Source organism: Streptomyces sp. NPDC043746 (assembly GCF_056436485.1).
Genome location: NZ_JBWKCM010000020.1, coordinates 69,737 through 126,951, shown reverse-complemented (window position 1 = coordinate 126,951; position 57,215 = coordinate 69,737). Strand labels below are relative to the sequence as shown.

Annotated in this window: 51 protein-coding genes (2 of these 51 running past the window's edge); 30 read left to right on the top strand and 21 right to left on the bottom strand. The window is 73.6% G+C overall.

The genetic code is table 11. The features are described from left to right. Positions 1–2,380: the 5' portion of a sacsin N-terminal ATP-binding-like domain-containing protein gene (locus AC0682_RS21675; RefSeq protein ID WP_478534717.1), read on the bottom strand. It extends 845 nt beyond the left edge of the window; 2,380 of the gene's 3,225 nt are visible here — the first part of the coding sequence; the start codon lies at positions 2,378–2,380; the stop codon falls past the left edge of the window. A 234-nt stretch (positions 2,381–2,614) separates the two neighbouring features. After that, on the bottom strand, positions 2,615–3,544 hold the full coding sequence (locus AC0682_RS21670) for a DUF3027 domain-containing protein (protein ID WP_478534715.1): 930 nt from the start codon (positions 3,542–3,544) through the stop codon (positions 2,615–2,617). Between the two features lie 461 nt (positions 3,545–4,005). Here AC0682_RS21670 and AC0682_RS21665 point away from each other — a divergent pair, with 461 nt between their 5' ends. The 4 genes from AC0682_RS21665 to AC0682_RS21650 all read left to right on the top strand — a co-directional run bounded on the left by AC0682_RS21665 (position 4,006) and on the right by AC0682_RS21650 (position 7,666). Continuing rightward, positions 4,006–5,460 (top strand): MFS transporter, encoded by a 1,455-nt coding sequence (locus tag AC0682_RS21665; RefSeq protein WP_478534713.1) that lies wholly within the window; start codon positions 4,006–4,008, stop codon positions 5,458–5,460. A gap of 27 nt (positions 5,461–5,487) precedes the next feature. Beyond that, entirely contained in the window at positions 5,488–5,967 is a 480-nt protein-coding gene (locus AC0682_RS21660) for a DUF2771 domain-containing protein (protein WP_254812010.1), read from the top strand. Between the two features lie 69 nt (positions 5,968–6,036). Further along, a complete protein-coding gene (locus AC0682_RS21655; protein ID WP_478534711.1) occupies positions 6,037–6,792 on the top strand; it encodes a futalosine hydrolase in 756 nt (251 codons plus the stop codon). Further along, positions 6,782–7,666, top strand: coding sequence for a 1,4-dihydroxy-6-naphthoate synthase (locus AC0682_RS21650; protein WP_478534709.1), 885 nt, complete (start codon positions 6,782–6,784; stop codon positions 7,664–7,666). The genes AC0682_RS21655 and AC0682_RS21650 overlap by 11 nt, the downstream gene beginning before the upstream one ends. A 41-nt stretch (positions 7,667–7,707) precedes the next feature. Here AC0682_RS21650 and AC0682_RS21645 read toward each other — a convergent pair whose 3' ends face one another. Next, entirely contained in the window at positions 7,708–8,091 is a 384-nt protein-coding gene (locus AC0682_RS21645; protein WP_006126557.1) for a cold-shock protein, read from the bottom strand. A 183-nt stretch (positions 8,092–8,274) separates the two neighbouring features. On the opposite strand from AC0682_RS21645, the gene AC0682_RS21640 reads away from it, so the two are divergent. Continuing rightward, positions 8,275–8,514: a hypothetical protein gene (locus AC0682_RS21640; RefSeq protein WP_018490520.1), complete on the top strand. Its 240-nt coding sequence runs from the start codon at positions 8,275–8,277 to the stop codon at positions 8,512–8,514. Between the two features lie 231 nt (positions 8,515–8,745). Here the strand turns inward: AC0682_RS21640 and AC0682_RS21635 are convergent, their stop codons facing one another. Beyond that, positions 8,746–9,486: an HAD family hydrolase gene (locus AC0682_RS21635; protein ID WP_478534706.1), complete on the bottom strand. Its 741-nt coding sequence runs from the start codon at positions 9,484–9,486 to the stop codon at positions 8,746–8,748. Between the two features lie 217 nt (positions 9,487–9,703). Between AC0682_RS21635 and AC0682_RS21630 the strand changes: the two genes are divergently transcribed. The 4 genes from AC0682_RS21630 to AC0682_RS21615 are packed head-to-tail and all read left to right on the top strand — an operon-like array spanning position 9,704 to position 13,757. Then, on the top strand, positions 9,704–10,762 hold the full coding sequence (locus AC0682_RS21630; protein WP_478534704.1) for a FecCD family ABC transporter permease: 1,059 nt from the start codon (positions 9,704–9,706) through the stop codon (positions 10,760–10,762). Continuing rightward, complete coding sequence (locus AC0682_RS21625) at positions 10,759–11,835, top strand: FecCD family ABC transporter permease (RefSeq protein WP_478534702.1); 1,077 nt, start codon at positions 10,759–10,761, stop codon at positions 11,833–11,835. Before AC0682_RS21630 ends, AC0682_RS21625 begins: the two co-directional genes overlap by 4 nt. Then, positions 11,832–12,761 carry an ABC transporter ATP-binding protein gene (locus AC0682_RS21620; RefSeq protein ID WP_478534701.1) on the top strand — a complete coding sequence of 310 codons (930 nt, stop codon included), beginning with the start codon at positions 11,832–11,834 and terminating at the stop codon, positions 12,759–12,761. Before AC0682_RS21625 ends, AC0682_RS21620 begins: the two co-directional genes overlap by 4 nt. 3 nt (positions 12,762–12,764) lie before the next feature. Further along, positions 12,765–13,757, top strand: coding sequence for an ABC transporter substrate-binding protein (locus AC0682_RS21615; protein ID WP_478534699.1), 993 nt, complete (start codon positions 12,765–12,767; stop codon positions 13,755–13,757). Between the two features lie 13 nt (positions 13,758–13,770). On the opposite strand, the gene AC0682_RS21610 is transcribed toward AC0682_RS21615, so the two are convergent. After that, positions 13,771–15,045, bottom strand: coding sequence for a hypothetical protein (locus tag AC0682_RS21610; RefSeq protein ID WP_478534697.1), 1,275 nt, complete (start codon positions 15,043–15,045; stop codon positions 13,771–13,773). Positions 15,046–15,109: 64 nt separating this feature from the next. On the opposite strand from AC0682_RS21610, the gene AC0682_RS21605 reads away from it, so the two are divergent. Beyond that, positions 15,110–17,572, top strand: a complete 2,463-nt coding sequence (locus tag AC0682_RS21605) for a helicase-associated domain-containing protein (protein WP_478534695.1) — start codon at positions 15,110–15,112, stop codon at positions 17,570–17,572. 152 nt (positions 17,573–17,724) lie between these two features. On the opposite strand, the gene AC0682_RS21600 is transcribed toward AC0682_RS21605, so the two are convergent. Further along, on the bottom strand, positions 17,725–18,177 hold the full coding sequence (locus AC0682_RS21600) for an SRPBCC family protein (protein WP_478534693.1): 453 nt from the start codon (positions 18,175–18,177) through the stop codon (positions 17,725–17,727). Between the two features lie 89 nt (positions 18,178–18,266). Here AC0682_RS21600 and AC0682_RS21595 point away from each other — a divergent pair, with 89 nt between their 5' ends. After that, positions 18,267–18,803 (top strand): MarR family winged helix-turn-helix transcriptional regulator, encoded by a 537-nt coding sequence (locus tag AC0682_RS21595; protein WP_478534691.1) that lies wholly within the window; start codon positions 18,267–18,269, stop codon positions 18,801–18,803. 158 nt (positions 18,804–18,961) lie between these two features. Continuing rightward, a complete protein-coding gene (locus tag AC0682_RS21590; RefSeq protein ID WP_478534689.1) occupies positions 18,962–20,602 on the top strand; it encodes a DNA repair helicase XPB in 1,641 nt (546 codons plus the stop codon). A 34-nt stretch (positions 20,603–20,636) separates the two neighbouring features. Here AC0682_RS21590 and AC0682_RS21585 read toward each other — a convergent pair whose 3' ends face one another. After that, positions 20,637–20,825, bottom strand: a complete 189-nt coding sequence (locus tag AC0682_RS21585) for a hypothetical protein (protein ID WP_478534687.1) — start codon at positions 20,823–20,825, stop codon at positions 20,637–20,639. A 366-nt stretch (positions 20,826–21,191) separates the two neighbouring features. Between AC0682_RS21585 and AC0682_RS21580 the strand changes: the two genes are divergently transcribed. Next, positions 21,192–23,279, top strand: coding sequence for a HelD family protein (locus tag AC0682_RS21580; protein ID WP_478534685.1), 2,088 nt, complete (start codon positions 21,192–21,194; stop codon positions 23,277–23,279). Positions 23,280–23,333: 54 nt separating this feature from the next. On the opposite strand, the gene AC0682_RS21575 is transcribed toward AC0682_RS21580, so the two are convergent. Further along, entirely contained in the window at positions 23,334–24,023 is a 690-nt protein-coding gene (locus AC0682_RS21575; protein ID WP_478534683.1) for a copper homeostasis protein CutC, read from the bottom strand. Positions 24,024–24,309: 286 nt separating this feature from the next. Between AC0682_RS21575 and AC0682_RS21570 the strand changes: the two genes are divergently transcribed. Next, positions 24,310–26,616, top strand: coding sequence for a heavy metal translocating P-type ATPase (locus AC0682_RS21570; protein WP_478534682.1), 2,307 nt, complete (start codon positions 24,310–24,312; stop codon positions 26,614–26,616). Between the two features lie 31 nt (positions 26,617–26,647). On the opposite strand, the gene AC0682_RS21565 is transcribed toward AC0682_RS21570, so the two are convergent. The 4 genes from AC0682_RS21565 to AC0682_RS21550 all read right to left on the bottom strand — a co-directional run bounded on the left by AC0682_RS21565 (position 26,648) and on the right by AC0682_RS21550 (position 29,880). Then, positions 26,648–27,526, bottom strand: coding sequence for a 5-oxoprolinase subunit C family protein (locus AC0682_RS21565; protein ID WP_478534681.1), 879 nt, complete (start codon positions 27,524–27,526; stop codon positions 26,648–26,650). Further along, complete coding sequence (locus AC0682_RS21560; RefSeq protein ID WP_478534679.1) at positions 27,523–28,305, bottom strand: 5-oxoprolinase subunit B family protein; 783 nt, start codon at positions 28,303–28,305, stop codon at positions 27,523–27,525. The genes AC0682_RS21565 and AC0682_RS21560 overlap by 4 nt, the downstream gene beginning before the upstream one ends. Next, on the bottom strand, positions 28,302–29,051 hold the full coding sequence (locus AC0682_RS21555; protein ID WP_478534734.1) for a LamB/YcsF family protein: 750 nt from the start codon (positions 29,049–29,051) through the stop codon (positions 28,302–28,304). Before AC0682_RS21555 ends, AC0682_RS21560 begins: the two co-directional genes overlap by 4 nt. 97 nt (positions 29,052–29,148) lie before the next feature. Continuing rightward, positions 29,149–29,880: a maleylpyruvate isomerase family mycothiol-dependent enzyme gene (locus AC0682_RS21550; RefSeq protein ID WP_478534677.1), complete on the bottom strand. Its 732-nt coding sequence runs from the start codon at positions 29,878–29,880 to the stop codon at positions 29,149–29,151. A gap of 94 nt (positions 29,881–29,974) precedes the next feature. On the opposite strand from AC0682_RS21550, the gene AC0682_RS21545 reads away from it, so the two are divergent. The 3 genes from AC0682_RS21545 (at position 29,975) to AC0682_RS21535 (ending at position 33,516) form a co-directional block, all read left to right on the top strand. After that, entirely contained in the window at positions 29,975–30,661 is a 687-nt protein-coding gene (locus AC0682_RS21545; protein WP_478534675.1) for an HD domain-containing protein, read from the top strand. 129 nt (positions 30,662–30,790) lie between these two features. Then, entirely contained in the window at positions 30,791–32,056 is a 1,266-nt protein-coding gene (locus AC0682_RS21540; RefSeq protein ID WP_478534673.1) for a PQQ-binding-like beta-propeller repeat protein, read from the top strand. Positions 32,057–32,172: 116 nt separating this feature from the next. Continuing rightward, complete coding sequence (locus tag AC0682_RS21535; RefSeq protein WP_478534671.1) at positions 32,173–33,516, top strand: Cmx/CmrA family chloramphenicol efflux MFS transporter; 1,344 nt, start codon at positions 32,173–32,175, stop codon at positions 33,514–33,516. Positions 33,517–33,523: 7 nt separating this feature from the next. Here the strand turns inward: AC0682_RS21535 and AC0682_RS21530 are convergent, their stop codons facing one another. Next, positions 33,524–33,808, bottom strand: a complete 285-nt coding sequence (locus AC0682_RS21530; protein ID WP_478534670.1) for a DUF4031 domain-containing protein — start codon at positions 33,806–33,808, stop codon at positions 33,524–33,526. Continuing rightward, the gene (locus tag AC0682_RS21525) at positions 33,805–34,173 is read right to left on the bottom strand and encodes a hypothetical protein (protein WP_478534669.1); all 369 of its coding nucleotides are present in this window, start codon (positions 34,171–34,173) and stop codon (positions 33,805–33,807) included. Before AC0682_RS21525 ends, AC0682_RS21530 begins: the two co-directional genes overlap by 4 nt. A 127-nt stretch (positions 34,174–34,300) precedes the next feature. Here AC0682_RS21525 and AC0682_RS21520 point away from each other — a divergent pair, with 127 nt between their 5' ends. From AC0682_RS21520 to AC0682_RS21505, 4 genes are all read left to right on the top strand, one after another. Beyond that, positions 34,301–35,218: a MurR/RpiR family transcriptional regulator gene (locus AC0682_RS21520; RefSeq protein WP_478534668.1), complete on the top strand. Its 918-nt coding sequence runs from the start codon at positions 34,301–34,303 to the stop codon at positions 35,216–35,218. Positions 35,219–35,289: 71 nt separating this feature from the next. Beyond that, entirely contained in the window at positions 35,290–36,264 is a 975-nt protein-coding gene (gene murQ / locus AC0682_RS21515; protein ID WP_478534667.1) for an N-acetylmuramic acid 6-phosphate etherase, read from the top strand. A gap of 56 nt (positions 36,265–36,320) precedes the next feature. Next, complete coding sequence (locus tag AC0682_RS21510; protein WP_478534666.1) at positions 36,321–37,871, top strand: PTS transporter subunit EIIC; 1,551 nt, start codon at positions 36,321–36,323, stop codon at positions 37,869–37,871. Between the two features lie 139 nt (positions 37,872–38,010). Further along, a complete protein-coding gene (locus AC0682_RS21505; protein WP_478534665.1) occupies positions 38,011–38,640 on the top strand; it encodes an NADPH-dependent F420 reductase in 630 nt (209 codons plus the stop codon). Positions 38,641–38,646: 6 nt separating this feature from the next. Here AC0682_RS21505 and AC0682_RS21500 read toward each other — a convergent pair whose 3' ends face one another. After that, positions 38,647–39,261: a Uma2 family endonuclease gene (locus tag AC0682_RS21500; RefSeq protein ID WP_478534663.1), complete on the bottom strand. Its 615-nt coding sequence runs from the start codon at positions 39,259–39,261 to the stop codon at positions 38,647–38,649. 241 nt (positions 39,262–39,502) lie between these two features. Between AC0682_RS21500 and AC0682_RS21495 the strand changes: the two genes are divergently transcribed. Next, positions 39,503–41,317, top strand: a complete 1,815-nt coding sequence (locus AC0682_RS21495; protein WP_478534662.1) for a PP2C family protein-serine/threonine phosphatase — start codon at positions 39,503–39,505, stop codon at positions 41,315–41,317. 130 nt (positions 41,318–41,447) lie between these two features. Then, positions 41,448–41,858, top strand: a complete 411-nt coding sequence (locus AC0682_RS21490; RefSeq protein WP_478534660.1) for a response regulator — start codon at positions 41,448–41,450, stop codon at positions 41,856–41,858. Between the two features lie 32 nt (positions 41,859–41,890). Here AC0682_RS21490 and AC0682_RS21485 read toward each other — a convergent pair whose 3' ends face one another. Further along, the gene (locus AC0682_RS21485) at positions 41,891–44,269 is read right to left on the bottom strand and encodes an ATP-binding protein (protein ID WP_478534733.1); all 2,379 of its coding nucleotides are present in this window, start codon (positions 44,267–44,269) and stop codon (positions 41,891–41,893) included. A 144-nt stretch (positions 44,270–44,413) separates the two neighbouring features. Here AC0682_RS21485 and AC0682_RS21480 point away from each other — a divergent pair, with 144 nt between their 5' ends. Further along, positions 44,414–44,767 carry a PRC-barrel domain containing protein gene (locus AC0682_RS21480; protein WP_478534659.1) on the top strand — a complete coding sequence of 118 codons (354 nt, stop codon included), beginning with the start codon at positions 44,414–44,416 and terminating at the stop codon, positions 44,765–44,767. A 120-nt stretch (positions 44,768–44,887) separates the two neighbouring features. Here AC0682_RS21480 and AC0682_RS21475 read toward each other — a convergent pair whose 3' ends face one another. Both AC0682_RS21475 and AC0682_RS21470 read right to left on the bottom strand, forming a co-directional pair. After that, positions 44,888–45,124, bottom strand: a complete 237-nt coding sequence (locus AC0682_RS21475) for a hypothetical protein (protein WP_478534732.1) — start codon at positions 45,122–45,124, stop codon at positions 44,888–44,890. Between the two features lie 101 nt (positions 45,125–45,225). Continuing rightward, positions 45,226–45,492, bottom strand: a complete 267-nt coding sequence (locus AC0682_RS21470; RefSeq protein WP_478534657.1) for a hypothetical protein — start codon at positions 45,490–45,492, stop codon at positions 45,226–45,228. Between the two features lie 313 nt (positions 45,493–45,805). Between AC0682_RS21470 and AC0682_RS21465 the strand changes: the two genes are divergently transcribed. Beyond that, positions 45,806–46,849: a LacI family DNA-binding transcriptional regulator gene (locus AC0682_RS21465; RefSeq protein WP_478534655.1), complete on the top strand. Its 1,044-nt coding sequence runs from the start codon at positions 45,806–45,808 to the stop codon at positions 46,847–46,849. Positions 46,850–47,033: 184 nt separating this feature from the next. Here AC0682_RS21465 and AC0682_RS21460 read toward each other — a convergent pair whose 3' ends face one another. Then, entirely contained in the window at positions 47,034–49,889 is a 2,856-nt protein-coding gene (locus AC0682_RS21460) for a glycosyl hydrolase (RefSeq protein WP_478534653.1), read from the bottom strand. A 239-nt stretch (positions 49,890–50,128) separates the two neighbouring features. Between AC0682_RS21460 and AC0682_RS21455 the strand changes: the two genes are divergently transcribed. The 5 genes from AC0682_RS21455 (at position 50,129) to AC0682_RS21435 (ending at position 55,228) form a co-directional block, all read left to right on the top strand. Further along, positions 50,129–51,439, top strand: coding sequence for an ABC transporter substrate-binding protein (locus AC0682_RS21455; protein ID WP_478534652.1), 1,311 nt, complete (start codon positions 50,129–50,131; stop codon positions 51,437–51,439). A gap of 176 nt (positions 51,440–51,615) precedes the next feature. Beyond that, positions 51,616–52,596: a carbohydrate ABC transporter permease gene (locus AC0682_RS21450; RefSeq protein WP_478534651.1), complete on the top strand. Its 981-nt coding sequence runs from the start codon at positions 51,616–51,618 to the stop codon at positions 52,594–52,596. Further along, positions 52,593–53,504 (top strand): carbohydrate ABC transporter permease, encoded by a 912-nt coding sequence (locus tag AC0682_RS21445; protein ID WP_478534649.1) that lies wholly within the window; start codon positions 52,593–52,595, stop codon positions 53,502–53,504. The genes AC0682_RS21450 and AC0682_RS21445 overlap by 4 nt, the downstream gene beginning before the upstream one ends. Positions 53,505–53,600: 96 nt before the next feature. Continuing rightward, positions 53,601–55,031: a GH1 family beta-glucosidase gene (locus tag AC0682_RS21440; RefSeq protein WP_478534647.1), complete on the top strand. Its 1,431-nt coding sequence runs from the start codon at positions 53,601–53,603 to the stop codon at positions 55,029–55,031. A gap of 32 nt (positions 55,032–55,063) precedes the next feature. After that, positions 55,064–55,228 carry a hypothetical protein gene (locus tag AC0682_RS21435; RefSeq protein ID WP_478534646.1) on the top strand — a complete coding sequence of 55 codons (165 nt, stop codon included), beginning with the start codon at positions 55,064–55,066 and terminating at the stop codon, positions 55,226–55,228. A gap of 186 nt (positions 55,229–55,414) precedes the next feature. Here AC0682_RS21435 and AC0682_RS21430 read toward each other — a convergent pair whose 3' ends face one another. Next, complete coding sequence (locus AC0682_RS21430; protein ID WP_478534645.1) at positions 55,415–56,707, bottom strand: mannosyltransferase family protein; 1,293 nt, start codon at positions 56,705–56,707, stop codon at positions 55,415–55,417. Between the two features lie 170 nt (positions 56,708–56,877). Further along, positions 56,878–57,215: the 3' portion of a hypothetical protein gene (locus AC0682_RS21425; protein ID WP_478534644.1), read on the bottom strand. It continues 211 nt past the right edge of the window; only the last 338 of its 549 coding nucleotides appear in the window; its start codon lies beyond the right edge, outside the window; it ends in the stop codon at positions 56,878–56,880.

Here is a 57,215-nt window from a genome sequence, read left to right as displayed (position 1 = left end):
CCCGCAGCGGCGGCTGCGCCAGCAGGGCGAGCGCCTGCGGCCAGGCGTCGTCGTCGACCAGGTCCAGGTCCCGTACGGCGACGATCTCGGTGGCGACCGGCGGTACGGGGGTCTCGGGCAGCTGGTCGAGCAGGTCCTCGCACCAGACGTCGACGGCGTCCAGCAGCCCGGCGTCGTCGGGTTCGGCGAAGTCGCTGTCACGGGGCTCCAGTTCGTCCGGGTCGAGGACGACGTCGGTGGCCCGGACGAGGGCGAAGGTGGCCAGGACGCCACAGGCGGTGAGCGGTCCCTCGCCCCAGCGGTCGGCCAGCTCCTGGTCCGCGAGCGCGAGTTCGCCCTCGCGCATGATCCGCGCGAACGGGCTTCCTGGGTAGACCAGTTCGCCCGCCGGGGCCGGTTCGCCGTCCTCGTCGGAGAGGGCGAGGGCGCCGAGCCAGGGTTCGTCGCCGGGGGCCAGTTCCGCGTCGCGTACGAGGGTGAGGACGGTCTCCGCCAGCTCGTCGGCGTCGAGCGCGTCCTCGTCCCAGATCTCTCCCGCGTCCAGCGATCCGGCGACCGCTGCCCGTACTTGAGGGGTCGTCAGTACGGCGCGGGGTGTGGCGGGCAGGGCGCCGAGCTTCTCCAGGAGGGGGTGGGCGGCGTCCGGGTGGGCGACCTTGAGACCGAGCCGGGCCAGGCGGGCGAGTACGGGGCCGGTGAGGGCGTCCGGGAGGGGCAGCAGGACCTGGCGGGGGCCGATGGCGGTGCGCGGGGGGCGGCCCGCCTGCTCGTCCTCCGGGTCGCCCGCGAGCGGGACGGGGAGGCCGGAGAGGCGGTCGGGGTCGATGCCCGCGAGGCTGCCGTAGAGCCGGTGCCACCAGGCGGGGTCGCGTTCCAGTCCGGCGAGGCGGTCGATGGCCTCGGTGAGGGGCACGCGGGCGACCCCGAGGGTGCGCAGCTCGGGGCGGCGCTCCAGGCCCGCGGGGAGCAGACAGGGCAGCACCTCCGCGAGGACCCGCACGGTCTCGGCCCCCACCCCCTCGACGACCTCGGCCTCCACGGGGCGCAGGGCGGCGGTGGCGGTCCCGGGGGCGTTCTCCGTACGGTCGCGGCCCCAGGCGTCGTCCCAGTCGGCCTCCGGCTCCGCCTCGGGGTCCGGGGGCGCGGCGGGCTCCAGGAACGCGACCCTCGGCAGCCGGGCCAGGATCGCCCCGCGCAGGGCCCCGTCCAGGCCCCCCTTGCCGAGCGGGCCTGGCACCAGGTCGATGGTCCCGGTCGACACCGGCCGCCAGGCGCCCAGCAGCTCCGCGTACGCGTCCGCGGCCCGCTCCACCAGGAAGTCCGTGAGCGGGCCGGGGGCGGGGTGCCTGCGGGCGGTGTCCAGGGGGAGGGAGGCGATGAGCAGGGCGGGGATGCCGAGGAGCTCGTCGGTGGGGGTGGGGGCGTGGACGACCGGGGCCGTACGGGGGGCGCGCGGGGCGCCGGACTCGTCGACGGGGACCGCCCAGGTGACCGACCAGTGCGGGCGCAGCCGCTCCTCGACCGGGCGGTCCGCGAGGAGGGGCGGCTCGATGGGGCCGTGGTGGAAGGCGGTACGCCAGCGGTTCAGGCCGTGCGCGGAGTCGTCGATGTGCGTGTACGGGCCGTGGAGCGAGCGGCTCAGGGTCCGTACGCCCTCCGGGGTCTCCACGACCACCTCGTCCAGGCCGGGCAGGGTGAGCAGCAGCGCGTCGTCCACGGCGGCCAGCAGCCGGGCGGCCAGGTCCTCGGCGGCGGCGTCGCGCAGGGGCAGGACGACCACGGTGTCGTACCCGTCGGGCGCGGAGCCCTCGGCGGGCAGCGGGAGACGCAGCAGCGGTACGTGGCCGTCGCGGCGGCGCAGCTCGTCGCCGAGGCCGGGTGAGCCGACGGCCGCGTTCCGGGCCAGCTCGCGGGCCTCGGCCAGGGACCAGCGGACCCCGCCGTGGCGGCCGAGCACGGCCGGTTCGTCGGTGACCGCGAGGACGGCGGCGAAACCGACGCCGAACCGGCCGACGGACGCCTCGTGGCCCTCGCGCTTGGCGGAGGCGCGCAGGGTGCTCAGGGACTCGACGCCGGTGGCGTCCAGGGGGGCGCCGGTGTTGGCGGCGACGAGGACGCAGCGGCCGTCCGGGGCGCCGGGGGCGGCGGGGTGCAGGGTGAGGCGGAGCCTGCCGGGGACGCGGGCGCGGGCGGCGGCGTCGGCGGCGTTCTGGGCCAGCTCGACGACGAGGCGGTCGCGGTAGCCGCCGAGGGCGAGGTCCTCCTCGGCGTTGGCGTCCTCCCGGAAGCGGGCGGGGCCGGAGCCCCAGGCGTCGAGCACGCCGCGCCGCAGCCGTGCCGTCCCGAACGGATCGGCCCCCTCGCTCGCATGGATGCTCACGCTGTCGACTCCGTCCGCCGTCGTGTCGGGTGGCTGTGGCCGTGCCTGCCGCCCAGTGTGCGCCCGAAGGTACCGTGCGCGTGCCCGAAGCCTCGCGTGGGGCCCGGGCCCCCCTTCCATGGCCCTCGGGCCCGGCACCCCGCAGAGATGGCCCGACACCACATCGGCGGTTCCGTCCTCAGACGCCCAACGGGCCGGAGTGGGTCACCGGCGCACGAGCGGGAAGGGCGGGCCTCACGAGTGCCCCAGGTCCTCCGAGGCTCCGTCGGGCTCGGGCGGGACCGAGCCGCCGTCGCGTTCGGGGCGCAGCGCGTACTCGTCCACCCGCATCGTGTCCAGCGCATGGTCCGCCGGCCGCACCGGCTTGGGCATCACCGCCGCCTCCGAGTGCCCCCCGCACCCGTATGCCAGCGACACCACATGCCCGTCCGCCGGGCCGAACTCGTTGGCGCAGACCCCGAAGGCCTGCTTCAGGGAGCCCGCCATCGGGATCAGGAACGCGCAGCTCACACACGTCGCCGGGGCAGCCTGGGCCATCGGTGTGTTCGGGCCGAACGCCTCGTCCCAGCGGTCGGCCGCCTCGTGCAGCCCGTACCGCGAGAGCACCCGCGCCCGCCGCGTGCCCAGCTCCTCGGCCACCGCGGCGATGGAGCCCCGGCTGGTGGTGGCCACCGGCCGGTCCGTCAGCTCGGCGTCCTCCGTGTCGGCCAGCTCCGCCAGTTCGTCGGAGACGACCGAGTTCGGCGGCGGCTCGTCCTCGCCGCTCCAGCCCGGCTCCAGGCGCAGGTCCTCCGCCTCGGTGGGCAGCAGGTCGCCCGGCCCCATGTCCCCGGGGCGCAGCCGCTCGCTCCACGGCACCCACTCCGGCGCCAGGAGCGCGTCGGCCCCCGGCAGCAGCACCGTCTCGTCCAGGGTGACGTTCTTCGCGCGGGAGGCCCGCGCCACGGTCACCGCCCAGCGCCAGCCCCGGTAGCCGGGCTCCTTGGACTCGAAGTAGTGCGTGACGACGCGGTCCCCCTCGGAGACCACACCGACATGTTCGCCGACCACACCGGGCGCGGCGGCTTCCTCCGCCGCCGCACGGGCGAGGTCGACCGCCTCGGCGCACAGGCGGTCGGGGACAGGGGTACGGGCCGTACGGCTTCGCGTCGTCGCAGCACTCACAGGTCTTCGCTTCTCTCCATACGCCAGTCTCACGAGCGCGCCAGCTGCTGCACGATTGCCGTTTTCGGCCAGACAGTTGCGGGCGGAGCGGACCTGGGGGCCGCGTCGACGTCCACACCCGTTGTGCCTGCCTCGGGCGCGCCTTCTGCCACCCATTCTGCGGGATCGCGGAGAGGCGCGCGGCCAAGAACAACCGCCGGTGGCGCGTTACGCACGCTACCCTCTCCGTCGCTCCGCGCCCACCTGCCCGTCCCAAACGTGCCGTATCCGTCTTTCCCTCAGCCCTCGCCCGACGCCCCGCGAGCGGCCTTCGGCGCACCCGGCCCACCTGCGAGATCCGGCCGGACCCGGCCCGGGGGACTTGCGCGCCGCCGCCCGGCCCGCTGGTCCGACAGGACCTCACGCGCGCGTCCGTAGCCGATCACCGTTCATACGGGCCAGGGTTGGGGCACTATGACGGGGTGACTGCCGCCAGGTCGCACGACGGTCCCGGCCCGCTCCGCAGGGCGGGGCGGGCGACGGGGCGTGCCCTGCGCTCCCCGTTCACCGGCACGGCGCGCGGGATCCGCAAGGCGACGCACGCCCACGGGGCCGGGGAGTCCGGGCTCGGCAGGCTCATCGAGCTGCACGCGGTGAACGGTGCGGGTGACGTCATGATCACCGTGGCCCTCGCCTCCACCGTCTTCTTCTCCGTGCCGACCGACGAGGCGCGCGGGCGCGTCGCGCTCTACCTCGCCATCACCATGGCCCCCTTCACCCTGCTCGCCCCGGTGATCGGCCCGCTGCTGGACCGGCTGCCGCACGGCCGCCGGGCCGCGATGGCGGGCGCGATGCTGGCCCGCGCGCTGCTGGCGCTCACCATGTCGGGGGCGGTCGCCACCGGCGGTCTTGAGCTGTATCCGGCCGCGCTGGGGGTACTGGTCTCGTCGAAGGCGTACGGAGTGGTGCGCAGCGCGGTCGTGCCACGGCTGCTGCCACCCAAGTTCTCCCTGGTCAAGGCCAACTCACGGGTCACCCTGGCGGGGCTGCTCGCCACGGGGGTTGCGGCCCCGATCGGGGCCGGGCTCCAGACCGTCGGCCCCGCCTGGCCGCTCTACGGCGCCTGTGCGATCTTCATCGCGGGCACCTTCCTCGCCTTCACGATGCCGCCCAAGGTCGACTCCGCCAAGGGCGAGCGCCGGGCCCGCCTGATCGACCCGCAGGACCACCCGCACCTGCCCCACCTCCCCCACCGCCCGGAACCCGTACCGCGCCCCGCTCCCCGGAAGAAGCAGCGCACCGGGAAGGGCCGCGGGGAGAAACCGCCCAAGGAGCGCCCACCCGGACTGCGGTCCGTCGGCGGGCCGGTCCTCCACGGCCTCCAGGCCAACGCCGCCCACCGGGCCCTCTCCGGCTTCCTCATCTTCTTCCTGGCGTTCCTGCTGCGCGAGCACCCGATGGCGGGCCAGAGCGCGGCGATCTCGCTCGCCATCGTCGGCGTGGCGGCGGGTGTGGGCAACGCCTGCGGTACGGCGGTGGGCGCGTGGCTCCGGGCGCGCGGCCCCGAGGTGATCATCGCGACGGTGCTGGGGCTCGCCCTGGGCACGGCGATCCTCGCCGCGGTCTTCTTCTCCACGGCGGCGGTCGCCGCGCTGGGCGCGGTCGCCGGGTTCACCCAGGCCCTCTCCAAGCTGTCGCTGGACGCGATGATCCAGCGGGACGTGCCGGAGGAGGTCCGCACCTCCGCCTTCGCCCGCTCCGAGACGCTGCTCCAGATGGCGTGGGTGGTCGGCGGCGGTATCGGCATCGCCCTGCCCCTCAACGCGGCGGTCGGCATGTCGGTCGCGGCGGGCATCCTCGCCCTCGGCGCCGCCGCGTCCGTACGGGGCCTCCTGGGGGCCGCAGGACGCGGCTCGCCGCACCCCCGCGTGGCGTGAGCGGAGGCGACCGATAGCCTTCGGCCCATGACCGTTGCGTTCTTCTCCGGTAAGGGCCGTCGAATCGGCGTCGCTCTTGGTGCCGTGTCCGCGGGACTCCTCGTCCTCTCCGCCTGCGACAAGCCGACGCCGCTCGCCACCGTGACGGTCGGCACGACGTCGGTGAACTCCGAGGCGGCCTGCTACAACGACGGTGACGCGATCAAGGAGTCGCTGATCCAGGGCTGCCTGAACAAGAAGGCCGACAAGGTCGTCGAGGTCGCCATGGACGACAAGGTCCGCTTCGGCGTCGACCCCGAGATCGCCGAGCGCGGCTGGACGCTCTTCATCAACGGCCAGCAGGCCGAGCAGGAGCCGTTCAAGAAGACCTACCGGACGATCCCCGGCAGCGCCTTCTTCGCCAGCCAGACGGGCGAGCCCGCCAGCAAGACCAACGTCTCCATCGTGGAGACCAACGGCAGCAAGCTCACCGGCATCTGGCAGTTCGAACTGAAGAAGAAGTCCTGACCCCTCGCCGCCGCGTCCCTCCGTCCCTCCCCCCTGCCCCTGCCCTCCCAAGGCCCTGAGGCTCTCCCTGTGCGTGTGCTCGTCGTGACCGCTGTCCCGGTGGAACGGGACGCGGTCACGCGCGCGTTCGGGGGCGGTACGGGGGGCTCCGGGAGCGGTACGGAGGTTTCCGGGGCCGGTACGGAGATCCTCACCCTGCTGCCCGGGGCCGAGCTGCACCGCACGGGCGCGTTCGACGTCCTGGCGGGCGGGGTCGGCCCGGCGGCGGCCGCTGCGTCCACCGCCTTCGCCCTGGCCGCCGCTGCGGAGTCGGCCAGCCCGTCCCCGTACGGGCTCGTCGTCTCCGCCGGGATCGGCGGCGGGTTCGCCCCGGCCGCCCCGCTCGGCTCCCTGGTCGTGGCGAGCGACATCGTGGCGGCCGACCTGGGCGCCGAGACCCCGGAGGGCTTCGCGGCCGTCACCGCGCTCGGCTTCGGCCGTGACCGCTTCACCGCGCCCCCCGCGCTCGTACGGCAGGTGGCGTCGGCCACCGGCGCCGCCCCCGGCCCCGTCCTCACGGTCTCCACCGTGACCGGCACCGCGACACGCGCCGCCGCCCTGCGCGCCGCGCACCCGGACGCGCTGGCCGAGGCGATGGAGGGGTTCGGGGTGGCGGAGGCCGCCGAGCGGGCCGGCGTGCCCGTACTGGAGCTGCGGGCGGTCTCCAACGCCGTCGGCCCCCGCGACCGGGCGGCCTGGCGCATCGGGGACGCCCTGGCGGCGCTCACGGAGGCGTTCGGGAAGACGGCACCCGTACTGGAAGGTTGGCACCGGCATGACCACTGACGCACACCCGGGCCCGGCCGAGCGCCCGGCCGGGGCCCCGATCGAGATCGCCTTCTCGCCCTGCCCCAACGACACCTTCGTCTTCGACGCCTGGGCCCATGGCAGGGTCCCCGGCGCGCCCGCGCCCGATGTGACCTTCGCGGACATCGACATCACCAACGGCATGGCCGAGCGCGGCGAGCTGGACGTCCTGAAGGTGTCGTACGCGGTCCTGCCCTGGGTGCTGGAGGAGTACGCGCTGCTGCCGTGCGGCGGGGCGCTGGGCCGGGGGTGCGGGCCGCTGGTCCTCACCAAGCAGCTGGGCCTCGACCTGACCGGCCGGACCGTCGCCGTCCCGAGCGAGCGCTCGACGGCGTACCTGCTCTTCCGGCTCTGGGCGGCGGAGACGGTGCCGGAGGGGGTCGGCGAGGTCGTCGTCATGCCGTTCGACGAGATCATGCCGGCCGTGCGGGACGGCACGGTGGACGCCGGTCTCGTCATCCACGAGGCCCGCTTCACCTACCGGAACTACGGGCTCCACAACCTGGCCGACATGGGGCGGCACTGGGAGGACACCACCGGGCTGCCCATCCCCCTCGGCGCGATCATCGCCAAGCGCTCCCTGGGCGAGGAGACCCTGCGCCGCCTGGCCGACACCATCCGCAGCTCGGTCCGGCTGGCCTGGGAACACCCGGAGGCCTCCCGTCCGTACGTCCGGGAGCACGCCCAGGAGATGGACCCGGCCGTCGCGGAGCAGCACATCGGGCTGTACGTGAACGAGTTCACCGCCGACCTCGGGGAGGACGGCTACGCGGCGGTCCGGGGTCTGCTCACCCGCGCGGCGGCCGAGGGACTCGTGCCGCCCCTCGGCCCGGACGCGCTGGCGTTCCCCTGACTGACCCCTGCTCCTGCCTCGGTCCCGGCCCTGTGCGGGGCCTACACGTCCAGCTGGTCCGCCACCGCCCGCAGCAGGCCCGCGATCTTGGCGCCCGCGGCCTTGTCCGGGTAGCGCCCGCGCTCCAGCTGGGGCGTGATGTTCTCCAGGACCGTCGTCAGGTCCTGCACGATCGACGCCAGCTCGTCCGGCTTGCGGCGCTGGGCGGCCGCGACGGACGGGGTGGGGTCGAGGACCACCACGGACAGGGCCTGGTCACCACGCTGGCCCGCGACCACGCCGAACTCCACACGCTGGCCGGGCTTGAGGGCGTCGACCCCGGCAGGGAGTACCGACGAGTGCACGAAGACGTCACCGCCGTCGTCGCGGGAGAGGAAACCGAAGCCCTTCTCGCTGTTGAACCACTTCACCTTGCCGGTGGGCACGTCTGTCCCCGTCCTCGTACTCGTCACTGTGCGGAAGAGCCGGTCCTCCCTGAGGAAGGACAACGGCTCCGGATAGCAGTACAGCGGGTCACCGTGACCCGCCCGGACCAAGGCTAATGGCCCTGCCGCCGGTGACAAGACGTCGCCGGAGTGTTCCTCAGGGCTGGGAACTACCCTGGTGGCGTGACCACTACTCCTTCAGGCGCCGGCGACCGTCTCGTTCAGGTCGGCGCGATCGTCTTCTTCATCGGCGCGCTGGCCACTCTGGTCACCGTCGCACCGCTCTTCCTCGGTACGGAGCCGTTCCCCCCGATCGCCTACGGGGTCTGCATGTTCATGGGCGTCGGCTTCCTGATCGCCGGGGTGGGCGTCGTCCGCTCGGTCTGGCTCTCCTCACCCAAGCGGGCCGCGGGCCGCACCTGACGGCTTCCCGGATCTTTTCGGCCGGATCACGCCGGTCGCGGACCGGACCGGAAGCGGGCCGGGAGGGGGGCGGGGAGCGGGCGGGGGCTGGTAGCCCAGCCGTCCTCGGACCGCCCCCTGTTTGGGCACCGTGCCGCTCGGGGACCGTGACCGGCGGACGGTGCGCCCCTCTCCCTCGGCGGCCTCCCCCCTGCGGATCGCGCACGGCAGCCGGAACACGCTCGGGCAGCCCTACGACCTGCTCGCCCCGCTCCCGCCGGAGCCGCCGCGGCCCCGGCCGCCGGAAGGCGCGGACGCCCGGGCCTCCTCGAACGTGCGCAGCCAGGCCGGGAACTCCGCCAGCTCCGACAGCACCACGTCCGCGCCCGCCGCCCGCAGCTCCTCCGCGTCACAGGGGCCCGTCGTCACGGCGACCGACAGCGCCCCGGCCGCGCGCGCCCCGCGGACGTCCCCGACGTGGTCGCCCACGTACACCTGCGCCCCGTACTCGCGCAGTGCCTCGCCCTTGGCCTCCGCCCAGAGCCAGCCGATCACCGCGTCCGGCTCGATCCCGAGGTGGGCCAGGTGCAGCTTGGCGTTCGGCTCGTACTTCGCGGTGACGACGATCGCCCGGCCGCCGAGCGCCCGCACCGCCGCCACGGACTCACGCGCCCCGGCGAGGGCCGTGGTCGGGGCTATCGCGTGGTCGACGTACAGCTCCCGGTAGCGGTCGGCCGCGGCCGCCACCCGGTCCGCCGGGAACCAGTGCGCCAGCTCGTCCTCCAGCGGCGGGCCTATCCGGCTCACCGCCAGGGCGTCGTCGATGGGCACGCCCGTCTCGGCGGCCAGGACCCGGTAGGTGGCGGCGATGCCGGGCCGGGAGTCGATGAGCGTCATGTCGAGGTCGAAGCCGACGGTGAGGCGGCCGACGGGCGGGACCGTGGACGGGGCGGTGGTCGGGGCCGGGAAGGGGCTCGAAGCCGTGGAAGCCATGCGGACCATTGTGCGGGGCGGTGCACGGGCGGATGGGTACGGGCCGTTGGGCGGCACCCGCCCCGCGCTCCGGCGCGGAGGGCACCCGCCCCGTCCTCCGGCGAAAACCCGCCACCTAGACTGAGACCCGAACTTAGCCAAGCCTTAGTAACCTTTCCGCCCACCCTCCCCGTACCGGACACCCTCTCCGTACCGGACACCCTCCCGATTGGTTCCGATGTCAGCGTCAGCGCCCGCGCCCGCGCCGGCCACCGCTCCGGCCGGCGCGCCCCGCGTCCCCCGCCGCCCGACCCGACGCGCGGCGGCGACCGCCGCGGCCGTGGTGGCGCTGCTGCTGGCCGTCCTGCTGAGCCTGGCGGTCGGGGCGCGCTCCATCCCGCCGGGCGAGGTCGTCGACGCGCTGTTGCACGGCGGGACCTCCGACGCGGCCGAGGTGATCCGCACGATGCGGGTGCCCCGCACGCTCATCGGCCTGATGGTCGGGGCGGCGCTGGCCCTCGCGGGCACGGTGCTCCAGGGGATCACCCGTAACCCCATCGCGGACCCCGGCATCCTCGGGATCAGCCAGGGGGCGTCGGTGGCGGTGGTGCTGGCGATCGCGTTCGCGGGGGTGCACACGCTGAGCGGGTACGTCTGGTTCGCCTTCGCGGGGGCCGCCGTGGCCTCGGTCGCCGTGTACGCCATCGCGTCCAGCGGGCGCGGCGGGGCGACCCCCGTGAAGCTCGCGCTCGGCGGGGCCGCGATCAACGCGCTGCTGGTCTCGGTGACGATGGGGGTCCTCACGACGAAGGCGTCGGCGCTGGACGAGTTCCGCTTCTGGCAGGTCGGCTCGGTCGCCGGGCGGGAGGCGGACGTCGTCCAGCAGGTGTGGCCGTTCCTGCTGCTGGGCGCGGTCCTCGTGCTCTCGGTCGCCCGTGGTCTGGACGCGCTCGCGCTCGGCGAGGACGTGGCGAAGGGGCTCGGCCAGAACGTCGCGGCGGTCCGGATCGTCGGCGGCATCGGGGCGACCGTGCTGACCGGGGTCGGGGTGGCCGCCGCCGGGCCGATCGCGTTCATCGGGCTCGCCGTCCCGCACATCGCCCGCGCGGTCGTCGGCAACGACCACCGCTGGGTGCTGCCCATGGCCGCCCTGCTCGGGCCGGTGATGCTGCTCGTCTCGGACGTCGTCGGCCGGATCGTGTTCCCGCCGAGCGAGGTTCCGGCGGGTGTGATGACAGCCCTGATCGGGGTGCCGTTCCTGGTCGCCCTCGTACGCCGGAAGGCGGCTCCCGCGTGAGCGAGACATCAACGGCCGTACGGGTCCGGCCCGCCGGGTACTCCGTCGTGAAGGCCGGACCGCGCGGCCGGTTCCTGCTGCACCGGCGGGCGTCCGTCGTGGCGGCGGCTCTGCTCGTCCTCCTCGCCGCCGTCTGTGTGGCCTACCTCTGTGTCGGGGAGAGCTTCGTCGCCCCCGGCGAGGTGGTGAAGGTGGTCCTCGGGCAGCCGTCCCCGGCCGAACTGGTCGTCGGCACGCTCCGGCTGCCCCGGATGACGGTCGGGCTGCTGGTGGGCGCGGCCTTCGGGATCGCCGGGGCGCTGATCCAGACGGTGGCCCGCAACCCGCTGGCCAGCCCCGACATCATCGGCATCAGCCAGGGCGCGAGCGCGCTCACGGTCGGCGCGATGACCTTCGGCATCACCTCGTACGCCGTCCTCCCCTACCTCTCCGTCGTCGGCGGCATCGCGGCCGCCGCCCTCGTCTACGTCTTCGCCTGGCGCGGCGGCCTGCACGCCACCCGCTTCGTCCTCATCGGCATCGGCTTCGCCATCGCGCTGCGGTCGGTGACCACGCTCTTCCTGACCAAGGGCGACTACCTGGTCGCGCAGCAGGCGCAGATCTGGATGACCGGTTCGCTGAACGGGCGCGGCTGGTCGGAGGCCGCCCCGCTCGCCTGGACCCTCCTCGTCCTGCTGCCCGCCGTGGCATGGGCGGCCCGCGCGCAGCGCACGGTGACGATGGACGACGACACCGCGACCGCGCTGGGCGTGCGCCTGGGGCGCGTACGGCTCGGGCTCGTCGCGCTCGGGGTGGTCCTGGCGTCCGTCGCGACGGGCACGGCGGGCCCGGTGGACTTCGTGGCGCTGCTCGCCCCGCAGATCGCCCGCCGGATGACCCGCACGGCACAGATCCCGCTGCTCTCCTCGGCGCTGCTGGGCGCGGTGATCGTCGTCCTGGGCGATCTGCTCGCCCGCAGGCTGTTCTCCCCCACCGAACTGCCGGTGGGCGTCCTCACGGCGGCGGTCGGCGCCCCGTACCTGATCTGGCTGATCATCCGCGGCCACCGTGGCCGCAGTGGAGGCACCGCATGAGCCCGACGACCGACTCCCCGCACGGGCCCTCACGCCTGGCCGCCCGCGCCCTGACCCTGGCGTACGAGGACCGCACCGTCGTCCACGAGCTGGACCTGGCCGTGCCCGACGGCCGGGTCACCGTGATCGTGGGCCCGAACGCCTGCGGCAAGTCCACCACCCTGCGAGCGCTCGGCCGGCTGCTGAGGCCGCGCGGCGGGGCGGTCCTGCTGGACGGTACGGAGCTGGCGCGGATACCGACCAAGCGCATCGCGCAGTCCATCGGGCTGCTCCCGCAGACCCCGGTGGCGCCCGAGGCGATCACCGTCTCCGACCTGGTGGCCCGGGGCCGCCAGCCGCACCAGAGCTGGTGGCAGCAGTGGTCGGACGCGGACGAGCGGGCGGTGACCGACGCCATGCGCCGTACGGATGTGACGGCGCTGGCCGACCGGTCGGTGGACGAGCTGTCGGGCGGGCAGCGCCAGCGGGTGTGGATCGCGATGGCGCTCGCGCAGGAGACGGACCTGCTGCTGCTGGACGAGCCGACGACCTATCTGGACATCGCGCACCAGGTGGAAGTGCTGGACCTGGTACGCCAGTTGGCAACCCCTGCCGCCGACGGCAGCCGCGGCCGCACCGTCGTCACCGTACTGCACGACCTCAACCAGGCGGCCCGGTACGCCGACCACCTGGTCGCCATGAAGGAGGGCCGGATCGTCGCGGAGGGCCGACCGGGGGACATCGTCACGGCCGACCTCGTCCGTGAGGTCTTCGGGCTGGAGGCGGTGGTCGTCCCGGACCCGGTGACGGGTTCGCCGCTGGTCGTCCCGGGCGCCCCGTGGAGCCCGGACTCCTCGGCCGCCCCGGTCTCCGCCTCCGCCTCCACCTCCGCCCCCGCTCCCGTCCCGACTTCCACCCCTGCCCCGGCTCCCGGAAAGGCCCTCTGAACGATGACCCTCCAGCACCGCTCCCGTACCCTCGCCGCCGCGTCCCTGACCGTGGCCGCCGCGCTGACCCTGTCCGCGTGCGGCTTCTCGTCCGACTCGGGCTCCGCGTCCGGCTCGTCCGGCTCCGACGTCGCCTCCGCCGGAGCCCCCCGTACGGTGAAGACGGCCATGGGCGACGTGAAGGTCCCGGCCAACCCGCAGCGGGTCGTCGTCCTGGACTCCGCCGAGCTCGACTCGGTCCTCACCCTCGGCATGAAGCCGGTCGGCGCCACCCACTCGGACGTGCAGTCGGGGTTCCTGAACTACCTGCCGAAGGACCAGGTCGCGGGGATCAAGGACGTCGGCCAGATGATGACCCCGAACCTGGAGGCCATCGCCGGACTGAAGCCCGACCTCATCCTCACCAGCAAGATCCGGCACGGCGACAAGTACGCCGAGCTCTCCAAGATCGCACCGACCGTGATGACGGAGAACACCGGCTACCCCTGGAAGGAGAACTTCCAGGTCCACGCGGAGGCCCTCAACAAGAAGGCCGAGGCCACCATGGTCACCGACGACTACGCCCGGCACGTGGCCGAGGTGACGAAGGCGCTCGGCGGCAAGGAGAAGGCGGCGGCGACCGAGGTCAACATCGTCCGGTTCGTCGAAGGCGCCGACATCCGCATCTACGGCAAGAAGAACTACATCGCCACGATCCTCGCCGACGTGGGCCTCGGCCGCCCGGCCGTCACGGACAAGGCGACGGACGGGTTCAGTCACGACGTCAGCCCCGAGAAGATCGACCTGGCGGACGCGGACGCGATCTTCCACTCGACGTACGGCGACCCGAGGAAGTCCAAGGAGACGCAGACCACCGGCAGCGGCCTGTGGAAGAACATGGACGCGGTCAAGAACGGCAGGGTCTTCGCGGTCGACGACCAGCTGTGGATCCAGGGCATCGGCTACACGGCGGCCGACAAGATCCTGAGCGAGCTGCAGACCCACCTGACGAAGTAGCCCGCCGGGACCTTCAGGCGCGCCTCCGCGCCCGCCACACCAGGTAGAGCGCGGAGGCGACGGCGGCGACGCGGACGACCACGGGCCAGGCGCCGGTCAGCACCTCGCGCAGGGCCCCCTCCTCGATGGGCTCGCCCCAGCGCCCGTCCAGCCGCCCCCACACCCAGACCAGCGCCCCGGCCACGACGACGCCGGGCAGCCCCAGGGCCGCCCACTTCGCCTCCGTACGGGAGAGGGTCCGCGAGCCGTAGGCGATGAGCCAGCCGCCCGCCAGCGGGATCCAGGACCCGGTGACCACCCCGGCGATCAGCAGCAGCGCGGCCAGGAGCAGCAGGGGGTGGGCGAAGCCGCGGCGTGGGGCGGAGGCGGCCGCTGCGACCGCCGGTGCCGCGGCGGGGGCGGGGGCGGGCTTGCGGCGGCGGGGCAGGGGGATGCGGGGCGCGCGGCGAGGGGCTTCGTCGGCGCCCTCGCCGGTGCCTGGTCCGCCGTCCTCCTGCGCCGCCTCCTCCTTGCCCTCTTCCTTGTCCTCGGTGTCGGGCTCGGCCGGGCGCCTGCCGAGCAGTTCGGGGGCCTCGATGCCGCCGAAGAAGCCGGGGACGGCGGTCCCCGCGTCGAAGGGCCCGGGCTCCAGCCGCCACCAGTCGGCATCACCGTCACCGCCGTCGGCGCCGGGCCGGTCGGGGCCGAGGACGTGCGGGGCGGACGGGTGGGGCCAGGGGGTGGCGGGGGGTTCGTCGGGGGCCTGAGCGCTGTCGGGGCCGGGGGACTCGGTGAGGTCCGCACGGGAACGGTCGGCGGCGGGCGGCGGGGCGCTCCGGTCGGAACCGGTTCGCGGACCGCCCCGCGAACCGGCCTGCGAACCGGCCTTCACGGCAGGACCGGGGCCCGCCGACGTGTCCGGCCCCTCCGACGCACCTGCCGCCTCCGACGCCTTCGGCCCCTTGCGGAGGAACCCGATCCGGGGCCGGGGAACGGCCGCACCGGGCCCCGTGCGCGCCCCCGCATCCGACCTCGTACGGGCCGAGGCCGCGGGCGGCGGGACCGCCCCTTCGCCATCACCCGACCCCGCCGCCGCGCCGACCAGTTCGTCCGGGGTGCCGAGCCTGCCGATGATGCGCCGTACGGCCGCCGGGGAGTCGGCGCCCTCCGTGGTGCGCTGCCGTTCGATCTCGCCCCGGAGCGTCGAGACGAGCCGCATCCGGGCGCCCGACGACAGCTGGTGCTGCTGGGCCAGGTCGCCGACGCGGCTCAGGTAGTCGTAGACGAGCTGGTCGCTCTCGATCCCCACGCGGTTGCATCCCCTCTTGCGGCCCTGCCCCGACGGTAGCGTTTCAGCGGCTAACGTGGGACGGATGGGGACGACCACACCACCGCGCACGCTCGCCGAAGCCCTGCGCGCCCGGGGCGACGAATCGCTGGCCGGGCTGCTGCGTGCCCGCCCCGACCTCCTCAACCCGGTGCCCAACGACATCACACAGCTCGCCACCAGGGCCGGAACCCGGGCCTCCGTGGTCCGCGCGCTGGAGCACCTGGACCGGTTCGCGCTGCAGACCGCCGAGGCGCTGGCGGTGGCCCCGGACCCGGCCCCGTACGACACACTGCTCTCGCTCCTCACCGGCGACGGGCTCGACGACGGCGAGCAGCGCGACGACGCGGGGGCGGCCGTCACCGCCGCGCTGCCGGGCGCGCTGGCGACGCTGCGGGAACAGGCCCTGGTCTGGGGCGAGGACGACCGGCTGCGGCTGGTGCGGACGGCCCGCGAGCTGCTGGCCCCGTCCCCGCAGCACCCCTCCCCCACGGGCCTGGGCCCCACGGTCGCGGAGGCGACGGCCGGGATGTCGCCGGGCCGCCTCCAGGACATCCTGGCGGCGACGGGCCTGTCGGCCACGCACGACCCGGTCTCGGCGGTGGCGGCGCTGTCCGCCCTCTTCACCGACCGGACGCGGATGGCGGAGCTGCTGGACACGGCCCCGGCGGAGGCGCTGTCGGTGCTGGACCGGCTGGTGTGGGGCCCGCCGTACGGAGAGGTCACGCCCAACCCCACGCCCCCCGTGAAGTGGCTGCGGGACCGGGGCCTGCTGCTGCCGGTGTCGACGCGGACGGTGGTGCTGCCGCGCGAGGCGGCGCTGCATCTGCGCGCCGGGCGCGCCCACCGCGTACCGGAGCCGGAGCCCCCGGTCGTCACGGCCGCCGCCGAACGCGATCCACAGGCTGTGGACAGGGCGGCGGCGGGCCAGGCTTTCACCGCCCTGGCGACCGTCGAGGAGCTGCTGAAGCTCTGGAACGGCGGCGGCCCGCCGATCCTGCGCGCGGGCGGGCTGAGCGTACGGGAGCTGAAACGCACGGCCGCCGCGCTGGACACCACGGAGCCGGTCACCGCGTTCTGGCTCGAACTGGCCTACGGAGCGGGACTGCTGGCCTCCGACGGGGAGAGTGACGAGCGGTACGCGCCGACGCCCGCGTACGACGAGTGGCTCGACCTCTCCGCCCAGGACCGCTGGACGCACCTGGCGACCGCCTGGCTCCCGGCCACCCGGGTGCCGGGCCTGGTGGGCGGCCAGGACGCCAAGGGCCGGGCCCTGTCCGCGCTGGGCCCGGAGCTGGACCGCTCGGCCGCGCCGGGCGTACGCGCCCGCACCCTGGCCCTGCTCGCCGCACTCGCCCCGGGCACGGCACCGGACCCGGAGTCACTGCTGCGGCGGCTGCGCTGGGAACGCCCGTCGCGGGGTTCGGCGTCCACGGCACAGGGCACGGACCTCCACTCCCACCTGGCGCTCTGGACGCTGAACGAGGCGGAGCTGCTGGGGATCACGGGCCGGGGCGCACTGGCGACGCACACCCGGGCCCTGCTGGACGAGGGGGAGGCGGCGGCGGCTCGCCTCCTGGCCCCCCTCCTCCCCGAACCACTGGACCACGTCCTGCTCCAGGCGGACCTGACGGCGGTGGCGCCGGGCCCCCTGGAACGCCCGCTGGCGGAGACCCTCTCCGTCCTCGCGGACGTCGAGTCGAAGGGCGGGGCGACGGTCTACCGCTTCACACCCGGTTCGGTGCGCCGGGCACTGGACGCCGGGCAGGCGGCGTCGGACCTGCACGCGTTCCTGGCCGCGCACAGCCGTACGCCGGTGCCGCAGCCGCTGAGCTATCTGATCGACGACGTGGCCCGCCGCCACGGCCATCTGCGGATCGGGGCGGCGTCCGCGTACGTACGCTGCGACGACGAGGCGGTCCTCAACGAGATCCTGGCCGACCGCCGCTCCACGGGCCTGCGCCTGCGCCGCCTCGCCCCCACGGTCCTGGCCGCCCAGGCCGACCCCGGCTCCCTCCTGGAGGCGCTCCGCGAGATGGGGTACGCCCCCGCAGCCGAATCCGCGGAGGGCGACGTCCTGATCACCCGCGCGGGCGCCCGCCGCACCCCGCCCCGCACCCCTCCGGCCCCGGTCCCCGAAGGCCCCCCGACCCCAGACGCCACCCTCCTGGGCGCGGCGGTACGGGCCATCCGCGCAGGCGACACGGCCGCCACGGTCCCCCGCAAGGAACCGGCCACCGACACCCCCGGCTCCCGCCCCTCCGGCACTCTTCCCCGCACCAGCTCCGCCGAGACCCTGGCCACGGTCCAGGCCGCCGCGATGACCGGCTCCTCCCTCTGGATCGGCTACGTCACCGCCGAGGGCTCCGCCAGCCAGCGCGTCATCGCCCCGGTCCGTGTGGAGGGCGGCTTCGTCACGGCCTACGACCACACGGCCGACGGGGTCCGCACCTACCCGCTGCACCGGATCACGGGGGTGGCGGAGCTGGCGGAGGACGGGGATGTGTAGGGGGTGGGTGCCTTCACACGGTGATCGTCACGCCCGTCACCGGGACGACGGAACATGCTCGTGTACGGGCCGTCCTCATCTCCGGACCATGCTGCACTCGCCCGGCGTCCCCGTGCGCTTCGGGCCGCAGCGGCGCGGACGCTGAGACCGGCTCAGCGGTTCTGCCAGGACCGTTCCAGCAGCCGCTTCACCCGGCGGAGGTCCCCTCGCTCCGTGCGCGTGATCACCGCCGCGATCACCGGGCGCAGGAGGCGGTCGCTCCCCGTGAGGGTCACGCGCTTGACGATGTCCACCCGGCACGCCTGCTCGCCCACGGCCGTCACCGCGCGGCTGCCTTCCGCCGTCGCGCCCTCGGCCACCCGCCAGGCGAAGGAGTGGCCCTCGCGGACGTCCGCGACCTCGACCACGCTCTCCACCACCCGGCCCAGCACGCGCAGGGTCTCCTCCACCCGGGCCCCGTCACGCACCGGGCCCGGCGGGGTCTGGGCCATCTTCTCCAAGCCGGAGCGCCACTCCAGGTCATTGGCGTAGACGTGGAGGAAGTCCCACACGAACCCGGCGGGAGCCTGCACAACGGCCGAGGAGCGCACAGCTATGGGCTTCATCAGAGAGCACCTTCCGAGCACCTTGCACCTACACGATGTAGTTAGCCAGTTGACCATATACCGGTTGGCGACTGCGATACCATCACCGGATGGCCGATCGACCCGAGAATCCCCCCGACTTCGCCGACATCGCCGTCGCCCACTGGGAGCGCGAGCGGCCCGACCTCGACTTCACCGCCATGGGCACGCTCGCCCGCTTCGCCCGTCTCCACCTCGCCGGGAGCCGCCGTGTGGACGCGGTCTTCGCCGCGTACGGTCTGGACCGCGGGGAGTTCGACGTCCTGGCCAGCCTCCGCCGTACGGGGGCCCCGCACGAGATGCCCCCCTCGCAGCTCGCGGAGATCCTCCTCATCACCCGCGCCGGGATGACCAAGCGCCTGGACCGCCTGGAGGCGCGCGGCCTCGTCAGCCGGCGCCCCGACCCACAGGACCGCCGCAGCCTCCGGATCGGCCTCACGCCCGAGGGGTTCGCCCTCGTCGACGCCGCCGTCACCGAGCACGCCGCCAACGAGAACCGCCTCCTCGGGCTGCTCACCGAGGACGAGGCGCGCGCCTTCGACGCGACCCTGCGGAAGCTGCTGGCCGCCGTCGAAGGACACCCGCCGCAGCCGGGGCACCCGGGGTGAGCCGAGGGACCCGGGGGAGAGAGATCACAGCCGGGTCACAGGGCGGCAAGGTAGAATCTTCTGTTCGCGTGAGCGTCCGACGACGTCCGAACGTCCGACGTAGCCGGCAGTGCGCACCCCGGCGCCCCACGGGACCTTCCCACCTTCCGGAGGTACATGTGTCCTGCCTGATCGTCCAGAGCGACAAGACGCTCCTCCTGGAGGTCGACCACGAGCTGGCCGAGGCCTGCCGCCGGGCCATCGCCCCGTTCGCCGAGCTGGAGCGCGCGCCCGAGCACATCCACACCTACCGGGTCACCCCGCTCGGCCTCTGGAACGCCCGCGCCGCCGGGCACGACGCCGAGCAGGTCGTCGACGCCCTCGTCGAGTACTCCCGCTACCCCGTTCCGCACGCGCTCCTGGTCGACATCGCGGAGACCATGGCCCGCTACGGGCGGCTCACCCTCTCCAAGCACCCCGTGCACGGGCTCGTCCTCACCACCACCGACCGGCCCGTGCTGGAGGAGATCCTGCGGTCGAAGAAGGTGCAGCCGCTCGTGGGCGCCCGGATCGACCCGGACACCGTGGCCGTGCACCCCTCCGAGCGCGGGCAGGTCAAGCAGACCCTGCTCAAGCTGGGCTGGCCCGCCGAGGACCTGGCGGGCTACGTCGACGGCGAGGCCCATCCGATCGAGCTGGCCGAGGACGGCTGGGCCCTGCGGCCGTACCAGAAGCAGGCCGTGGAGGGCTTCTGGCACGGGGGGTCGGGGGTGGTGGTGCTGCCCTGCGGGGCCGGGAAGACCCTCGTCGGCGCCGGTGCCATGGCCGAGGCCAAGGCCACCACGCTCATCCTCGTCACCAACACCGTCTCCGCCCGCCAGTGGAAGCACGAGCTGGTGAAGCGGACCTCGCTCACCGAGGACGAGATCGGGGAGTACAGCGGGACGAAGAAGGAGATCAGGCCGGTCACCATCGCCACCTACCAGGTGCTGACCACCCGGCGTAAGGGGATCTATCCGCACCTGGAGCTGTTCGACTCCCGTGACTGGGGGCTCGTCGTCTACGACGAGGTCCATCTGCTGCCCGCCCCCGTCTTCAAGTTCACCGCCGACCTCCAGGCCCGGCGGCGGCTCGGGCTCACCGCGACCCTCGTACGCGAGGACGGGCGGGAGTCCGACGTCTTCTCCCTCATCGGGCCCAAGCGGTTCGACGCCCCGTGGAAGGAGATCGAGGCGCAGGGCTACATCGCGCCCGCCGACTGCGTGGAGGTGCGGGTCAACCTCACCGACTCCGAACGGCTCGCGTACGCCACCGCCGAGACGGAGGAGAAGTACCGCTTCTGCGCCACCACCGCCACCAAGCGGAAGGTGACCGAGGCGCTCGTACGCAAGCACCGGGGCGAGCAGACCCTGGTCATCGGGCAGTACATCGACCAACTCGACGAGCTGGGGGAACACCTGGACGCCCCCGTCATCAAGGGCGAGACCAGCAACGCCCAGCGCGAGAAGCTCTTCGACGCGTTCCGGAACGGGGAGATCAGCGTCCTCGTCGTCTCCAAGGTCGCCAACTTCTCCATCGACCTGCCGGAGGCGACCGTCGCCATCCAGGTCTCCGGGACCTTCGGGTCGCGCCAGGAGGAGGCCCAGCGGCTGGGGCGCGTCCTGCGGCCGAAGGCCGACGGGCACGAGGCGCGGTTCTACTCGGTCGTCGCCCGCGACACCATCGACCAGGACTTCGCGGCGCACCGCCAGCGGTTCCTGGCCGAGCAGGGGTACGCGTACCGCATCGTCGACGCGGACGAGCTGCTGGCAGGGAGCTGAAGGAGGCGCTGGAGGGGGTGGGGCGGCGGGGCGTTCAGCGGCCTCGCCGGACGCCCGCCTCCTCCGCGTACTCCCCCAGGACGACGACGCCGAAGGCCGCCGTCACGAAGACCTTGAGCGCGCGGACCGCGTCGCCGACGCGGTGGGGTCGGTGGTGACCGGAGACCGCGGTCGCGCCGTGCGCGGGGCCGGTCCTGCGGGGGTTCAGGGTGGCTGTACTCATGCATCCATGGTGCTCCCGTCACCCGTTCGGACGCGTCGGCCCGCAGACGGAACCCGTACGCCGGGCCCGTAGCCCTCCGGTACCGCTCGGACCGCGCGCATCCCCTACGGGTACCCCTGGTGCCTCCTCCCCGGGAAAGGCCGTAATCCGTTTCGCCCCGGCCCGGACCTGTGGCTACAATCGCCGGTCTGCCCGCCTCCCGCGCCGTGCCCACGGCCCCGGGAGCGCCGCCGACCGGACGGAAACCGGCCGACACCCACGCGATCGAACCTTCCGAGCGGACCGTCCTGCTCCGGCTGGCGCCGGCACCGACGAACGGTCCGCCGTCCTGCGTCGAGAAGCCCGTGAAGAGCCGGAGGCAACACCGTGCCCGCGCACGTAGCAGAAGCAGCAGACAGCGATTCCACCGCCGACCCCCTGGCACACGAGCGCGCCCATCTCGCCGCGTCCCGGGCCGCCCTGCGGGCGATGCGCGAGGACGTCCAGGCGCTCGACATCCGCGATGTCACCGCGAACTGGGTCAACGCCGCCGTCCTCCAGGCCCAGATCGACGACCGCATCAAGGCGCTGGCCGACCTCTCCCACACCCCGCTGTTCTTCGGCCGCCTCGACTATCTGCACGCCGTCGGCGGCGAACTGGCCGAGGGCGCGGAGGGCGAGCGCTTCTACATCGGGCGCCGACACGTCCACGACGCCGCCGGGGACCCGATGGTCATCGACTGGCGCGCCCCGGTCTCCCAGCCGTACTACCAGGCGTCCCCGAAGGACCCCCAGGACGTCGGGCTGCGCCGCCGCTTCGGGTACACCGGCGGCGAGCTGACCGCGTACGAGGACGAGCACCTCACCGACCCGGCCGAGGCCGCGCACACCAGCCGGCTCCTCCAGGCCGAGATCGAGCGGCCCCGCGTCGGTCCGATGCGCGACATCGTCGCCACCATCCAGCCCGAGCAGGACGAGATCGTCCGCAGCGGCCTCGGCGGGACCGTCTGCGTGCAGGGCGGCCCCGGCACCGGGAAGACCGCCGTCGGCCTGCACCGGGTGGCCTTCCTGCTGTACGCGCACCGCGAGCGGCTCGCCCGGACCGGCACGCTCGTCATCGGGCCGAACCGGTCCTTCCTCCACTACATCGAGCAGGTCCTGCCCGCCCTCGGTGAGCTGGAGGTCAAGCAGGCCACGGTCGACGACCTGGTGACGGCGGGGGTGGAGGTGCGCGGCAGCGACGACGCGGCCGCCGCCGCCGTCAAGGGCGACGCCCGCATGGCCGAGGTGCTGCGCCGGGCGATCCGCTCGCATGTGACCCGGCCGACCGAGCCCGTCGTGGTCGTGCGCGGGTCGCGGCGCTGGCGGGTGCCCGCGTACGAGATCGAGGAGATGGTCGACGAACTGCTCGCCCGGGACATGCGGTACGGCTCCGCCCACGAGGCCCTGCCGCAGCGGATCGCGCACGCCGTTCTCGTCCGGATGGAGGAGGCGGGAGAGGCACCGGACGACCGGGTGCAGAACACCGTGGCCCGCAACCCGGCGGTGAAGGCGGCCGTGAAGGCGATCTGGCCCGCCGTCGACCCGGAGAAGCTGGTGCTGCGGCTGCTGGCCGACCCGGAGTTCCTGGCCGCCCACGCGGAGGGGCTGCTCAGCGAGGACGAGCAGAAGCTGATCCTCTGGGCGAAGCCCGCCCGGAGCGTGCGGTCGGCCAGGTGGTCGGCGGCGGACGCGGTGCTCATCGACGAGGCCCGCGACCTGGTGGCCCGTACCCACTCGCTGGGCCATGTCGTGCTCGACGAGGCGCAGGACCTCTCCCCCATGCAGTACCGGGCGGTGGGACGGCGCTGCTCGACCGGGTCGGCCACCGTGCTCGGCGACCTCGCGCAGGGGACGACGCCGTGGTCCACGGAGAGCTGGGACGAGGCACTGTTCCACCTGGGCAAGGCGGACGCGGTGGTGGAGGAGCTGACGGCGGGCTTCCGCGTGCCGCGCGAGGTGATCGCGTACGCCTCCCGGCTGCTGCCCGCGATCTCGCCGGGTCTCGCCGCGGTGGAGTCGGTGCGGGAGTCTCCGGGGTCCTTGGCCGTACGGAAGGTGCCGGGCGGCGCGGCGGAACTGGACGCGGCCGTCGTCGCCGCCTGCGAGGAGTCGCTGCGCCACGAAGGGTCCATCGGGCTGATCGCCGCCGACGCCCGCCTTCCCGCGCTGGGCGCGGCGCTGGAGGCCGCGGGCCGCGCGTACCTCTCGCCCGGCGAGGAGACGACCGCCGAGTCCCGGCTGACGCTGGTGCCCGCGTCGCTGGCGAAGGGGCTGGAGTACGACTACGTGGTGCTCGACGAGCCGGCGGCCGTGGTGGACGGCGAGCCGGACGAGCGGACCGGGCTGCGGCGGCTCTACGTCGCGCTGACCCGTGCGGTGTCGGGGCTGACGGTGGTGCACGCGGCGGCGCTGCCGGAGGCGCTGGAGCAGTAGGTACGGCGAGGGAGCGGGGGGCGGGGCCGATGGTCCCGCCCCCCGCCTGCGGGCTCAGGCGTCGAGTGCCTCGCGCCACTCCCGTACCGCCGCCGCGTCCACCGGTGCCGACCAGCCGGAGGGGCGGGCCGCCCCTCCGATGTGGAAGGCGTCGATCCCCGCCGTCCGCAGCCGGGGCAGGTGGTGGAGCTGGAGACCGCCGCCCACCAGGATCTGCGCCTCGTACCCGGGCTCCTGGGTGCGGGCGGCCTCCTCCAGGAGCGTCGGGATGCCCGCGTCGACCCCGTCCGGCGAACCCGCCGTGAGGAACGTGTCCAGGCCGGGCAGGTCCGCGAGCTGCTTGCGTACGGCGTCGCGGTCGGCGGCCCGGTCGATCGCGCGGTGGAACGTCCACCGGCAGCCGTCCAGCTCGGCGACGATCCGCTCGACCGCCACCAGGTCGGCGTGGCCCTCCTCGTCGAGGAAGCCGAGGACGAACTCGTCGGCGCCCGCCGCCCGCATCTCGCGGGCCTTGCCGATCAGCACGTCGATGTCACCGGCGGCGAACCCGTCGGCCACCCTGAGCATGACGCGCAGCGGGATGTCCACGGCGGACCGGATCGCCGCGAAGGTCTCCCGTGACGGCGTCAGGCCGTCCGCCGCCATGTCGGTGACCAGTTCGAGGCGGTCTGCACCACCCGCCTGGGCGGCGACCGCGTCCTCCGCGTCGAGAGCGATCACCTCCAGGACTGCACGGTTGCTCATGGGTCCCCATTCCTCAGATATACGCGGCTATAGGTCTAGTCCAATGACCAGCCTACGGGGCGGCCGAGTGGCCGCCCAGCCCTCCATCTGAACGCATGATCGCGGAGTCGCGCGACCCCGCCCGGCAGGCACCCCCGGCGCGCCTTGCACTTCATAGGGGCGGGGGGTATACATGGAGAGAGGAAGAGATACCCCCCAGGGGTATCAAGGGGCAGGCCGGCGACCCGGAGGTCAAGTGACCCCCAAAGACCCGGGCAACCCCAGGGACCGTTCCGAGGAGGACCCCATGACCACCCGCTCCGCCACCGCCACCTCCCGTGGTTCCGCCTCGGCCTCCGCCTCAGCCTCCGTCGAGCTGACCATCGGCGGAATGACCTGCGCCTCCTGCGCGGCCCGGATCGAGAAGAAGCTCAACCGGATGGACGGCGTGGAGGCGACGGTCAACTACGCCACCGAGAAGGCCAAGGTGACGTACCGGGACGACGACGTCTCCGTACAGGACCTGATCTCCACCGTCGAGGCCACCGGCTACACCGCACAGCCACCGCCGCCCCCAGAGGTGAGGCGGGGCGCCCCGGACGCGGACGAGGCGGAGTCCGAACCCGACGACGGGCTCACCGCCCTGCGCCAGCGCCTGATCACCTCGATCGTCCTCTCCGTTCCCGTCATCGCCATGGCGATGATCCCGCCCCTCCAGTTCGACAACTGGCAGTGGCTCTCCCTGGCCCTGGCCGCTCCCGTCGTCGTGTACGCGGGCTGGCCCTTCCACCGCGCCGCCTGGACCAACCTCAAGCACGGCGCGGCGACGATGGACACGCTGATCTCGGTCGGCACGTCGGCCGCGTTCCTCTGGTCGGTGTGGGCGCTGTTCTTCGGTACGGCGGGCATGACCGGGATGACCCACCCGTTCGAGCTGACCATCGCGCGCACCGACGGCGCCGGGAACATCTACCTCGAAGCCGCCGCCGGGGTGACCGCCTTCATCCTCGCCGGGCGCTGGTTCGAGGCCCGCTCCAAGCGGAAGGCCGGGGCCGCGCTCCGGGCCCTGATGGAGCTGGGCGCGAAGGAGGTCACGCTGCTGCGGGACGGCCGCGAGGTGACCGTGCCCACCGCCGAACTCCAGGTCGGGGACCGGTTCGTGGTCCGGCCCGGGGAGAAGATCGCCACCGACGGCACGGTCGTCGAGGGCACCTCCGCCGTGGACGCCTCGATGCTCACGGGCGAGTCCGTCCCCGTCGAGGTCGCCGCCGGAGACACCGTCACCGGCGCCACCATCAACGCCGGCGGCCGCCTCGTCGTCGAAGCCACCCGCATCGGCTCCGACACCCAACTCGCCCGCATGGCCCGCCTCGTCGAAGACGCCCAGAACGGCAAAGCAGCCGCCCAACGCCTCGCCGACCGCATCTCCGCCGTCTTCGTCCCCATCGTCATCGCCCTCGCCCTGGGCACCCTCGGCTTCTGGCTCGGCAGCGGCGCCGGACTCACCGCCGCCTTCACCGCCGCCGTCGCCGTCCTGATCATCGCCTGCCCCTGCGCCCTCGGACTCGCCACCCCCACCGCCCTCATGGTCGGCACCGGCCGCGGCGCCCAGCTCGGCATCCTCATCAAAGGCCCCGAAGTCCTCGAAACCACCCGCCGCGTCGACACCATCGTCCTCGACAAAACCGGCACGGTGACGACCGGCAAGATGACCCTCCTCACCGTCCACACCGCCGAAGGGACGCAGGAGACCGACGTCCTGCGGCTGGCCGGAGCCATCGAGCACTCCTCCGAACACCCCATCGCCCAAGCCGTCGCCACAGGCGCCACCGAACGCCTCGGCGGAGCGACCCTCCCCACCCCCGAGAACTTCGCCAACGCCCCCGGACTCGGCGTCCAGGGCGTGGTGGACGGCCACGCCGTCCTCGTCGGCCGGGAGAAGCTGCTGGCCGACTGGGAGATCCGGCTGCCGGAGGGCCTGGCACGCGCCAAGGCCGAGGCCGAGAGCGCGGGGCGGACGGCGATCGCGGTCGCCTGGGACGGCGAGGCGCGGGCGGTCCTGGAGGTCGCGGACGCGGTGAAGGACACCAGCGCCGAGGCCATCGAGCGGCTGCGCGCCCTCGGGCTCACCCCGATCCTCCTCACCGGCGACAACCGGGCCGTCGCTGAGGCGGTCGCCGCCGAGGTCGGCATCGACGCCGGGCAGGTGTACGCGGAGGTCATGCCCGAGGACAAGGTAGACGTCGTCAAGCGCCTCCAGGCGCAGGGCCGGAGTGTCGCCATGGTCGGTGACGGGGTCAACGACGCCGCCGCCCTCGCCCAGGCCGATCTGGGCCTGGCCATGGGCACGGGGACGGACGCCGCGATCGAGGCCGGTGACCTCACCCTCGTACGGGGGGACCTGCGGGCCGCCGCCGACGCCATCCGGCTGGCGCGCCGCACGCTCTCCACGATCCGGACGAACCTGTTCTGGGCCTTCGCCTACAACGTCGGCGCACTGCCGCTGGCGGCGGCGGGGCTGCTCAACCCGATGATCGCCGGGGCCGCGATGGCGTTCTCGTCGGTGTTCGTGGTCGGCAACTCGCTGCGACTGCGGGGCTTCACGGGGGCGTAGGCGGATGCGGGAGGGGAGCTCGGGGCGGGGCTCACGCCCGCACGACGAACCGCACCCGCGTTCCCGGAACCGCCTGCGCCGCTGTCGCGAGAGCGGATTCCGCCACGACACCGACGACCGGGTATCCCCCGGTCGTCGGATGGTCGTTGAGGAAGACCACGGGCCGCCCGTCCGGGGGCACCTGGACCGCGCCCAACACCATTCCCTCGCTAGGCAGTTCGCCGCCCCGGGCCCGCTCCAGGGCCGGGCCCTCGGTACGGAGGCCGATGCGGTTGCTGTGCGGGGAGACCCGGTAGGCGGCGGTGGTGAGCGTACGGAGGGCGGCGGGCGTGAACCAGGTGTGGCGCGGGCCCAGGTGGAGGGGCAGCACCAGCTCGGCGGGGGCGCCGGGCCAGGGGGCGGGGCCTTCGCCGTCCGGCGGGTCCCCGGCCGGCCGCCCCAGGGGCAGCGTGTCGCCCGCGCGCAGGGGGGCCGGGCCGAGCCCCGAGAGGAGGTCGGCCGAGCGGCTGCCCAGGACCGGTTCCGGCGTCAAACCGCCCGCGAACGCCAGATAGCCGCGCACGCCGTCGGCCGCGGGGCCCACGTCCAGCACCGCGCCCGCCGGGACCCGGACGGGGGCGCCCCATGCCACGGGCCGCCCGTCGACGCTCACCCGGCACCCCGCACCGCCGACGACGGCCACCACGGGCCGGTCGGGGCGGACCGCGCACCCGGTGACCGTGGTCTCCAGGAGGGCGGCGCCCGGCGCGTTGCCGACGAGCCGGTTGGCCAGCCGGGCGGCGGGCGCGTCCAGCACCCCGGCCCGCCCGACGCCGAGATGCGCCCAGCCGGGCCGGCCGGCGTCCTGGACGGTGGTGAGGGCGCCGGGGCGGACGACGTGGAGGAGGCCGTCCCGCCGATCGGAGGTCATCGACCCTTCCCCGTACGGGCCTTGGGTGGGGGCACCGCCGCCTGTGCGGGCACCGGGGCGTGCGCGGGCACGAACCGCACCCGGGTCCCCGGCCCCAGCAGCGCCACCGGCTCCCTGGCCGGGTCCCACAGGGCGGGTGCCGGGTCCGCCAGCCGCCCGATCAGCTGCCAGCCGCCGGGCGAAGGGCGCGGGTAGACCCCGGTGTACGGCCCGGCGAGGGCCAGCGCCCCGGCCGGGACCCTCGTACGCGGGGTCGCACGCCGGGGCACATGCAGGCGCTCGGGCAGCCCGGTGAGGTACCCGAACCCGGGCGCGAACCCGCAGAAGGCGACCCGGAACGCGGTACGGGAGTGGAGCCCGGGCACTTCGTCGACGCCGACGCCCCAGAGCGCGGCGACCTCGTCCAGGTCCGGCCCGTCGTACACGACGGGGATCTCGACGGCGTCCCGCTCCTCCCGGCGCAGGGGCGGTACGGACCAGGAGAGGAGGTCACGGGCGAGGCGGTCACGGGCGGCGAGGCGGTCGTCGGAGAGCCGGTCAGGCGCGGCGGGGACACGACCGGCGCCCTGTCCGCTGTCCTCGATGCCGTCGAGCAGCACGGTCCGCGCGCCGGGCACGATCTCGCGTACGCCGAGGAGTGCGCCCCGCTCACGGCGGCGGAGCAGCTCGGCGTGGAAGGCCTCGGCGCGCTCCCCGTCGGCGAGTTCGACGAGGAGCGCGTACGGCCCGGCGGGCAGCACCCGTATCCCCTCAGCCTCCAGGGCCTCCCCCCGGGTCACGTGAACGCCTCCACCCGTACGCCCGCCTTCTCCAGCGCGGCCCGCACCCGGCGGGCGATGGCGGCGGCGCCCGGGGTGTCGCCGTGGACGCAGAGCGAGCGGGCCTCGACGGGGACGCGGCTGCCGTCCGCCCCGGTGACCGCCCGGTCCAGCGCCAGGCCGACGCTCCGGCGTACGACCTCGTCGGCGTCGTGTACCACCGCACCCGGTTCGCCGCGCGGGACCAGGGTCCCTCGCGCGGTGTACGCGCGGTCCGCGAAGGCCTCCTCCACGGCGGGCAGTCCGGCGGCGGAGGCGTGGGCGAGGAGGTGGGAGCCGGGCAGCCCGAGGACGGTGAGGCCGCCGCCCGCGAGCCGGACGCCCGCGACGACGGCGGCGGCCTGCTGCTCGTCGTGGACGGTCCGGTTGTAGAGGGCGCCGTGCGGCTTGACGTACGAGACGGTGGAGCCGGCGGCCTCCGCGAACACCCGCAGGGCGCCTATCTGGTACGCGATCTCGGCGGCCAGCTCGTCGGGCGGCACATCCATCGACCGGCGCCCGAACCCGGCCAGGTCCCGGTAGGAGACCTGGGCCCCGATCCGCACCCCGCCCGCCGCCGCCGCGTCGCAGACCCGCCGCATGACGGAGGCGTCGCCCGCGTGGAAGCCGCACGCCACGTTGGCGCTGGTGACACAGGCGAGGAGCGCTTCGTCGTCGGTGAGGGTCCAGCGGCCGAAGCCCTCGCCCAGATCCGCGTTCAGGTCCATCTTCACCAGGCGCACGCTATTGACCGCGCTCGGAGCCGACAAGACCCGGTCCGAGGGGCGGAAGCCCCGCCTCTCGTCGCCCCTCGTCTCCCCGCCCTCAGTCGGTCGGCTTCGGCGGCCGGTCGAAGAGGTGCAGGTCGGCCTCCCGTACGCCGTGCAGCTCGTACCGCGTGCCGACCAGCGGCCGGTTCGCGTACAGCCGGATCAGGGTGGGCGCGTCTCCCCGGAACCGGCCGGGCGGCCGGCCCTCGGGCGACGGGACGCCGATCACGCGAGGCGCTTCCCGGCCCTCAGGCTCCACCCCCTCGACCTCGGCGACGACCCCCGGCATCCCCTTCCGGTACGCCACCCCCTCCAGCAGCCCCAGGGCGTACGGCAGTCCGCGCCCGGCGTACGCCCCGTCGAGCCCCCACGCCTCGCGCACATCACCGGCGTGCACCCACTCGCCCAGCGCGACCCCGTCCAGCTTCCCGCCCGCGGCGGCGAGCACCGGACCGGCCTCGGTCATCCCGCGCTCCAGCTCGTCGAGGAGGGCCGCCAGGGGCAGCCCGGCCCGCTCCTCGATGTCCCGCTCGTTGGACTCGGGCGAGAACACCCCCTCCTCCAGGCGGTCCTGGACCACCCGGGTCAGGGCGGCGGCGCAGTGCGCGAGGACATGGCGGACGGTCCAGCCGGGGCACGCGGTGCGGAGGGCGTACGCCGACTCCGGGGTGGCGCGCAGGAGGGGGAGGAGGGCATCGCGCTCGGTGCGCAGGAGCAGGCCGGGCAGTTCGGGATCGCGTACGGGGGCGGATGAGGCGGCAGCGGGAGAGGAGGGCGTGGTGGTCATGGGGCCAGCCAACCGCAGGCGGGGCCCCGGCGGGGCCGGATGCCGGAATCCGCCGGGGGCCCGGCCTCTGCGGTCGTCCCCTTATGGTCGTCCCATGAGTCCCACGACGGACAGCCCGCGCCCCCATGACACGCCCGCCGACCTGCCCGGCCGCTGGCGGGACACGCTGCTCGCCGCCCGCGCCGGGGCGCCCGGCCCCGACCCCCTCCCGTACGCCGAGAACCTCCTCGCCCGGTGGGCCGAACCGCACCGGCGCTACCACACCACCGCTCATCTGACGGCGGTGCTGGACCGGATCGACACCCTCGCCCCGTACGCCGCCGATGTGCACGCGGTGCGGCTGGCCGCCTGGTTCCACGACGCGGTGTACCGGCCCGACCGCTCGGAGAACGAGGAGCGCAGCGCCGCCCTCGCCGAACGCGCGCTGCCCGAGGCGGGGGTGGGCGAGGCGGTGACGGCAGAGGTGGCACGGCTGGTGCGGCTCACCGTGACGCACGACCCGGCCGACGGGGACCGCGACGGCGAGGTGCTCTGCGATGCGGACCTGGCGGTGCTGGCGGGCGGCCCGCAGGAGTACGCGGCCTACGCGGCGCAGGTGCGGGAGGAGTACGGGTTCGTCCCCGACGAGGCGTTCCGGTCGGGGCGGGCGGCGGTGCTGCGGCAACTCCTGGCGCTGCCGAGGCTGTTCCGTACGCCGCACGGGGCGGCCGGGTGGGAGGCGCGCGCCCGGCACAACCTGGCGACGGAGCTGGAGCTGCTGGAGCCGTCCGGTCCGCGGTGATCGGCAAATGTCGCGGTTCCTCGACGGAGTTGTTCCGGTCATGACCTGCCACGGCCCGCACGGCGTCACGAACGCTAATGTCTGGCATCGCAGTTGCACACTCTGACGACTCCACGGGGGTACGACTCCATGTTCAAGGGGAACGCGGGCCACGGTACGACGGCCGACAGACCTTCACGGCGGCGAATACTGCGACTGGCCGGGGGCGGCCTCGCACTGGCGGCCCTGGGCGCCGGGACGGTCGGCTGCGAGGACGACCTCGCGACCGGCGGCGGAGGCGGCACACCGCCGCCGCACACCGCGTCACCCGGCGTCGGGAACGGGGACGGGGGCGGCGAGGCCCCCGGGGACGGGCAGGCCCCCGCCCCGCTGTGGACGAAGTCCACCTCCGCCAGGACCTACGGCGGCAACGCCGAACTGGTGGCCGTCGACGGCGTGGTGATAGCCGGCGGTGCCCCGCTGGCCGCCCTGGAGGGGACGACCGGCCGGACGCGCTGGTCGCTGGAGGACGGCGCGGTCCCCGGCGCACCTCTGCTGCTGGACGACGGCACCCTGTATCTGGCCAGCGGGAAGTACGACGGCAACGTCGACGGGTACGCCGCGGCCACCGGCAGGAAGACCTGGCGCAGCCACCTGGGCAAGGAGTACCGCCAGCCGAGGCCGGTGGCGGTGGACGGGCAGCAGGTGTACGTCGTCGCGGAGGTCCTGGAGGCCGACCACTCCTCCCGTACGAACGTGATCGCCGCGCTCGACAACCGTACGGGCAAGGTCCTCTGGAAGGAGCAGCGCGACCTCGGCACCCAGCAGAACGGCGTCCACGCCGCTGTCCGGGGCCGCTATCTGGTGTACACGGACTTCAAGAAGAACCTCACCGTCCGCGACACCGCCACCGGCCGGCAGGTATGGACGCAGAAGACGGCGAAGACGAGTTACGGCCCCTTCGCCGTCCACGAGGACCTGGTGATCGTCCCGCAGGGGCAGCGGCTCCAGGCCTTCGCCCTCCGTGACGGGACGGAGAAGTGGTCCGTGGAGACCGAGCGGTTCACCACCTTCGGCGAACCGGCCGTCCTGGACGGCGTCCTCTACATCGCGGACAGCGGCCGGACGCTCCGGGCGATCGAACCGGGGACCGGAAAGGGCGTCTGGCAGTCGACGAGCCTCAAGGCGTCCGGCGGGCAGGTGCCCCGGCAGTTCGTCCGCGTCGGCCCGACCCTCTACGGGGCCACCGACCTGGACGACAAGGGCGGCGTCCACGCCTTCGACGCGACGACCGGTGAGCTGCGCTGGACGTTCAACGACCAGTCCGGCGACCACCACGCGTGGCTGGTGGCCACCGACGGCAAGCACGTCTTCGCCCTGCACGGCAAGAAGCTGCACGCGCTGCCCGCCTCCTGAGAAGACCGTGGGAGAAGACCGAGGGCCGTCGAGAGGTCCGGGGCCCGGGAATGCGGAGTCGTTCTCCGGCGTTGGGACGAGTCATGCCCGACTCCGCCTCACACCAGCGCACACCCATGCCGCTCGCCGTATACATCCTCGGCCTCTCGGTCTTCGCCCTCGGCACCAGTGAGTTCATGCTGTCGGGCCTGCTGCCACCGATCGCCGACGACATGAACGTCTCGATCCCGCAGGCCGGACTCCTCATATCCGCCTTCGCGATCGGCATGGTGGTCGGCGCCCCGCTGCTCGCCGTGGCCACGCTGCGGCTGCCGCGCCGGACGACCCTGATCGCGCTGATCTCGGTCTTCGGCCTGGGGCAGGTGGCGGGCGCGCTGGCTCCGTCGTACGAGGTGCTCTTCGCCTCCCGGGTGGTGAGCGCGCTCGCCTGCGCGGGCTTCTGGGCCGTCGGGGCGGCGGTGGCCATCGCGATGGTCCCGGTGAACCAGCGGGCCCGGGCGATGGCCGTGATGATCGGCGGCCTCTCGATCGCCAACGTGCTGGGCGTGCCGATGGGGGCCTTCCTCGGTGAGCACCTCGGCTGGCGGTCGGCGTTCTGGGCGGTGGGCGTGGCGTCGGCGGTGGCGCTGGTCGGGGTCGTCACGCGGATCCCGCACATCCCGCTGCCGGAGAGGAAGCCGGAGCTGCGGCGGGAGCTGGCGATCTACCGGGACCGGCAGGTCTGGCTGGCGGTCGTGATCACCGCACTCGCGGCGGGCGGCGTCTTCTGCGCGTTCAGCTATCTCGCGCCGGTACTGACGGACGTGGCGGGCCTGGACTCGGGCTGGGTGCCGTGGATCCTGGGCCTCTTCGGGGTCGGTGCGCTGATCGGTACGACGATCGGCGGCCGGGTCGCGGACGCGCACCTCTTCGGGGTGCTGCTGAGCGGCATCACGGCCTCCACGGTCTTCCTGGCGGCGCTGGCCCTCTTCGCCTCCAGCCAGGTCGCGGTGGTGGCGCTGGCATTCCTGCTGGGCCTGTCGGCGTTCTACACGGCCCCCGCGCTCAACGCCCGGATGTTCAACGTGGCCGGGGCCGCCCCGACGCTGGCCGGAGCCACGACGACGGCCGCGTTCAACCTGGGCAACACGACCGGCCCGTGGCTGGGCGGCACGGTGATCGACGCGGACTTCGGCTTCGCGGCGACGGCGTGGGCGGGCGCGGCGATGCTGGTCGTGGCCCTGGCGGCGGTGGCCCTCTCGCTGCGGCTCCAGCGGAGCGGGGACGGCCCGTCGCGCTCGCGCCTGATCGCGAAGAGCGGGGGCGGGGCGGCGCGTACGGAGCACAGGGGTTCGGCGCGCCCGGAGCATACGGAACCGGCGCGGAAGGGCGAGACGGCCGGATGCGCGGCGGGAACGGGGACGGCGACGGGCACGGCAGGGCCCCAGGAAGGCCACGGCCCCTCCCCCACCCAGCCCTGACCTGACGCTAGCGCTCGGACACCCCTGGGGCCGCCCGCCCCTTGGGGCGCCGGAGCCCGGCGGCGGTCAGGCGGCGCACCAGTTCCTTCGAGCCGACCTCCCGGGCCCCGGCCCGTACGGCTTCGGCGTAGTACGTCTCCGGTACGTCGTAGTGGTCGCGCTCGAAGGCGCGCGGCGGGCAGCCGATCACGGCGGCGAAGGTGTGCAGTTCCTCGAAGGACGCATCGCTGACCAGGTGCGACCAGAGGCGGCCGTGGCCGGGCCAGGTGGGCGGGTCGATGTAGAGGGTCACCGCCGCGGCACCTCGCCCAGCGCCCCCACCGGCGCCACCGCCACGGCCGCCTTGGTGCACACCCAGTGCGGGTCGGGCCCCAGCTCAGGCTCGACGTCGAGCGCGTGCGGCTCGTCCTCGGGGCAGGCGGGGCAGAGCGGCCACCGCCCGTACTTCTCCAGCAGGGCGTCCTGCACGTCCTGGGCGATCAGCCCGGCGACGAACTCCGCGCCCTCCGGCCACTGCTCGACCCACCACCGGCGGTGTGTCACGGCGTCCTCGACGAACGAGACGATGTCGGCCTCGGCGACATCGCCCGCGACGAGATCGGCCATGACCAGGGCGCGGGCGGAGTGCAGTGCCTGCTCCAGGGGGTTCAGCTCCATGCACCCCATTGTGCGCCGGGCGCGGGAGGAGCACCGCCAGAGGTACGGACCACAGGGGATTCGCGAGGGGGTCCCGAGGGGGTCCCGAGGGGTTGACGCACCCCCGGGTTGAAAATACCTTTCAAATGTGACACCAGACGTGAAGGAAATTTTCAGCGGCGACTCCCCACCCGCCCCCGCGGCCCTCGCCGCGAAGGTACGGACGCTCGCGCCCTCCATGACCCGCTCCATGCAACTGGTCGCCGAAGCCGTCGCCGGGGACCCGGCCGGCTGCGCCGCCCTCACCGTCACCGGTCTGGCCGAGCGCACCGGCACCAGCGAGGCGACCGTCGTCCGCACGGCCCGCCTCCTCGGCTACCCCGGCTACCGGGACCTGCGCCTCGCACTGGCCGGGCTCGCCGCGCACCAGGAGTCGGGCCGGTCGCCCGCCGTCACGGCGGACATCTCCGTGGACGACCCGATCGCGGAGGTCGTCGCGAAACTGGCCTTCGACGAGCAGCAGACGCTCGCGGACACCGCCGCCGGGCTGGACACCGTGCAGCTGGGCGCCGCCGTGGCCGCCGCGTCGGCCGCCCGCCGCATCGACATCTACGGAGTGGGGGCCTCCTCCCTCGTCGGCCAGGACCTGGCGCAGAAGCTGCTCCGGATCGGGCTGATAGCCCACGCCCACACCGATCCGCACCTCGCGGTGACCAACGCGGTGCAGCTGCGCGCGGGCGATGTGGCGATAGCCATCACGCACTCCGGCTCGACCGGTGACGTCATCGAGCCGCTGCGGGTGGCGTTCGACCGGGGGGCGACGACGGTGGCGATCACCGGGCGGCCCGACGGGCCCGTATCGCAGTACGCGGACCACATACTGACCACGTCCACGGCCCGCGAGAGCGAGCTGCGGCCCGCCGCCATGTCCAGCCGGACGAGCCAGCTGCTGGTGGTGGACTGCCTGTTCATCGGCGTGGCCCAGCGGACGTACGAGACGGCCGCGCCCGCCCTCGCCGCCTCCTACGAGGCGCTGGCCCACCGCCACGCCCCGCGCACCCGCTGAACCGGCCCTCCTCCCCGGCCCCCGCACCACCCGTACGCGTACGCCACCGAGAAAGCAGAGCGGCCCACACCATGACCTCCACCACCGACGGCCCCGCCACCGGCACTCCCGCCTCCCCCGAGGGCTACGACGGGCTCCGCGCCCAGCTGGCCACCCTCGCCACGGAGGCGTTCCGCCCCGAGCTGGCCGAGATCGACCGGCTGTCCACCGCGGAGATCGCCCGGCTCATGAACGGCGAGGACGCCACCGTCCCCGCGGCCGTCGCCGAGCGCCTCCCGGAGATCGCCGCGGCCATCGACGCCGCCGCCGAGCGGATGGCCCGTGGCGGGAGGCTGATCTACGCGGGCGCGGGCACGGCGGGGAGGCTCGGGGTGCTGGACGCCAGCGAGTGCCCGCCCACTTTCAACACCGACCCCTCAAAGGTCGTCGGCCTGATCGCGGGCGGCCCGTCCGCCATGGTGAAGGCCGTCGAGGGGGCCGAGGACAGCAAGGAGCTGGCCGCCGCCGACCTGGACGCGCTGAAGCTGACGGCGGACGACACGGTGGTCGGCGTCTCCGCCTCCGGCCGTACGCCGTACGCGATCGGGGCGGTCGAGCACGCCCGGGCCCAGGGCGCCCTGACCGTGGGCCTCTCCTGCAACGCGGACTCGGCGCTGGGCGCGGCGGCGGAACACGGCCTGGAGGTCGTCACCGGCCCGGAACTGGTCACCGGCTCCACCCGGCTGAAGGCGGGGACGGCCCAGAAGCTCGTCCTCAACATGATCTCGACGATCACGATGATCCGGCTCGGCAAGACGTACGGGAACCTCATGGTCGACGTCCGCGCCTCCAACGAGAAGCTGCGGGCCCGCTCCCGGCACATCGTCTCGCTCGCCACGGGCGCGTCCGACGCCGAGATCGAGGCCGCGCTCGCCGCCACCGACGGCGAGGTGAAGCACGCGATCCTGGTGATCCTCGGCCGGGTCGACGCGGCGACGGCGGCCGAGCGGCTGGCGGAGTCGGACGGCCACCTGCGTCAGGCGCTGGACGCCGAGCCCACCACCTGACCGGCCCCCGGCCTCCCCCCGCACCACACCCCCCGGACAGCAAGGCACCGAGCACCATGGCCACAGAAGACAAGAACCGCGCCACCGCCGCCGCGATCCTCCCGCTCGTCGGCGGCGCCGCGAACGTCGGCTCCGTCGCCCACTGCATGACCCGGCTCCGCCTGGGGCTGCGCGACCGGTCCCTGGTGGACGACGAGGCGCTGAAGGCCCTGCCCGCCGTGATGGGCGTGGTGGAGGACGAGACGTACCAGATCGTGCTGGGGCCGGGCACGGTGGCGCGGGTGACGCCGGAGTTCGAGCGCCTGGTGGCGGAGGCCCGCGAGGCGGCACCGGCACCGGGCGATCCCACCACGGCCCCCACGGCCGACGATCTGGCAGCACAGGGCTCGGCGATCAGAGCGCGGCAGAAGGCGCGGAACTCCACCCCCTTCAAGCTGTTCCTGCGCCGGATCGCCAACATCTTCGTCCCCCTGATCCCGGCGCTGATCGGCTGCGGGATCATCGCGGGACTGGGCGGCCTGCTGGTGAACCTGGGGTGGCTGCCCGCCGTGACGCCCGCGCTGGCGGCGATGGCGTCCGGGTTCATGGCGCTGATCGCGGTGTTCGTGGGCTACAACACGGCGAAGGAGTTCGGCGGTACGCCGATCCTGGGCGGTGCCGTGGCGGCGATCATCGTGTTCCCGGGCGTCGCGAAGATCGACGCCTTCGGCCAGACCCTCTCCCCCGGCCAGGGCGGTGTGCTCGGCGCGCTGGGGGCGGCGGTGCTCGCGGTGTACGTGGAGAAGTGGTGCCGCCGCTGGGTGCCGGAGGCACTGGACGTCCTGGTCACCCCGACGCTGACGGTACTGGTCTCCGGCCTGGTGACGATCTTCGGCCTGATGTACGTGGCGGGCGAGGTGTCCTCCGCCATCGGCACGTTCGCCGACTGGCTGCTCTCCAACGGCGGCGCGGGCGCGGGCTTCGTCCTCGGCGGCCTGTTCCTCCCCCTGGTCATGCTGGGCCTGCACCAGGCGCTGATCCCGATCCACACGACCCTCATCGAACAGCAGGGCTTCACGGTCCTGCTCCCGATCCTGGCGATGGCGGGCGCGGGCCAGGTGGGCGCGGCCATGGCGGTGTACGTCCGCCTCCCCCGCAACGAGTCGATCCGCCGCACCATCCGGTCCGCGCTCCCGGCGGGGCTGCTGGGTGTGGGCGAGCCCCTGATCTACGGCGTCTCGCTCCCGCTCGGCCGCCCGTTCGTCACGGCGTGCGTGGGCGGCGCGTTCGGCGGCGGCCTCGTCGGCCTCTTCCACCAGCTCGGAGACACGGTCGGCTCGACCGCCATCGGCCCGTCCGGCTGGGCCCTGTTCCCCCTCCTGGACGGCAACCACGGCCTGGGCCCGACGATCGCGATCTACGGCGCGGGTCTGCTGGCCGGGTACGTGGCGGGCTTCCTGGCCACGTACTTCTTCGGCTTCGGCAAGGACCTGCTGGCGGAGTTCAACGTCTCCCAGGAACCGCCGCCGTCCACGGTCGCGGCGACAGGCGGCCACCGGGCCCCGGCCACCACCCCACAGAACCCCAACGACCCCGACTCCCCGGCGAAGGCCCCGGCAGGGGTGTGAGGGGGCGGGCCCGGGTCCGGCCTCGGTTCCCCCGGGCGGCCCCCGGCCTCCCGACCCGCCGGGACTAAGCCTCAGGTCCCGCCCCGCCCCCGTCTCCCGCCCGATCCGCGAGGGCGGCCCCGCGGGCTAGCGTCCTGGCATGCGTATAGGACTGCTCGGCACCGGAAATGTCGCCCGCGCCCTGGCCCACGGCTGGCGCGCCGCAGGGCACGATGTCCTTCTCGGTTCGCGCCATCCGAAGGAGCGGACCGACCTCGGCCTCCCCGTGGCGGGGCTCGACGAGACGGCGGCGCGCGCGGAGGTACTGGTCAACGCCACGCCCGGAGGCGTCTCGCTGGAGCTGCTGCGCTCCATCGGGGAACCGGCGCTGGCCGGGACCGTACTGATCGACGTCGGTGTCGGCCTCTCCGACGACTTCCAGCAGCTCACCCACCCCAACAGCAGCCTGGGCGAGCTGATCCAGGAGGCCTCCCCGCTCACCCGGGTCGTCAAGACGCTCTGCACGATGGACTCCACCGCGATGACCGCCCCGGGCGACCTGACCGAGCCGGGCACCGTCTTCCTCTCCGGCGACGACGCCGAGGCCAAGCGGACCGTGGGCCGCCTGCTCACCGACCTGGGCTGGCCGCCCTCCTCCCAGCTCGACATCGGCGGCATCACCACCGCCCGCGGCCAGGAGCACTTCGCGTTCCTCTTCATGGGGATCGCGGGCGGGGTGGGGTCGCACACCTTCAACATCAAGGTGGTGACCCGCCCGCAGGCGGGCTAAGGGCCCTTAGCCCGCCTGCCCCGAGAACTCGTCCGTCGGGATCGACACGTCGAAGGGCGCGGGAACGGCCAGCGGCTTGCCGAACGGCACCGCCTCCGTCCGCTTGTACGTACCGTCCTCGTTCGGCTCCGTGAAGAGCGTGGACATCGGGCCCCGGGTGTCGAACCGGTCGATCAGGAGGTACATCGGCACGCCCGCCCGCGCATAGGCGCGGTACTTCTTGGTCCGGTCCTCCCGCGCGTTGCCCTTCGACGTGATCTCGACGACGAGCAGTGCCCCAGAGGCATTCAGCGGGTCGATGGTCCCGGGGTCGGCCGCGGCGATCAGCTCGGTCGGCATGACCACCAGGTCGGGGACATAGAGCTTGTCGAGCGGCGCCACGTGGATACCGGGGGTCTGGTAGATGCCGAGGCTGGCCGGCAGCACCTGGCAGAGGCGTCGCTGCACGTTCGCAGCGATGCCGTTGTGGTGCGCGTGCGGCCGTGGTGCCAGGGTGATCCGGCCCTCGTCGATCTCGGCGCGCCATCCCTCGGGCACGTCCAGTTCACGCCATGTCCGCAGCAGGTAGTCCCACGCGCGTGCACCCGGTGCGTGGCCGTTCTCGACGAACGCTGCAGTCATCGCGGGTCCCTTCTTCCGTGGTCTTGCCGAGAGGCTAGATCGGAGGCTTCGCGGCCGTACGCCGCTTCTCCCAACGTCCCACGGACGAGTAGCCGCGCACAGGACAGCACGCACACCGCCCCCACCCCCGCTACCCTCCGTGATCACTCCCACGGCATGAATCCGGGCCCGCCGGTCATACTGGCCGAGTACGGAAGTCCAGGCGGTACGGGGGACGAGACGGAAGCGGAGGGCGGGGCACATGGTCGATGACCCTTGGTCCAGTGCGCTGCACCGGCTCTGGCAGGCCGCTTCGCGGGCCGAGGAGGTCGCGGCGCTGGCGGACGACGTCTACGCACCGCTTCTGGCCACCCCGGGCGTCCACCGTGTGGTGGGCACGCGGTGGGACGGCCGGCAGGTCCTGCGGTACATGCGGGCCCTGAGCGCCGGGAGCGACAGCCCGGTGATCGTCGCGACGACCCGGTCGATGCCAGGAGCCGCCGTACGGGAGCCGGGCGGCGAACCCGTGGTGGCCCGGCTGGAGGCGGCCGGGCTCGACGACGCGGTGTGGCCGGAGGCGGAGTTCCTGCGGGAGGCACCGGGCGGGTCCGTGGTGAGCTGCACCTTCCGGCTGGACCAGCGCGGCTGGGCAGCGCTGGCCCTCTCCGTGGACGCCTCGGCGGACCTGGCGGCGGTCGAGAGCCGACTGGCACAGGCCGTCGACGTCATCGTCGCCTGCCACACCGGCATCATCCAGCGCGGCCGCGAGGCCCGGCGGGGCGCGGACGACGCGCTGCTGGCCGAGGCCTCGCTCCAGATGGACTCGTCCCTGGACGTGGAGGACACCCTGCGGCGGGTGGCCCGCATCGCCGTTCCGGCCGTCGCGGACGGGGCGCTCGTCCACCTGGCGCGCGGTGAGGGGCCCGAGTTCGTCGCCGCCACCCATGTCGCCGTCCAGCAGCAGCGCGCGCTGGAGGCGGTCGGCCGCGACGACCCGTGGCTGGCGGCGCTGCTCGCCCGCCGGGACGGGGACGAGGACACGGTGTTCCTGAGCGGCGCCGCACTCGGCGGCTCCCCCTTCGCCGACCCGGCCACCCCCGCGACCGCCGACGTCGGGGAGGGCCACCACCCCACCGTCGTCAGCATCAGCCCCCTCCGCGCCCGGGGCCGTGTCCTCGGCACCATCACCTTCGTCTACCAGCGGCCCGAGGCCCGACTCCCGGACAGCGCCTTCCTCCGCAGCCTCGCCACCCGGGCCGCCCTCGCCATCGACAACGCCCTGCTGTACGAGCTGCGGCGCACCGCCGTCCTCTCCCTCCAGGAGCACCTGCTCCCCTCCCAGCTCCCGGTCACCGACCGCTGGGAGCTGTCCGCGAGCTACGCGGTGGGCGACCCCATGCTCGACGTGGGCGGCGACTTCTACGACGCCGTCCTCCGCCCCGACGGCTCCATCGCCCTTCTCATCGGTGACGTCTGCGGCCGCGGCGCGGAGGCGGCCGCCCTCACCGGCCTGGCCCGCCACACCCTGCGCACCCTCCTGGAGGAGGGCACCGACGCGGGCACCGCCCTCAGCCGGCTCAACCGGGCCCTGCGCCAGGAGCGGGCCAGCCGCTTCCTCACCGCCGTCGTCGCGACGCTGGCCCCCCAGGCCGACGGCACGGTCCTGCTCAGCACGTGCAGCGCGGGGCACCCCCCGCCCCTGGTCCTCCGGGGCGACGGCACCGTCTCCGAGGTGCTCTCCGGCGGGCTCCTCCTCGGCGTCCTGGACGACGTCTCCTACGAGAGCCACCAGGAACGCCTCACCCCGGACGACACCCTCGTGCTGTTCACCGACGGGCTCACCGAGTCGCGGGAGGCAGGCGGCACGTTCTTCGAGAGCGTCCTTCCCGCCCGGCTCGCCGCCCTGCGCGGCTCGGGCGCCGCGCACATCGCGGAGAGCCTGGCCCGGCAGGCCCGGGCGTTCCGCGCCTCCGGGCAGGACGACATCGCCCTGCTCGTGGCCCGCTGGACCGGTCCGCCACCGGACTCCGGACTGCTCCCCCCTGACCACCGGCGCGAACAGGCGGCCCTGCGATGACCACCCGGACCAGCAGCAGGACCGGCTCCCGGAGCGGCGCCGGGACCGGCGGAATCCCGGCGACCGGAACCCCGACCGGCGGCACCCGGGTCGGCGGACACCGGACCGGCGGCGGACAGGCGGGCCCCCGATGAAGAACGACGGCCTGATCCTCGTCGTGGAGGACTCGGAGGAGGACACCGAGGCCATCCAGCGCGCGCTCTCCCGCTCCCACCCCTCCCTGGGCGTGGAGTTCGCCCCGCGCAGCGACACCGTCGTCCCGCGCCTCCTCGACCCCACCGCGCGTACGCCGGACCTGGTGCTGCTCGACCTCAACATGCCGGGCACCAACGGCCTGACGCTGCTGTCGAACCTGCGCGCGCACGCCGCCCTCGCCACGCTGACCGTGGTGGTCTTCACCTCGTCCACCTCCGCGGCCGAGGAGGACGCGTGCTACGCGGCCGGAGCCGACAGCTACATCTACAAGCCCGTCAACTTCGAGCTGTTCCAGACCGTTCTGCGGGGCGCGGTCGACTTCTGGATGGCCCAGAAGAAGGCCTAGAGGACGGTCGGGAGGTTCCGCACGCCCCGGCCTCAGCCGCCCAGCGTGAACCACACCGCCGTTCCCGGGCCGCCGCCGGGCGCGGACGCCGGGCTCTCCAGCCAGAGCCGTCCGCCGTGGCGCTCCACGATCCGCTTCACCACCGCGAGGCCGACGCCCGAGCCGCCGCCCCGCTCGTCGCGCCGGTGCAGCCGCCGGAAGAGCTGGAGCACGTCGTCCTGCTGCTCCGCGGGGATGCCGATGCCGTTGTCCCGTACGACGACGGCGGTCACCGGGTCCCCGTCCGGTCCGGCCACCGGCACCGCCTCCACCCAGACCCGCCGCTCCCCCGCCGCCGCCTCGTCCACCGCGTACTTGGCCGCGTTGACGAACAGGTTCTCCAGCACCTCGCGCAGCCGCTCCCTGTCCGCGTGCAGCCGGGGCAGAGGGGCCGGACGCACCACCGTGACGCCCTGCTCCGCCAGCCGGTCACCGGCGACCAGCAGCGCGTCGTCCACCACCTCGTCCAGCTCCACCAGCTGCCGCTCCAGGCCCACTTGCCCCAGCCGCGAGAAGTGCAGCAGCGAGTCGAGCAGCCCGTCCATCCGTTCCGCGAGGCGGCGTACGGTGGTGAGCCGACGCAGCGAGGTGGTGTCCAGTACGTCACCGGCGTCCTCGACCATGAAGGCGGCGGCGTTCGAGATGCCCCGCAACGGCTCCTTCAGGTCATGGGCTGCCGCATGCGCGAAGGAGTCCAAGTCCTCGTTCGTCCGGGCCAGTTCGGTGTTCCGCGCCTCCAGCGCAGCCATGTGCCGGCTGAGCAGACCCGCCACCTCCCGCCACAACTCCCCGGCGACGGCCCGCTGGGCAGGGGTCCACGGCGTGCTGCGCCCCCGCAGGGTCGCCCGGTGGACGGCCGCCGACCCGCGCGGGGTCAGCCGCTCACCGCCCGGCCCCGTCCGCACCGGGTGCGCCGGATCGGCCGCCCACTCCCGGGGTGCGGGCCGCTCCCGGCGCCACCACGCCAGCAGGTCGCCGTCCCGGTTGAGGGGCAGGAGGAGCAGGCCCGCCGGAACCCCCTGCGCCTGCGCCTCCGCCGGGTCGAGCCCCAGCACCTCAGGCACCCGGTCGCTGCTCCACACCTCGCCCACCGGGCTCGTCAGCCGCTCCAGCAGCCCCGGCAGCGCGGCGGGGAGCGGGCCGCCCGTTGCCGCCACCTCCGCACCCCGCAGGAGCAACGCACCGTCCGCGTGCAGGAGTTCGGCCAGTCCGGAGTCGGGGCGCAGCAGCGCCTCCGGCGCCTGGGAGGAGAGCCGGGCCAGCAGCGTGGCGAGCGCCCGCCGGTAGCCGGACAGCTCGTCGACCTGCTCGCGCTCGGCGACCGCCGCCAGTTGCAGGGACAGCGCGATCCCGAAGAACTCGCAGGCCGCCCTGACTTCGGGGGCCAGCCGCCGGGGCGCGTCGCCGTGGCAGGCGATCAGCCCCCACAACTCGCCCTCGTGCAGCAGCGATACCGACATGGACGAGGCCACCTCGATGTTGCGCAGATACTCCAGGTGGTAGCCGGAGACGGTACGGAGGGTCGAGCCCGACAGGTCCAGCGGCTCACCGGTCCCCTCCCGCACCTCCGGCAGCAGCCCCACGGTCGCGTCGTCCACGTCCCCGATGACCCGGATCCAGTTGCGGGCGTAGAGGCGGCGGGCCTGCGGCGGGATGTCGCTGGCAGGGAACCAGAGCCCGAGCCACGGCTCCCGCCCCTCCCCCCGGGCCTCCGCGATCACCTGGCCGGGCCCGTCGGCGCCGTCGAACCGGTACGCCACCACCCGGTCGTAGCCGGTGAGCGCCCGGACCTCGCGGACAGCGGCCGCACAGCACGCGGTGACGTCGGCGGCGCCCTGGAGCCGGTGCAGGGCGCTCCGCACCCGGGGGTAGAAGTTCTGGAACACGAACGGCCCCTCGGCTGACCGTGGTTCGAACTCCAGCACCAGCAGCTCGGCCACCCGGTGGACGGTCACGTCGAAGAGCCGCGCCTGCCCGTCCCGCTCCAGCGAGAGGGAGAGCACCCCGGACGCGACGGGCCCGGACGGCTCACCGGCGACACCGGGCCTCCCGGACTCAGACGCCCCCTCCGGCGGTTCCCCCGCCTCCGCGATCTCCCGCGCCAGCGCCCACTGCTCGTCCCCGATCAGCTCCGTGACCGGCCGCCCCACCAGCTCCTCGGCGGCAACGCCCAGCACCGCTCCCGTGTTCCTGCTCACCGTGTCCACCACGGCGCCGTGCAGCCGGGCGGCGATCAGGGCTCCGTACGACTGGACGCCGCCGAGCAGGTGGATCGGCTCCCGCACGCACTGGGAGAGGTCGAACTCCTGGCTCACACCGGCCTCGGCCGCCACCGCCTTCGGGGTGAGCCATCCCCGTACCTCGTCCGTCACTGTCGCCACTCCGTCCACCGCCGCACCGGACACCCATCGTGCCCCAGCCCGCGCCCGCGGCGTGTAAAGGAAGCGATGCCGGGAACCCGATCGGTTCATCGGCGCTGAGTCGAGCTGCGACCGACCTTCGCGAAAGGGGCCACGATGAACGACTCCCTGTGGGGCTATCAGCCGTCCAGCGGTCATACGGCGGGCACCGATCTCTCCGGGTACTCCGTGGAGGCGACCGACGGCGGCGTCGGCACGGTGGCCAAGCACTCCGACACGGCCGGCTCCGCCTATCTGCTCGTCGACACCGGGACGTGGATCTTCGGCAAGGACGTCCTGCTCCCGGCGGGCACGGTCGGCCGGATCGACGAGGAGAACCGCACGGTGTACGTGGACCTCACCAGGGAACAGGTGAAGGACGCACCGGAGTTCGACCGCCACCGGCAGACCGAGGACCCGGGCTACCACGCCCAGGTCTCCGCTTACTACATGGCCTTCCGCATCATGTGACCGGACCCGCGTACGCGAACGCCCCCGAAACCCGCGGCACACGTACGCCCCCGCACGGCGGCGGGCCCGGCCCCGAGGAGGGGTCGGCCCCGCCGTCCCGTATGCGCGACAGCCCACCGCTCAACGCGGCAGCTGCCCCTCCCGGTTGATCTCGGTGACCCGGGCCCGCAGCACCACGCCCGGGGACGCGGGCTGTACGTCCTCCGCCGGGCAGACCCACTCCGGCCCCCCGCCCGGCGGCCGCAACCGCACCTGGGCCCCGGACCGCTCCAGCACCCGGCCGACGCGCCCGTCCCGCCCGTCCACCGCGAACGCCCCGGCCGCGGGCACAGCCGTCTCCACCTCGGACACCGGCACCGGCACCGGCACTCCAGCCCCCGCCCCCACGTCCGCCCCCGGCGCCCGCGCCCCCCGCCCCGGCGGACACGGTCCCGGTTCGACGCCCTCACCGGCCGCCGTCATGACCGCTCTCCACGAGCGCTCTCCTCACGACCGCTCTCCCTCTCCGCCAGCACCTCGCACAGCCGCAACGCGGTGTCGATGTTGCAGCGGCCCAGGTCGACGAGGGGGGTCGGCTCGTTGCCCGCGCAGGAGACGGGGTCGACCCGCAGCGAGGGAAGGCTCACGCCCAGCCCGGCGAGCCCTTCCTTCAGCCGTACCACCGCGTCCTCCGCCGTCCGTACCCGGTCGGCCGCCACTTCGCGCCGCTGCTCTGTCGCTTCCATGCCGCACACCTTCCACTCCAGGCAGGGACCAATGCCTACCCGTCGTGTCCAACGCGCGGCGGGCCCGGAGGAGGCGCCCTGGGGGGAGATCCGACGGCCCGCCCCCGGCAGGAGGATCACCCGAGCCGCGAGAAGTACCCCCCGGCCGGCGGTTCCCGCGGTCACCCGCCCGTCTCCGCGGACGGCGGTCCGAAGTCCCGCCTCCGCACGGACAGGAAGCGCTCTCAGCCACCCGCCCGCCCCGGCGCTAGGCTGTAGGACGATCCGGCGACGGCCCGCGTGTCGCCGCCCCCGTCGACGAGGAGCGACCGCCTTGCCCGAGCAGTCCCCCGGATCCCGGCCCACCCTGGAAGCCGTCGCGGCGCGCGCGGGGGTCTCCCGGGCCACCGCCTCGCGGGTCGTCAACGGGGGCGACGGCGTCCGCAAGCCGCTGGTGGACAAGGTGCTCCAGGCGGTCGACGAGCTGGGCTACATCCCCAACCACGCGGCCCGGACCCTGGTGACCCGGCGGACGGGAGCGGTGGCCGTCGTGATCGCCGAGCCGGAGATACGGATCTTCTCCGACCCCTTCTTCTCGCAGCAGATCCGGGGCATCAGCAAGGAGCTGACCGCTCACGACACCCAGCTCGTCCTGCTGCTGGTGGAGGGGCCCGGGGACTTCGACCGGATCGCGCGCTACCTCTCCGGCGGCCATGTGGACGGGGCGCTCGCCTTCTCCCTCCACACCGACGACCCGCTGCCCGCGATCACCCGGCGGGCGGGGATTCCGACGGTGTACGGGGGGCGGCCCAGCTGGACCGCCGACCCGGGCGACCAGGCCGTTCCGTATGTCGACGCCGACAACCGGGGCGGGGCCCGGCTCGCCGTACGGTATCTGCGGGACCTCGGGCGGCAGCGGATCGCACACATCGCCGGGCCGCCCGACCAGACCTCCGCGACGGACCGCCTCGACGGCTACCGGGACGCGCTCGTCGACGTGGACCCCGCCCTCGTGGCCCAGGGGGCGTTCACGGTGGAGAGCGGCGAGCGGGCGATGGCGGAGCTGCTGGACCGGCGGCCCGATCTGGACGCGGTCTTCGTCGCCAACGACCTGATGGCCTCGGGCGCGCTGCGGGTCCTGCGGAAGCGCGGGGTGGCCGTGCCGGAGCAGGTGGCGCTCGTCGGGTTCGACGACATGGACTCGGTGGCGGGGACGACGGACCCGCCGCTGACCACCGTCAACCAGGACATCGAGGGCCAGGGCCGGCTGATGGCCCGGCTGCTCCTGCGCGGCCTGGACCGGGACCGTACGGGGAACGGCCCGGCGCCGGAGTCGGTGGTCACCCCGACGACGCTGGTACGCCGGGCCTCGGCGTAACGCCCGCCCCCGGACGCACGAGTACGGCGGGCCGCCGCCCTGAGGAGCCGGAGACCCGCCGCACCGATCGTGCCCGCAGTCGAGCAGTTCACACCTGCGGGATGTCCTTCTCCGTCATGTCTACACGTACGGGATGTTCCTCGCCGTCACGTCCACACGTACGGAATGTTCCTCGCCGTCACGTCTACACGTACGGGATCCTGAGCACCGCCGCGTCCGTGCCCGTCTGGACCTGGGACGTGCCGTTGCCGAGCGCGTTCCAGATCTCCAGGCGGATGGTGCCGTTCCGCAGCTCTCCCAGGCTGCCGGTGGTGGCCCGGACGCCCGCCGCCTGCGTGTACTCCTCCCACCCGTTGACCGGGTCGGTGGCGAAGTAGCGGAAGGTCTCGGTGCGGTCGAAGGTGCCGTCGCCGGTCAGGTCGTAGCTGACCCGGACCTGCGGGGCGAGCCCGACCCGGGTGCCCGCGTCGACCCGGAGGCGGAACGCGGTGGCGGCCCCGGGGGAGACCTTGCCGTTGACACGCTTGATCTCGTAGACGTTCGGGCGGTACGGGGTGCCGTCCCGGTTGACCCCGTCGGCCGAGGCGATGGTGTCCGCGCCGGCCGGGTCGGTGGTCGCGGTGGTGAGGGCGCCACCGGTCTTGAGGCGGAAGGTGTTGCCCGTGGACGGGTTGCCCGGGTCCGGGTCGCCGGGGTCCGGGTCGCTGCCGCCGGGACCCGTGCTGACCGCCGTCGAACGGGCGGGCACCGACAGGGTCTTGCCGTCGGAGAAGGTCACCGTGCGGGTCGAGGAGCCGTGGTTGTGGGCGGTGTAGGTGCGGATGCCGTTCCTGGCGAAGACGGCCGAGGTCGGAAGGTCTCCGCTGACCGTCATATCCGGTGCGCCGACCGCGTTCAGTGTGTGGATCCAGTGGTAGGTGTGCGCCTTGGACTCGCCCTGCTCGGGCTCGTAGTTCCCGTTCGCACCATCCCACTTGGCCTTCGCGGAGGCCGGGTCGGCGAGCGCCTCGAACTCCCACAGGAGGTCGCGCCACTCCTGGGCCGGGCCGCCGTTCTCGCGCTCCATCTCGGCGATGTTCCGCTTGATGGCCGCCTTCTCACGGGCCAGGTGGAGCGAACCACCGGTCACGGGCAGGACGTTGATGCCGTGGATCTCCTCCGGGTTGGCGGTCCACCAGGTGGCGTAGGCGCCGCCGCTACCCCAGACCATGCCGACGGTCTCGTGACGGAAGGAGGAGGGGAAGACCTGCCGGCTCGCGTCGAACCAGTACTGGGTGATCGCCTCGGACTCGGTCGTCAGCAGGTAACTGCCCAGGTCCCTCAGGGCGTTGTCACCGGTGGCCGAGCCCCAGAGCACCAGCCCGGCGCTGAGGTTGATGGACTCCGACGAGGACTCCTGGTTGTTGCCCGCCGCGAAGCCCTGGTGGCCGGAGGCCCAGCTGTGGCCCGCGTAGACGTCGAAGCCGCGCAGGAAGGGGTAGGCGGAGTCGGTGCGGCTGGGGTTGGCGGTGTCGCGGATGAGGTGCTTGACCATCGTGCCCCAGGCCGGGTCGGCCGCCCAGGCCTGGTCGTACTGGGCGATGATCGCCGCCGCGTAGACGTAGTAGCTGTAGTGGAAGTGGTGGTCGTTGAGTTCGGTGTCGCTGCCGTACGAGGCCGGGTAGCCGGTGAGGGTCTTCCAGTCCCTGTCGTAGCTGAACTCACTTGCCCCGCCCGCCGTGAACCACTCCTGGAGTCGGCCCTTCATCAGGCCGAGGAGCTTGTCGCGGGTGGCGGTCCGGCCGATCTGGTCGGCGACGGGCACCAGCTGGGCGAGCCGGCCGAGCGCCTTGCCGGTCCAGTAGGTGTCCGTGGCCCCCGAGAACGGGTCGGAGGCGTTCGCGACCTCGTCGAGGTAGCCGGTCAGCCGGGCCCGGTCGACGCCGTCGGAGACGGGCAGCGCGGGCACCACGCCGTTGTTGCGCTGGCTGGTGGTGAAGGAGGCGGACTCGCGCACCTTCATCGTGCCGCGCGGCGAGACGTACGTGTACGGGGTCAGCGCGTCGGTCGTGTGCAGCCACTGGTGGCGGTAGAGCGCCTGGAGCGTGCCGCGCTCGGTGCCCTCCCGGGCCTCCGTGGTCAGGGTGTAGGTCGCCCGGACGTTGCCGCCGGTGGTCTGCCAGGACACCTGGGAGCCGGTGACGAAGCTGAAGGCGTACTTGCGGTAGGTCGCCAGCGCGTCCGTGGAGGGCAGCACGGCGAGCGAGAAGTAGTCCTTGGAACCGAGCCCGGCGGTGATCGTGGTGCCGGCGATGTTCCAGTCGGAGCCGGTCGGGGCGAAGAGGGCGTAGTGGTGCCCGGCGACCGTGATGCCGACGACGTTGCCCTGGTTGGCGAAGACCGTGGGCGTGGAGGCGGTCGTGACACGGGCGTCGCCGCCGGACCCCTTGGCGTACACGAACGGCATGCCGTGGCCGATGGTGGCCCGGAAGGTGCGGGAGCCGTCCGCCCAGTAGGGGGTGACCGTCCAGTCGGACCAGGCGTCGGCCTTGGTGTCCGGGGAGTTCAGGCCGGTGAGGCCGACGGTGAGGTCGGCCTTGTGGGCGTACTCGTACTGCCGTCCGTCCCCGACGATCGCGGGCGTGGTGGGGTAGCCGACCTCCAGGCCGGAGGCCTTGGCCTGGTAGGTGAGCGGGTGCCCGTACATGGGGGTGGAGTACGGGTTGTCGCCGTAGCGCTGGAAGGCGAGCGAGGACCACCAGTCGTTGGTCGGGACGGGCTTGTCCCGGGCGGCGGCGGTGACCTTGGGGGTGACGGGCGCGCCGGTGTTCGTGGTCGGGCCCGAGGTGCCGGCGGGGCGGGAGTCGGTGTAGCTGCCGGCGCCGGCGGGGATGGTGGCGGCGGCCGCGGGGGAGGCGGCGGGACCCAGGGTGACGGCGGCCAGGGCGACGGCGAGCAGGGTCGCCGCGGCGGGCCGGACGCCGGACCGGAAGGCGGGTCCGGCGCCGGGCCGGGGGGCGGGCCTGGGGAGGGAGGTTCGCACGAGCAGCACCTCGATCATGGGGGGGGAGGGAGAGCGCGTTCGAGAGCGCTCTCACGTGCCGAGGAACGTAAAACTCCTGAAACGTGAGTGTCAAGAGATGGCGCACGAGCGGCAGTTGGGCGGCGGCCGGATGTAGCGCCAAGCTGTTATGCGTTCGAGTCTTGACGGGGCGGGGGCGGTGGGGGGACGCTCCAGACGCAGGATTTGAGAGCGCTCTCAGCGCGCTCGGTTCATCCCGGAGCCAAGGGAGGCTTCCCATGCCCATCGCCCGAGCCGCCAAGAGAGCCGGCGTCCGCCTCGGCGCGGCCGTCCTCACCGGGGCCCTCCTCGCCGCCTGCGGATCCGGATCCGGCGACTCGTCGGACAGCTCCGACAGCGCGGGCGGGAAGGTCACGCTCACGGTCGACCTCTTCGGATCCTTCGGCTTCAAGGAGGCCGGGCTCTACGAGGAGTACCAGAAGCTCAACCCGAACGTGACGATCAAGCAGAGCGACACCCAGGACGAGGTGGACTACTGGAAGTCGCTCCAGACTCGCCTCGCGGGGGGCGGCGGACTCGCGGACGTCCAGGGGGTGGAGGTGGGCCGCATCGCCTCGGTCACCCAGCAGCAGGCCGACAAGTTCCAGGACCTCAAGGAGTTCGGCGCCGACAGGCTCAAGGGCGAGTTCGCCGAGGCCAAGTGGCAGGCGGCCACCACCGAGGACGGCAGGATCCTCGGCCTCGGCACCGACGTCGGCCCCGAGGCGATGTGCTACCGCACCGACCTCTTCCAGCAGGCCGGGCTGCCCACGGACCGCGAGGAACTCGCGAAGAAGTGGTCCACGTGGGAGGGCTACCTGGAGCTGGGCAAGGAGTACAAGAAGAAGGCCCCCGCCAAGAGCGCCTGGCTGGACAGTGTCGGATCGCTCTACGCGATCATGATCGGCCAGGAGGAGGAGCGCTACTACGACGCCTCCGGCGAGCTGATCTACGACAGGAACCCGGCGGTCAAGGAAGCCTGGGACACCTCCGTGGCGGCAGCCGAGGCGGGCCTGAGCGCCAAGCTCGACCAGTGGTCCCCGCAGTGGAACCAGGCGTTCGCCGCCGGTTCGTTCGCCACGATCCCCTGCCCGGCCTGGATGCTCGGCTACGTCAAGGGCCAGGCCGGTGACGCGGGCAAGGGCAAGTGGGACATCGCCAAGCTGCCCGGCGGGGCCGGCAACTGGGGCGGCTCGTACCTCTCCATCCCGCGTGCGGCCAAGCACAAGAAGGAGGCCTACAAGCTGATCGAGTGGCTGACCGCCCCCGAGCAGCAGGCGAAGGTCTTCCAGAAGCAGGGCAACTTCCCCTCCGCCACGGGCGCCATCGAGCAGATCGCGGACGCCCAGGACGAGTACTTCTCCAACGCCCCGATCGGCCAGATCTTCGGTGACGCGGCCAAGGAGTCCCCGGTGCAGGTGCTGGGCGTCCACGACCAGAACGTGATGCAGCAGCTGACGAACGCGCTGAGCGAGGTCGAGCGGAAGGGCGTCTCGTCGGAGAAGGCATGGGAGACGGCGAAGAAGGGCGTGGCGAACGTGATCGGCTGACCCCGGCCCGCGCCACCCTCCCTCCCCTCCCCCATCTCCCGCTCTCCCCCGTCTCTCCTGGGGCCGGTCCACCGGTGCGCACGACGGTGGACCGGCCCCGCTCCCGTAAGCCTCCCTCCCTCTCCCCTTCTCCTCCTCTCCGCACCTGATCGCCCCCGACCCCGAAGGGCCGCACCGTGTCCCTCACCGCCACCGCGAAGGCGGAGCCCAGCCGCCCCGCCGGGTCCGGGCCCGGGCCCGACGACGGCCGGGCTGCAACGCTCCGGCGCACCTGGCGCAAGGCATCGCCGTACGCCTACATCGCCCCCTTCTTCACCCTCTTCCTCGCCTTCGGCCTCTTCCCGCTCCTCTACACGGCGTTCGTCTCCCTCTACCGGGTCGAACTCCAGACGAGCGGCGAGATGGAGTGGCGGGGCATCGCCAACTACACGGCGCTCTTCACCGACGAGTACTTCTGGATCTCGCTGCGCAACACGTTCACGATCGGCGTGCTGTCCACGGTCCCCCAGCTCGCGATGGCTCTGGGCCTGGCGCATCTGCTCAACTACAAGCTGCGCGGGCGCACGTTCATCAGGACGGCGATCCTGCTCCCGTACGCGACCTCGGTGGCCGCCGCCACCCTGGTCTTCGCGCAGCTCTTCGGCCGGGACTTCGGGCTGATCAACTACGTTCTGGGGCTGGTCGGTTTCGACCCGGTGGACTGGCAGACAGGCACGGTCGCCTCGCAGATCGCGGTGTCGACGATCGTGATCTGGCGGTGGACGGGATACAACGCGCTGATCTATCTGGCGGGGATGCAGTCGATCCCGCACGAGCTGTACGAGGCGGCGGAGATGGACGGGGCCTCGCGCTGGCGCCAGTTCATCCACGTCACGCTTCCCGGCCTGCGGCCCACGATCATCTTCACGGTCATCATCTCGACCATCGGGGCGACCCAACTCTTCGGTGAGCCACTGCTGTTCGAGGGCTCGATCTCGGGCGGGATCTCGCACCAGTACCAGACGCTCGGCCTGTACATGTACGAACAGGGCTGGGGATTCTTCCACCTGGGCCGGGCAGCGGCCATCGCCTGGGTGATGTTCGTCCTGATCGTGGTGCTGGTCGGGGTCAACGCCCTGATCGCGCGCCGCCGCGCACGCAAGGAGGCCGGCCGATGACCGCGCTCGCCGCACCGCCGACCGCTCCGGAGAAGGGCGACCCGCCTCAGACCCCGCCCGGCAGGCGCATCCGCAAGGGGGGCGCGGGCCGGACCATGAAGGGCGGCTGGCTCTCGTACCTCATCCTCGGGTTCGCCCTGCTCATCTCGGCGTTCCCCTTCTACTGGACGATCGTGACGGCCAGCAGGTCCAACGCGGACATGGCGAAGGTGCCGCCGAGCCTGCTGCCGGGCCCGAACCTGGCCAAGAACTTCGAGCAGGTCCTCGAAGAGGCGGACATCGGCAAGGCGCTGCTGAACTCGCTGATCGTGTCGTCGTCGATCACGATCGGCACGGTGCTCTGCTGCACGCTGGCCGGCTTCGCCTTCGCCAAGCTGAGGTTCAAGGGCCGGAACGCGCTGCTGACGCTGACGATCGGGACGATGATGATCCCGCCGCAGCTCGGGGTGATCCCGCTCTTCATGCTGATCGCCGAACTCCAGTGGGTGAACCAGCTCCAGGCGGTGATCCTGCCGGGTCTGGTCTCGGCCTTCGGTGTCTTCTTCATGCGCCAGTATCTGGTGCAGTCACTGCCGGACGAACTGATCGAGGCGGCCCGGGTGGACGGCGCCTCGACGGCCCGCATCTTCTGGTCGATCGTGATCCCGATCGCGCGGCCGGGGATGGCGGTCCTGGGGATGCTCACGTTCATGACAGCGTGGAACGACTTCTTCTGGCCGATCATCGCGCTCTCCTCGCAGGAGCCGACCGTGCAGGTGGCGCTGCGGCAGCTGGGTGGCGGCTATGTCAACGACCAGTCGGTGATCATGGCGGGCACGCTGCTGGGAACGCTGCCGGTGCTGCTGGTGTTCGGCCTGCTGGGCCGGCAGATCGTCGGCGGGATCATGCAGGGCGCGGTGAAGGGCTGAGGCCGCTCCCCTGCCCGCCCTCCCCTCCTCCCTCCCCCTCCTTCTCCTGCTCCCTCTCCTCACCTCACTTCCCCTCACCTCTGGAGTGTCCGTCTCATGACAGCTGTCGACGCCCGCCCGGAATCCACGGCCGGTGCCCGCGCGGAGGCCGGTACAGTGCTCCGCTTCCCGGCCGGATTCCGGTGGGGCACGGCCACCGCCGCGTACCAGATCGAGGGCGGGGCCACGGAGGGCGGCCGTACACCGTCCATCTGGGACACGTTCAGCCGTACCCCCGGCAAGGTCCGCAACGGCGACACCGGGGACATCGCAGCCGACCATCTGCACCGGATGCCGGAGGACGTCCGGCTGATGAAGCAACTGGGCGTCACGGACTACCGGTTCTCGGTCTCCTGGCCCCGGGTCCAGCCGACCGGCCGGGGCCCGGCGGTCGAGCGCGGCCTCGACTTCTACCGCCGCCTGGTGGACGAGCTGCTGGACGCGGGCATCAGGCCGGTCGCGACGCTCTACCACTGGGACCTTCCCCAGGAGTTGGAGGACGCGGGCGGCTGGCCGGAGCGGGACACGGCGCACCGGTTCGCGGAGTACGCGGGCCTGGTGGCGGGGGCACTGGGCGACCGGGTCTCGACGTGGACGACGCTCAACGAACCCTGGTGCGGGGCGTTCCTGGGGTACGGAAACGGGGTCCACGCCCCCGGCCGTACGAGCGACCTGGCCGCCCTGCGCGCCGCCCACCACTTCAACCTGGCGCACGGCGGGGCGACCCGGGTCCTGCGCGACCGCCTGCCGCCCACGGCGGAGATCTCCCTCACCCTGAACCTCCACGCCCTGCGCCCGCTGACGGACACCCCGGCAGACCGGGACGCGGTGCGGAGGATCGACGCGGTGGCGAACCGGGTCTTCCTGGACCCGGTCTTCCACGGGCGGCTTCCGGAGGACCTGGTGGCGGACACGGCGGCGGTGACGGACTGGTCGTTCGTGAAGGCGGGCGACCTGGAGGTCACGTCGACCCCGATCGACTCGCTGGGCATCAACTACTACTCCCCGAGCGTGGTTTCGGCGGGCTCGTCCGAGTCGCCCTCACCCTGGGCCGGGGCAGAGGAGCATGTGGCGTTCACCCCGGCGAAGGGCCCGCGCACGGCGATGGACTGGCCGGTGGACGCGGACGGCCTGTACGAACTGCTGACCCGCCTCCGCGACGAACTCCCGGGCCTGCCGCTGCTGGTGACCGAGAACGGGGCGGCGTACGACGACTACGCGGACCCGGAGGGCCAGGTCCACGACCCGGAGCGGGTGGCGTACCTGGACGCGCACCTGGGGGCCGTACACCGGGCGATCGAGGACGGGGCCGACGTACGCGGGTACTTCCTGTGGTCGCTGCTGGACAACTTCGAGTGGGCGTACGGCTACAGCAAGCGGTTCGGCATCGTGCACGTGGACTTCGCGTCGCAGCGCCGGACGCCGAAGGACAGCGCACGGTGGTACGCGGAGGTCATCGCGCGGGGCGGGGTGGCGGTGGGGGGTTGAGGGGTTCGTGGGAGGCGCAGGGCGCCGGGGCCGTGCACATCGCCGCCGGCCTGTTCACCGCTGATGCCACGAGCGACGTGGTGATCCGTTGGAAGGACCGCAGCGTTACCGTGCATCCGTCGAACGGGCAGAGCTTCGACAGCCCGCTTCCCGTACGACCGGTGGGTGAGTGGCTCGACTCCGCGAGCCTGAGCTGACAATGCCGTACCCCTGGGGAGCCGGGTCGGCAGCCCCGCTCCCGCTCACTCGCTCCTGGACAGCAAGCCCCTGGGCCACGGGCCCCAACGGCCCGGGGGCGCAGTCACAGGCGTCGCGGAAGTCCCTCGTCCGGCAGGGACCACCGCAGGGGCCCGGGTGCCCCTCACCTGTCGACGTACTTCCCCTCACCCCGCCCACCTCCCCGTGAGAAACGCCAGGGCCACCAGCGCCGCCAGCGGGGTCGCCACGCACAGGTACGCCGTCCGGAACCAGGGGCGGCGCAGGCTCACCGCCGCCAGGCCGATCCACAGCGGCCACCACAGCAGAGTGGCGCGGGGTACCGACGTGTACCAGTACGACGTTCCCAGCGCCCACAGGCTCAGCGCCACGTACACCGCCTCCGGCCATCGGCGGTGGCGCAGGAGGGCGGCGGCCAGGGCCACGCCCACCAGCATCGCCGCCAACTCCGCCTGGAACATGGCCGCGTACCCCGTCGTGTGGACGCCGTCGAACGCCGCGTTCCAGGTGTTCGCCCACGCCTCCCACGGTGTGTGGAACTCCCGGTACCAGCCGCGCTCCTGGGCGTGCTTCCACGCCATCCAGTCGCCCGTGTGCGCGTGCAGATACCAGCTGTACGCCAGCGGCGGCAGCACGGGAAGTGCCAGCCAGGCCACCCCGCGCCAGGCCGTCAGCCGCCCCTTCCCCCTCCCCTTCCCCGAACCCGCCTGGAGCGCCGTCAGCACGAACAGCACCGCTATCGCCGCCGCCAGGAACAGACCGCTGATCCGTACGGTCGTCGCCAGGGCGGTCAACGCGCAGGCAGGCGCCCACAGGTGGCGCCGGGCGGCCAGCCAGGCCGGGAGCGCGAACGCCAGGAACAGCGCCTCCGTGTAGCCGACCGCGAGGAAGACCGCGCACGGGGAGAGCAGGAAGAACAGGACCGTACGGTGACCGGCGGCGTCCTCGGGGACGTACGAGCGGGCTATGCGGGACAGTGCCAGGACCGCCACCGCCCCCGCGATCAGCGAGATCAGCAGGCCCGCCGCCGTCCAGTCCGGGACGATGACGTGCACGACCCGCAGCAGGAGCGGGAAGCCGGGGAAGAACGCCTCCCTGTTGTCCCAGTCGCTCAGCCACGGGCCCGCGTCGGCCGGGAAGTAGCCGTCGCGCGCTATGTGGAGGTAGTGGTTCGCGTCCCACTGCTGGAACGGCGCGAGGAGCGGCGCCGCCTCCCGTACGTCCGAGCCCCGGGGGAACAGCCACCGCGCGCCGTGGGCCACGGTCCACAGGGACAGGCGCGTCAGCAGGTAGAGCTGGAGCACGCTGCGGTCGGCCGGGGTGAGCCAGGACGCCCACCTGAGCGGGCGGGGCACCTTGGACCCGTACTGTACGGGCCTGACCGGCCCGCTCGCCCGGGGTGCGGAGGTGGCGCCCGGCCGTGGCTCGGCCGGGCGCAGGCCGGGGGACGACGTAGACACTCAGGCACCTTTCGGATGCGCCCAGGGCGCGCGGGATCGCCCGGTGAGGCCGCCGGGGCGCGGGGAGGGGGTAGGGCCGGGGGGAGGGGGTAGGGCCGGGGGGGGGAGAGGCAGGGAGGGGCGTACGGGGGTCGCGTCGGGTCGCCGTCCCCTCCCGCCGCCGCCCGCAATCACGGCATCGACGTCGCTCCGAGCGTCGAAGTCGGTGCCGGATCCGATGTCGAGCCGGGCGCCCCCGTAGACGTCGACGACGCCGAGGACGAAGCCGTCGGTGCTTCCGTCGTCGGCATGCCCCCCGGCGCGGACGAACCAGGCGCGGACGAACCAGGTGGGTACGACCCCGGGTCCGAGCCCGGCGTGCCCGGCACCGTCGTACTCGGCATCGGCGGTTCCGTCAGCGTTTCGGTGGGTGGCGGGGGCGAGGGGGACGGGTAGCTGGGGGACGGGCTCGTCGCCGGTGGGGCCGGGGCCGGGGCCGGGGTGACCGGGTGGAGGCCGATCGCCGCCG

Excerpts from the sequence above, each read along its gene's own strand:
- AC0682_RS21660 (WP_254812010.1), top strand. The coding sequence starts at position 5,488 with ATGACCGTTGCGTTCTTCTCCGGTAAGGGCCGTCGAATCGGCGTCGCT.
- AC0682_RS21505 (WP_478534665.1), top strand. The coding sequence starts at position 38,011 with ATGCGTATAGGACTGCTCGGCACCGGAAATGTCGCCCGCGCCCTGGCC.
- AC0682_RS21540 (WP_478534673.1), top strand. The coding sequence starts at position 30,791 with ATGTTCAAGGGGAACGCGGGCCACGGTACGACGGCCGACAGACCTTCA.
- AC0682_RS21575 (WP_478534683.1), bottom strand. The coding sequence starts at position 24,023 with ATGAGCAACCGTGCAGTCCTGGAGGTGATCGCTCTCGACGCGGAGGAC.
- AC0682_RS21565 (WP_478534681.1), bottom strand. The coding sequence starts at position 27,526 with ATGACCTCCGATCGGCGGGACGGCCTCCTCCACGTCGTCCGCCCCGGC.
- AC0682_RS21605 (WP_478534695.1), top strand. The coding sequence starts at position 15,110 with ATGGGGACGACCACACCACCGCGCACGCTCGCCGAAGCCCTGCGCGCC.
- AC0682_RS21630 (WP_478534704.1), top strand. The coding sequence starts at position 9,704 with ATGTCAGCGTCAGCGCCCGCGCCCGCGCCGGCCACCGCTCCGGCCGGC.
- AC0682_RS21600 (WP_478534693.1), bottom strand. The coding sequence starts at position 18,177 with ATGAAGCCCATAGCTGTGCGCTCCTCGGCCGTTGTGCAGGCTCCCGCC.
- AC0682_RS21455 (WP_478534652.1), top strand. The coding sequence starts at position 50,129 with ATGCCCATCGCCCGAGCCGCCAAGAGAGCCGGCGTCCGCCTCGGCGCG.
- AC0682_RS21460 (WP_478534653.1), bottom strand. The coding sequence starts at position 49,889 with ATGATCGAGGTGCTGCTCGTGCGAACCTCCCTCCCCAGGCCCGCCCCC.
- AC0682_RS21490 (WP_478534660.1), top strand. The coding sequence starts at position 41,448 with ATGAAGAACGACGGCCTGATCCTCGTCGTGGAGGACTCGGAGGAGGAC.
- AC0682_RS21635 (WP_478534706.1), bottom strand. The coding sequence starts at position 9,486 with ATGGCTTCCACGGCTTCGAGCCCCTTCCCGGCCCCGACCACCGCCCCG.
- AC0682_RS21555 (WP_478534734.1), bottom strand. The coding sequence starts at position 29,051 with ATGGACCTGAACGCGGATCTGGGCGAGGGCTTCGGCCGCTGGACCCTC.
- AC0682_RS21620 (WP_478534701.1), top strand. The coding sequence starts at position 11,832 with ATGAGCCCGACGACCGACTCCCCGCACGGGCCCTCACGCCTGGCCGCC.
- AC0682_RS21525 (WP_478534669.1), bottom strand. The coding sequence starts at position 34,173 with ATGGAGCTGAACCCCCTGGAGCAGGCACTGCACTCCGCCCGCGCCCTG.
- AC0682_RS21445 (WP_478534649.1), top strand. The coding sequence starts at position 52,593 with ATGACCGCGCTCGCCGCACCGCCGACCGCTCCGGAGAAGGGCGACCCG.
- AC0682_RS21500 (WP_478534663.1), bottom strand. The coding sequence starts at position 39,261 with ATGACTGCAGCGTTCGTCGAGAACGGCCACGCACCGGGTGCACGCGCG.
- AC0682_RS21495 (WP_478534662.1), top strand. The coding sequence starts at position 39,503 with ATGGTCGATGACCCTTGGTCCAGTGCGCTGCACCGGCTCTGGCAGGCC.
- AC0682_RS21440 (WP_478534647.1), top strand. The coding sequence starts at position 53,601 with ATGACAGCTGTCGACGCCCGCCCGGAATCCACGGCCGGTGCCCGCGCG.
- AC0682_RS21535 (WP_478534671.1), top strand. The coding sequence starts at position 32,173 with ATGCCGCTCGCCGTATACATCCTCGGCCTCTCGGTCTTCGCCCTCGGC.
- AC0682_RS21470 (WP_478534657.1), bottom strand. The coding sequence starts at position 45,492 with ATGGAAGCGACAGAGCAGCGGCGCGAAGTGGCGGCCGACCGGGTACGG.
- AC0682_RS21570 (WP_478534682.1), top strand. The coding sequence starts at position 24,310 with ATGACCACCCGCTCCGCCACCGCCACCTCCCGTGGTTCCGCCTCGGCC.
- AC0682_RS21615 (WP_478534699.1), top strand. The coding sequence starts at position 12,765 with ATGACCCTCCAGCACCGCTCCCGTACCCTCGCCGCCGCGTCCCTGACC.
- AC0682_RS21550 (WP_478534677.1), bottom strand. The coding sequence starts at position 29,880 with ATGACCACCACGCCCTCCTCTCCCGCTGCCGCCTCATCCGCCCCCGTA.
- murQ (WP_478534667.1), top strand. The coding sequence starts at position 35,290 with ATGACCTCCACCACCGACGGCCCCGCCACCGGCACTCCCGCCTCCCCC.
- AC0682_RS21545 (WP_478534675.1), top strand. The coding sequence starts at position 29,975 with ATGAGTCCCACGACGGACAGCCCGCGCCCCCATGACACGCCCGCCGAC.
- AC0682_RS21650 (WP_478534709.1), top strand. The coding sequence starts at position 6,782 with ATGACCACTGACGCACACCCGGGCCCGGCCGAGCGCCCGGCCGGGGCC.
- AC0682_RS21585 (WP_478534687.1), bottom strand. The coding sequence starts at position 20,825 with ATGAGTACAGCCACCCTGAACCCCCGCAGGACCGGCCCCGCGCACGGC.
- AC0682_RS21510 (WP_478534666.1), top strand. The coding sequence starts at position 36,321 with ATGGCCACAGAAGACAAGAACCGCGCCACCGCCGCCGCGATCCTCCCG.
- AC0682_RS21595 (WP_478534691.1), top strand. The coding sequence starts at position 18,267 with ATGGCCGATCGACCCGAGAATCCCCCCGACTTCGCCGACATCGCCGTC.
- AC0682_RS21480 (WP_478534659.1), top strand. The coding sequence starts at position 44,414 with ATGAACGACTCCCTGTGGGGCTATCAGCCGTCCAGCGGTCATACGGCG.